Source organism: Sphingopyxis sp. CR5 (genome assembly GCF_059693785.1).
Genome location: NZ_JCATIE010000001.1, coordinates 527134 through 582399, shown reverse-complemented (window position 1 = coordinate 582399; position 55266 = coordinate 527134). Strand labels below are relative to the sequence as shown.

Annotated in this window: 56 protein-coding genes and 2 pseudogenes (2 of these 58 cut by a window edge); 36 read left to right on the top strand and 22 right to left on the bottom strand. The window is 64.6% G+C overall.

All coding sequences use genetic code 11. The features are described 5' to 3' along the window. From AC58D2_RS02775 to AC58D2_RS02750, 6 genes and pseudogenes are all read left to right on the top strand, one after another. Window positions 1-241, top strand: partial view of an STAS/SEC14 domain-containing protein gene (locus AC58D2_RS02775; RefSeq protein ID WP_494227164.1) — the 3' portion only. The gene continues 119 nt to the left of window position 1, outside the view; only the last 241 of its 360 coding nucleotides appear in the window; its start codon lies beyond the left edge, outside the window; its stop codon occupies window positions 239-241. A 13-nt stretch (window positions 242-254) separates the two neighbouring features. Further along, window positions 255-884, top strand: coding sequence for a cation diffusion facilitator family transporter (locus AC58D2_RS02770; protein ID WP_494227163.1), 630 nt, complete (start codon window positions 255-257; stop codon window positions 882-884). Next, window positions 881-1747, top strand: a complete 867-nt coding sequence (locus AC58D2_RS02765; RefSeq protein ID WP_497387120.1) for a hypothetical protein — start codon at window positions 881-883, stop codon at window positions 1745-1747. Before AC58D2_RS02770 ends, AC58D2_RS02765 begins: the two co-directional genes overlap by 4 nt. Beyond that, window positions 1747-2700, top strand: coding sequence for a cation diffusion facilitator family transporter (locus tag AC58D2_RS02760; protein WP_494227161.1), 954 nt, complete (start codon window positions 1747-1749; stop codon window positions 2698-2700). The genes AC58D2_RS02765 and AC58D2_RS02760 overlap by 1 nt, the downstream gene beginning before the upstream one ends. A gap of 157 nt (window positions 2701-2857) precedes the next feature. Further along, a complete protein-coding gene (locus AC58D2_RS02755; protein WP_494227160.1) occupies window positions 2858-4234 on the top strand; it encodes a TonB-dependent receptor plug domain-containing protein in 1377 nt (458 codons plus the stop codon). Beyond that, a pseudogene (locus AC58D2_RS02750) lies at window positions 4164-4418 on the top strand (chromosome segregation ATPase); the annotation flags it as partial. The gene AC58D2_RS02755 and the pseudogene AC58D2_RS02750, both read left to right, overlap by 71 nt. 210 nt (window positions 4419-4628) lie before the next feature. Here AC58D2_RS02750 and AC58D2_RS02745 read toward each other — a convergent pair. From AC58D2_RS02745 to AC58D2_RS02735, 3 genes and pseudogenes are all read right to left on the bottom strand, one after another. After that, a pseudogene (locus AC58D2_RS02745) lies at window positions 4629-7700 on the bottom strand (strawberry notch-like NTP hydrolase domain-containing protein); the annotation flags it as partial. Window positions 7701-7778: 78 nt separating this feature from the next. Continuing rightward, window positions 7779-8690 (bottom strand): DUF7146 domain-containing protein, encoded by a 912-nt coding sequence (locus AC58D2_RS02740; protein WP_497387117.1) that lies wholly within the window; start codon window positions 8688-8690, stop codon window positions 7779-7781. A gap of 282 nt (window positions 8691-8972) precedes the next feature. Further along, on the bottom strand, window positions 8973-9176 hold the full coding sequence (locus AC58D2_RS02735; RefSeq protein ID WP_494227756.1) for a hypothetical protein: 204 nt from the start codon (window positions 9174-9176) through the stop codon (window positions 8973-8975). 203 nt (window positions 9177-9379) lie between these two features. On the opposite strand from AC58D2_RS02735, the gene AC58D2_RS02730 reads away from it, so the two are divergent. Further along, window positions 9380-10006, top strand: a complete 627-nt coding sequence (locus AC58D2_RS02730) for a hypothetical protein (protein WP_494227757.1) — start codon at window positions 9380-9382, stop codon at window positions 10004-10006. A 125-nt stretch (window positions 10007-10131) separates the two neighbouring features. On the opposite strand, the gene AC58D2_RS02725 is transcribed toward AC58D2_RS02730, so the two are convergent. Beyond that, window positions 10132-10935: a hypothetical protein gene (locus tag AC58D2_RS02725; protein ID WP_494227758.1), complete on the bottom strand. Its 804-nt coding sequence runs from the start codon at window positions 10933-10935 to the stop codon at window positions 10132-10134. 472 nt (window positions 10936-11407) lie between these two features. Here AC58D2_RS02725 and AC58D2_RS02720 point away from each other — a divergent pair, with 472 nt between their 5' ends. The 5 genes from AC58D2_RS02720 (at window position 11408) to AC58D2_RS02700 (ending at window position 17194) form a co-directional block, all read left to right on the top strand. Continuing rightward, complete coding sequence (locus AC58D2_RS02720) at window positions 11408-11749, top strand: helix-turn-helix domain-containing protein (protein ID WP_156493942.1); 342 nt, start codon at window positions 11408-11410, stop codon at window positions 11747-11749. A gap of 6 nt (window positions 11750-11755) precedes the next feature. Continuing rightward, window positions 11756-13006 (top strand): HipA domain-containing protein, encoded by a 1251-nt coding sequence (locus AC58D2_RS02715; protein WP_494227759.1) that lies wholly within the window; start codon window positions 11756-11758, stop codon window positions 13004-13006. A gap of 900 nt (window positions 13007-13906) precedes the next feature. Next, window positions 13907-14374 carry a hypothetical protein gene (locus tag AC58D2_RS02710; RefSeq protein ID WP_494227760.1) on the top strand — a complete coding sequence of 156 codons (468 nt, stop codon included), beginning with the start codon at window positions 13907-13909 and terminating at the stop codon, window positions 14372-14374. 796 nt (window positions 14375-15170) lie between these two features. Further along, window positions 15171-16298, top strand: coding sequence for a GNAT family N-acetyltransferase (locus AC58D2_RS02705; RefSeq protein ID WP_497387112.1), 1128 nt, complete (start codon window positions 15171-15173; stop codon window positions 16296-16298). Beyond that, window positions 16295-17194 carry a proline dehydrogenase family protein gene (locus AC58D2_RS02700; protein WP_497387110.1) on the top strand — a complete coding sequence of 300 codons (900 nt, stop codon included), beginning with the start codon at window positions 16295-16297 and terminating at the stop codon, window positions 17192-17194. Before AC58D2_RS02705 ends, AC58D2_RS02700 begins: the two co-directional genes overlap by 4 nt. On the opposite strand, the gene dnaN is transcribed toward AC58D2_RS02700, so the two are convergent. Next, a complete protein-coding gene (gene dnaN, locus AC58D2_RS02695; protein ID WP_497387108.1) occupies window positions 17191-18306 on the bottom strand; it encodes a DNA polymerase III subunit beta in 1116 nt (371 codons plus the stop codon). The genes AC58D2_RS02700 and dnaN overlap by 4 nt on opposite strands. Window positions 18307-18490: 184 nt before the next feature. Here dnaN and AC58D2_RS02690 point away from each other — a divergent pair, with 184 nt between their 5' ends. Together AC58D2_RS02690 and AC58D2_RS02685 are read left to right on the top strand one after the other, a co-directional pair. Then, a complete protein-coding gene (locus tag AC58D2_RS02690; protein WP_497387106.1) occupies window positions 18491-18988 on the top strand; it encodes a hypothetical protein in 498 nt (165 codons plus the stop codon). Window positions 18989-19119: 131 nt separating this feature from the next. Continuing rightward, window positions 19120-19767: an MOSC domain-containing protein gene (locus tag AC58D2_RS02685; protein ID WP_497387103.1), complete on the top strand. Its 648-nt coding sequence runs from the start codon at window positions 19120-19122 to the stop codon at window positions 19765-19767. Window positions 19768-19967: 200 nt separating this feature from the next. Here the strand turns inward: AC58D2_RS02685 and AC58D2_RS02680 are convergent, their stop codons facing one another. Continuing rightward, the gene (locus tag AC58D2_RS02680; protein WP_497387101.1) at window positions 19968-21482 is read right to left on the bottom strand and encodes an acyl-CoA carboxylase subunit beta; all 1515 of its coding nucleotides are present in this window, start codon (window positions 21480-21482) and stop codon (window positions 19968-19970) included. A gap of 249 nt (window positions 21483-21731) precedes the next feature. Between AC58D2_RS02680 and AC58D2_RS02675 the strand changes: the two genes are divergently transcribed. The 3 genes from AC58D2_RS02675 to AC58D2_RS02665 all read left to right on the top strand — a co-directional run bounded on the left by AC58D2_RS02675 (window position 21732) and on the right by AC58D2_RS02665 (window position 24742). Continuing rightward, window positions 21732-22232 carry a thioredoxin family protein gene (locus tag AC58D2_RS02675; protein ID WP_497387099.1) on the top strand — a complete coding sequence of 167 codons (501 nt, stop codon included), beginning with the start codon at window positions 21732-21734 and terminating at the stop codon, window positions 22230-22232. 8 nt (window positions 22233-22240) lie between these two features. Beyond that, the gene (locus AC58D2_RS02670) at window positions 22241-23011 is read left to right on the top strand and encodes an SDR family NAD(P)-dependent oxidoreductase (protein WP_497387097.1); all 771 of its coding nucleotides are present in this window, start codon (window positions 22241-22243) and stop codon (window positions 23009-23011) included. Window positions 23012-23251: 240 nt separating this feature from the next. Further along, a complete protein-coding gene (locus AC58D2_RS02665; RefSeq protein WP_497387095.1) occupies window positions 23252-24742 on the top strand; it encodes a S10 family peptidase in 1491 nt (496 codons plus the stop codon). A gap of 207 nt (window positions 24743-24949) precedes the next feature. Here the strand turns inward: AC58D2_RS02665 and AC58D2_RS02660 are convergent, their stop codons facing one another. Beyond that, window positions 24950-25996 (bottom strand): DUF6624 domain-containing protein, encoded by a 1047-nt coding sequence (locus AC58D2_RS02660; protein ID WP_497387093.1) that lies wholly within the window; start codon window positions 25994-25996, stop codon window positions 24950-24952. A gap of 79 nt (window positions 25997-26075) precedes the next feature. Here AC58D2_RS02660 and AC58D2_RS02655 point away from each other — a divergent pair, with 79 nt between their 5' ends. Next, a complete protein-coding gene (locus tag AC58D2_RS02655) occupies window positions 26076-26978 on the top strand; it encodes a DMT family transporter (protein WP_497387091.1) in 903 nt (300 codons plus the stop codon). A 152-nt stretch (window positions 26979-27130) separates the two neighbouring features. Here AC58D2_RS02655 and AC58D2_RS02650 read toward each other — a convergent pair whose 3' ends face one another. After that, window positions 27131-28087, bottom strand: coding sequence for an L-threonylcarbamoyladenylate synthase (locus AC58D2_RS02650; RefSeq protein ID WP_497387089.1), 957 nt, complete (start codon window positions 28085-28087; stop codon window positions 27131-27133). Window positions 28088-28140: 53 nt separating this feature from the next. On the opposite strand from AC58D2_RS02650, the gene AC58D2_RS02645 reads away from it, so the two are divergent. The 6 genes from AC58D2_RS02645 to AC58D2_RS02620 all read left to right on the top strand — a co-directional run bounded on the left by AC58D2_RS02645 (window position 28141) and on the right by AC58D2_RS02620 (window position 36918). Next, window positions 28141-29877 (top strand): acyl-CoA dehydrogenase, encoded by a 1737-nt coding sequence (locus AC58D2_RS02645; RefSeq protein ID WP_497387087.1) that lies wholly within the window; start codon window positions 28141-28143, stop codon window positions 29875-29877. A 116-nt stretch (window positions 29878-29993) separates the two neighbouring features. After that, a complete protein-coding gene (locus AC58D2_RS02640) occupies window positions 29994-32267 on the top strand; it encodes an EAL domain-containing protein (protein ID WP_497387085.1) in 2274 nt (757 codons plus the stop codon). Window positions 32268-32985: 718 nt separating this feature from the next. Further along, on the top strand, window positions 32986-34935 hold the full coding sequence (locus AC58D2_RS02635) for a ribonucleoside-diphosphate reductase subunit alpha (protein ID WP_497387083.1): 1950 nt from the start codon (window positions 32986-32988) through the stop codon (window positions 34933-34935). A gap of 61 nt (window positions 34936-34996) precedes the next feature. Next, window positions 34997-35434 carry an endonuclease domain-containing protein gene (locus tag AC58D2_RS02630; RefSeq protein WP_497387080.1) on the top strand — a complete coding sequence of 146 codons (438 nt, stop codon included), beginning with the start codon at window positions 34997-34999 and terminating at the stop codon, window positions 35432-35434. A gap of 72 nt (window positions 35435-35506) precedes the next feature. Next, window positions 35507-36568, top strand: coding sequence for a ribonucleotide-diphosphate reductase subunit beta (locus tag AC58D2_RS02625; protein WP_497387078.1), 1062 nt, complete (start codon window positions 35507-35509; stop codon window positions 36566-36568). Window positions 36569-36687: 119 nt separating this feature from the next. Continuing rightward, window positions 36688-36918, top strand: coding sequence for a hypothetical protein (locus tag AC58D2_RS02620; RefSeq protein WP_497387076.1), 231 nt, complete (start codon window positions 36688-36690; stop codon window positions 36916-36918). Between the two features lie 35 nt (window positions 36919-36953). Here the strand turns inward: AC58D2_RS02620 and AC58D2_RS02615 are convergent, their stop codons facing one another. Then, window positions 36954-37733 (bottom strand): hypothetical protein, encoded by a 780-nt coding sequence (locus tag AC58D2_RS02615; RefSeq protein WP_497387074.1) that lies wholly within the window; start codon window positions 37731-37733, stop codon window positions 36954-36956. Between the two features lie 315 nt (window positions 37734-38048). On the opposite strand from AC58D2_RS02615, the gene AC58D2_RS02610 reads away from it, so the two are divergent. From AC58D2_RS02610 to AC58D2_RS02600, 3 genes are all read left to right on the top strand, one after another. Beyond that, complete coding sequence (locus AC58D2_RS02610) at window positions 38049-38228, top strand: hypothetical protein (protein WP_497387072.1); 180 nt, start codon at window positions 38049-38051, stop codon at window positions 38226-38228. A gap of 48 nt (window positions 38229-38276) precedes the next feature. Then, window positions 38277-38474, top strand: coding sequence for a KTSC domain-containing protein (locus tag AC58D2_RS02605; RefSeq protein ID WP_497387070.1), 198 nt, complete (start codon window positions 38277-38279; stop codon window positions 38472-38474). Window positions 38475-38599: 125 nt separating this feature from the next. Beyond that, on the top strand, window positions 38600-39310 hold the full coding sequence (locus AC58D2_RS02600; RefSeq protein ID WP_497387068.1) for a hypothetical protein: 711 nt from the start codon (window positions 38600-38602) through the stop codon (window positions 39308-39310). A gap of 95 nt (window positions 39311-39405) precedes the next feature. On the opposite strand, the gene AC58D2_RS02595 is transcribed toward AC58D2_RS02600, so the two are convergent. Continuing rightward, a complete protein-coding gene (locus AC58D2_RS02595) occupies window positions 39406-39969 on the bottom strand; it encodes a hypothetical protein (protein WP_497387066.1) in 564 nt (187 codons plus the stop codon). A 48-nt stretch (window positions 39970-40017) separates the two neighbouring features. Between AC58D2_RS02595 and AC58D2_RS02590 the strand changes: the two genes are divergently transcribed. The 4 genes from AC58D2_RS02590 to AC58D2_RS02575 all read left to right on the top strand — a co-directional run bounded on the left by AC58D2_RS02590 (window position 40018) and on the right by AC58D2_RS02575 (window position 42093). Further along, window positions 40018-40581: a DUF4440 domain-containing protein gene (locus tag AC58D2_RS02590; RefSeq protein WP_497387064.1), complete on the top strand. Its 564-nt coding sequence runs from the start codon at window positions 40018-40020 to the stop codon at window positions 40579-40581. A gap of 95 nt (window positions 40582-40676) precedes the next feature. Beyond that, window positions 40677-40826 carry a hypothetical protein gene (locus AC58D2_RS02585; protein WP_497387062.1) on the top strand — a complete coding sequence of 50 codons (150 nt, stop codon included), beginning with the start codon at window positions 40677-40679 and terminating at the stop codon, window positions 40824-40826. Window positions 40827-41082: 256 nt separating this feature from the next. Continuing rightward, window positions 41083-41568, top strand: a complete 486-nt coding sequence (locus AC58D2_RS02580) for a hypothetical protein (RefSeq protein ID WP_497387060.1) — start codon at window positions 41083-41085, stop codon at window positions 41566-41568. Between the two features lie 183 nt (window positions 41569-41751). Then, window positions 41752-42093, top strand: coding sequence for a TraR/DksA C4-type zinc finger protein (locus tag AC58D2_RS02575; RefSeq protein ID WP_497387058.1), 342 nt, complete (start codon window positions 41752-41754; stop codon window positions 42091-42093). On the opposite strand, the gene AC58D2_RS02570 is transcribed toward AC58D2_RS02575, so the two are convergent. Beyond that, window positions 42090-43628 (bottom strand): sulfatase-like hydrolase/transferase, encoded by a 1539-nt coding sequence (locus tag AC58D2_RS02570; protein ID WP_497387056.1) that lies wholly within the window; start codon window positions 43626-43628, stop codon window positions 42090-42092. The two genes, AC58D2_RS02575 and AC58D2_RS02570, sit on opposite strands and share 4 nt — an antisense overlap. Before the next feature lie 233 nt (window positions 43629-43861). Further along, window positions 43862-44119, bottom strand: coding sequence for a DUF2171 domain-containing protein (locus AC58D2_RS02565; RefSeq protein ID WP_497387054.1), 258 nt, complete (start codon window positions 44117-44119; stop codon window positions 43862-43864). A gap of 125 nt (window positions 44120-44244) precedes the next feature. Here AC58D2_RS02565 and AC58D2_RS02560 point away from each other — a divergent pair, with 125 nt between their 5' ends. Beyond that, on the top strand, window positions 44245-44916 hold the full coding sequence (locus tag AC58D2_RS02560; protein ID WP_497387052.1) for a hypothetical protein: 672 nt from the start codon (window positions 44245-44247) through the stop codon (window positions 44914-44916). Between the two features lie 7 nt (window positions 44917-44923). On the opposite strand, the gene AC58D2_RS02555 is transcribed toward AC58D2_RS02560, so the two are convergent. From AC58D2_RS02555 to mnmA, 6 genes are all read right to left on the bottom strand, one after another. Further along, complete coding sequence (locus tag AC58D2_RS02555) at window positions 44924-45430, bottom strand: thermonuclease family protein (RefSeq protein WP_497387050.1); 507 nt, start codon at window positions 45428-45430, stop codon at window positions 44924-44926. A 423-nt stretch (window positions 45431-45853) separates the two neighbouring features. Next, window positions 45854-46183, bottom strand: coding sequence for a hypothetical protein (locus AC58D2_RS02550; protein ID WP_497387048.1), 330 nt, complete (start codon window positions 46181-46183; stop codon window positions 45854-45856). A 53-nt stretch (window positions 46184-46236) separates the two neighbouring features. Next, window positions 46237-46929, bottom strand: a complete 693-nt coding sequence (locus AC58D2_RS02545; RefSeq protein WP_497387046.1) for a DsbA family oxidoreductase — start codon at window positions 46927-46929, stop codon at window positions 46237-46239. A gap of 38 nt (window positions 46930-46967) precedes the next feature. Continuing rightward, window positions 46968-47108 carry a hypothetical protein gene (locus tag AC58D2_RS02540; RefSeq protein ID WP_497387044.1) on the bottom strand — a complete coding sequence of 47 codons (141 nt, stop codon included), beginning with the start codon at window positions 47106-47108 and terminating at the stop codon, window positions 46968-46970. 108 nt (window positions 47109-47216) lie between these two features. After that, window positions 47217-47609 (bottom strand): hypothetical protein, encoded by a 393-nt coding sequence (locus tag AC58D2_RS02535; protein WP_497387042.1) that lies wholly within the window; start codon window positions 47607-47609, stop codon window positions 47217-47219. A 52-nt stretch (window positions 47610-47661) separates the two neighbouring features. Next, a complete protein-coding gene (mnmA, locus tag AC58D2_RS02530; RefSeq protein ID WP_497387040.1) occupies window positions 47662-48798 on the bottom strand; it encodes a tRNA 2-thiouridine(34) synthase MnmA in 1137 nt (378 codons plus the stop codon). Window positions 48799-48942: 144 nt separating this feature from the next. On the opposite strand from mnmA, the gene AC58D2_RS02525 reads away from it, so the two are divergent. The 3 genes from AC58D2_RS02525 to AC58D2_RS02515 all read left to right on the top strand — a co-directional run bounded on the left by AC58D2_RS02525 (window position 48943) and on the right by AC58D2_RS02515 (window position 50084). After that, on the top strand, window positions 48943-49326 hold the full coding sequence (locus AC58D2_RS02525) for a hypothetical protein (RefSeq protein WP_497387038.1): 384 nt from the start codon (window positions 48943-48945) through the stop codon (window positions 49324-49326). Window positions 49327-49328: 2 nt separating this feature from the next. After that, window positions 49329-49628 carry a CtrA inhibitor SciP gene (gene sciP / locus AC58D2_RS02520; RefSeq protein ID WP_497387036.1) on the top strand — a complete coding sequence of 100 codons (300 nt, stop codon included), beginning with the start codon at window positions 49329-49331 and terminating at the stop codon, window positions 49626-49628. Between the two features lie 177 nt (window positions 49629-49805). Continuing rightward, window positions 49806-50084, top strand: a complete 279-nt coding sequence (locus tag AC58D2_RS02515) for a hypothetical protein (RefSeq protein WP_497387034.1) — start codon at window positions 49806-49808, stop codon at window positions 50082-50084. A gap of 66 nt (window positions 50085-50150) precedes the next feature. Here AC58D2_RS02515 and AC58D2_RS02510 read toward each other — a convergent pair whose 3' ends face one another. After that, complete coding sequence (locus AC58D2_RS02510) at window positions 50151-50768, bottom strand: GNAT family N-acetyltransferase (RefSeq protein WP_497387032.1); 618 nt, start codon at window positions 50766-50768, stop codon at window positions 50151-50153. Window positions 50769-50847: 79 nt separating this feature from the next. Between AC58D2_RS02510 and AC58D2_RS02505 the strand changes: the two genes are divergently transcribed. Next, window positions 50848-51831, top strand: coding sequence for a sugar phosphate isomerase/epimerase family protein (locus AC58D2_RS02505; RefSeq protein ID WP_497387030.1), 984 nt, complete (start codon window positions 50848-50850; stop codon window positions 51829-51831). On the opposite strand, the gene AC58D2_RS02500 is transcribed toward AC58D2_RS02505, so the two are convergent. The 3 genes from AC58D2_RS02500 to AC58D2_RS02490 all read right to left on the bottom strand — a co-directional run. Then, window positions 51777-53576: a winged helix-turn-helix domain-containing protein gene (locus AC58D2_RS02500; RefSeq protein ID WP_497387028.1), complete on the bottom strand. Its 1800-nt coding sequence runs from the start codon at window positions 53574-53576 to the stop codon at window positions 51777-51779. The genes AC58D2_RS02505 and AC58D2_RS02500 overlap by 55 nt on opposite strands. A 32-nt stretch (window positions 53577-53608) precedes the next feature. Continuing rightward, window positions 53609-54484, bottom strand: coding sequence for a winged helix-turn-helix domain-containing protein (locus tag AC58D2_RS02495; protein ID WP_497387026.1), 876 nt, complete (start codon window positions 54482-54484; stop codon window positions 53609-53611). A 253-nt stretch (window positions 54485-54737) separates the two neighbouring features. Further along, a protein-coding gene (locus AC58D2_RS02490) for a TonB-dependent receptor (protein WP_497387024.1) crosses the window boundary here: on the bottom strand, window positions 54738-55266 show its final stretch. It continues 1595 nt past the right edge of the window; the window shows 529 of its 2124 coding nt (coding positions 1596-2124); its start codon lies beyond the right edge, outside the window — the gene reads right to left on this strand; the stop codon is at window positions 54738-54740.

Genomic DNA, 55266 nt, shown 5'->3' with positions numbered 1-55266 from the left:
GCGCCTTCCGATGCTGATCGAACTGGACGACGACTTTGCCGGTTGGGATCTGGGCGGGCTCTGGCGCGATCTGAAGTTCGACGCGAAACACAAGGACAGCTTTGGGCGGATCGCGGTCGTCGGCGACAAGAGATGGGAGGAGTGGGGAACCGAGTTGTCGAATCCCCTATTCCCTTCTGCAGAGATGCGCTTTTTCGAACGCGAGGAGCGAACAAGCGCCAAGGTTTGGCTACGGAGCTAACAGGGGCAACGCGATGACAGATGAGGCACAATTTAACCTGGCTTCGGCGGATAAGCGCCGGACATTGTGGATCGTGCTGTGGCTCAACGTCGCGATCGCGGTCGGCTTCTTCGTCGGCGGCTATTTTGCGGACTCGAACGCACTTCTCGCCAATGGTCTCGACAACTCATCGGATGCCATCGTCTACGGCCTCAGCCTCCTTGCGTTGTCGCGGTCGGGAAGTTGGAAACGCGGCGCCGCGCGTTTTTCAGGAATCATGTTGTTGATATTCGCGGGAGGCGTAATTGCCGACGCTGTCCGCCGCTACCTGGAGGGATCCGATCCCGGCGGCATCCTGATGATTACGATGGCCGCTGTAGCAGGGGTCGTGAACCTCTATTGCCTCCGCTTGCTGCAAAAGATGCAGGACAAGGACGTAAACATGCGGGCCGCCACCACATTCAGCTTCAATGACTTCATTTCGAACGGCGGAATTATCATCGCTGGCGTCATCGTTATGATCACAGGCGCGAACTGGCCGGACCTTGTGGTCGGCGTCGCTGTGGCTGGCATAGCTCTTTACGGCGGGATCGATATCCTGCGCGACGCGCACAGTGACAAGCACGACGAGGCGGGAACGGTTCATGGCGAAACACGGGAATGAGCCTCGTCCACGAGATATTTGCAACTGAGGATTTGTCGGCGATCCTGACCTTGGCGATGCTGGCAAGCCTCGGCCTGGGTGCTGGCGTTGTCTGGGAAGAAAAGCACGGGCCGACCCCGAACGAAAATGGGTTCGCGGCGGCCGTCCACTCTGGCGCCCTTGCCGCACTTGCGCTTGTTTTGACCGGTCCTGCAGTTGGACAAGCAAGGGGTGACTTCATAGACGCAGCCCTGCTCCCCGCTGGCGGGACTCTCTATCTTCTGGCGGTGCTGATCGGAGGCTGGGCTTCGCATCGCGACGCAGTTGGAACCCTGTCCGACGCCGTGGGAAAACGCGGGCCGAAGATGACCATTGCGCTTCAAGGCGGTATTGCGCTGGGGTTTGGTGGCATCGCTCTGGGTGCAGCAGCAGCCGTGTCTGTCTTCGCCGGTTTCGCAGCAACACTAGGGGTTGGAATCACCTTTTTCCTGGTGGGGCGAAAGACAACAGCCGGATTTCGCGACAGCGCGATGAAACGCATGGATCGTCTGGCGATCCATGTTTTTCTGTCACTCGCCTTTGTTGCCGCAGCGGTAGCCGGGTTTTGGCTTCTCCACGGCATGAGCGAAACAGCCGACGCGCGGTTGGCAATTCTACTCGCAGGATACTTTCTTATCTGGTCGGTTCATTTTTTGCTGCAAATCCCGGGCAGACTGGGAGGTTTGAATTTGGCAGCACTCGCGGCCTTCATCTCCGGGCTTGCGATGTTCGGAATGATTGCAGTCGGATTTAACGCCGCGATCGGAGCAATCGATAATTCCGATGCGATCCTTCAGCATCCGGATACCGCCGGCAACGAAATCGTAAATAGCGGAGAGAAGTGATGGCGCACTCGCACGATCATGCTGGCCACAGTCACGGCGAGGAAAACCTTAGCGATCGTCAGCTGATCCTCGCGGTCGCGATCAATGTCCTCCTGACCCTTGCCCAGATCGTCGGCGGCATCCTTTCGGGGTCACTGGCGCTTATCGCGGATGCATTGCACAACTTCAGCGATGCGGCCTCTCTTGGTCTTGCATGGTTTGCGCGGCGCATAGGCCGGCGGCCGGCGGACAAGCTGATGACCTTCGGCTACGCCCAGGGAGAAGTCGTCGCCGCGCTCATCAATCTGACGACCTTGCTGATCATCGGATTCTATCTGATCGTTGAGGCGATCAACCGTTTCGCCGCGCCGCAGCCGGTCGAAGGCTGGACCGTGATCTGGGTTGCCGGGATCGCACTTGTCATCGATCTCGTCACCGCATTCATTGTCTATCGCGGCGCGCATGACAGCATTAACATGAAGGCTGCCTTCCTGCATAATGTTTCGGACGCGCTGGCCTCGATCGGTGTGATCGTCGCCGGAGTGCTGATCATTCTATACGATCTCGTCGTCGCCGATCTCATCATCACTCTCATCATCGCGGCCTATGTCATCTGGCAGGGCGCGACACTCCTACCGCGTACCGTTCGTCTGCTGATGGGAGCAGTGCCGGACGAGGTGGAATTTGATCAGATGGTTGAAAACCTGCGCGCGCTTGGCGGGGTGCAGGATATTCACCACGTCCATGTCTGGAATCTGGGAGAACATCACCGGGCGCTCGAAGCTCATCTCACCCTTGTTGACTACTCCCAAACAGCATTCGAGGGAGTGAAGCGACGCGCGCGGGCGATGCTGGAAAAGGATTTCGGCATCGCACATGCCACTTTCGAGCCCTGCCTCGCTACGGACTGCGATGATGCGCTGATCCCTGCCCACCCGGCACCCAACAACGGGAAACACACGGTCGGTGATTAAGCTTTCGCTGGCCTGTTCCTGCCCGACCGTTCGCAGACCCTGAGCCCTCATCGCGCGCCGCCCTCACCCGATATGGGCATAAAAGCCTACTACTGATATTGCGAATACGTCTCAATAGCAGTAGTAGGCTGGTAAATGTCTCGAAAGGATTCTTCACATGTATCGCGCTACCGCCTCGCTCATAGCAATTGCACTGGCCGCCCCTGCTTACGCCAATGAAAAAGACCCGACCGATGAGCGGCAATCGCAGGACGGGATAGCAAACCCAAGCGAATCGATTATCGTGATTGGCGGTCGCATCGATGCGTATGAAGTGGCCGGTGCGGCGGACCTAATCGATGGCGAGGAACTGAGCGAATTCGAGCATGGTGACGTCAACCGTGTCCTGCGCCAGGTGCCGGGGGTCAACATTCAGGAAGAGGATGGTTTCGGGCTATTCCCGAATATTGGCTTGCGCGGCGCGCCGGTCGAACGGTCGAGCAACATCACCTTGATGGAAGATGGCGTTCTCATTGCCCCTGCCCCCTACGCCGCTCCGGCCGCGTATTACTTTCCCGCGATCGGTCGAATGGACGCAGTCGAAGTGATCAAGGGCGCGGGCTCGGTACGCTATGGTCCTCGCACGATCGGCGGGGCCATCAATTTCCGATCGACTCCGATACCGACCGAGAGCCTGGCTGGCGAAGCTTCCGGCCAGCTTGGTTCTCGCGGCTATTATCAGGGTCATGGCTGGATTGGCGCTAGTGCCGACAATTTCGGGGTGATGGTAGAAAGCTATCAGCAAGGCAGTGACGGGTTCAAGACGATAGACGGGCTTCCCGGCGCCGAGACCGGTTTTCAACGTCAGGACTATCGCGCCCGCTTCGCCGTCCACACCAACCCAGATTCGCCGGTCGATGCTCGCCTCGAGTTCGCCTATGGTCGATCCGAACTTGAGGCGAACGAAACCTATTTGGGCCTCGCCGACGCGGATTTCGCGAGCGATCCGTACCGGCGCTATTCGGCCAGCCAACGCGACGTTTTCACGGGCGAGCACGATCAATATCGGCTCACCGGCACCCTCCGGTTGCCCGACGACACGCAGGTTGCGGTTACCCTATATCGCAACGATTTCATACGAAGTTGGTCGAAGCTACAGGACATCGATTTTGATGGTGATGGCAGCTTTGATGCCATCCAGCCAGTCTTCGACAATCCGTCCTCAAACGAAGATAGCCTCGCGATCTTGCGAGGGGCAGACAGCGCTGAAGGTGCCCTTCGCATTCGCAACAACAACCGCGTCTATCGGAGCGAAGGCGTCCAGCTTTCGTTCGAAAGACCTTTCGAGACCGGCGAGGTCAGGCACAACCTGGCTGCGTCGCTCCGGTATCACGAGGATGAAGAAGACCGGTTGCAGAATGAGGAATTCTATACGCAAACGGATGGAGATCTCGTTTTCGTCCGGCAGACGGCTCCGGGCGCTCAAGGGAGCCGACAGACTGGCTGCATCGTGGGCCGAGCGCAACGAAGTGCAGCAGCTGACGTTCGGGCTTGAACGCCGTCTCGGAGCCCGCGCAGGGTTCAAGCGCAACGAGCAGATGCTCGCTTTGTCCCCGCGCTACGTGGTGGCATTTCCGGGCAACGGTGTGACCGAGCGTCTGGTGATCGAGGCCAAGAAGCAGCGCATCACGGTCGTCGATCGTCGAGGGCTTTTGGGCACATCACCAAACAGCGGTTAGTCCGCCGTTTCATTTGTTGCCATTGACATTGTCTTTCTTTGATTTGTCGAGGTTGTCTCGCGAATATTCTCTGCCGCTGATCTTTGCGACATAGGTACCCAATTATCCTCGGCGAGACGCTGAATTGCGGCAGGGTATGTAAAATTGTGCGGACATCAGCGCATGCCCCCCGCGTAAAGGTCAGTGCAAAGGAGCTAAACAAATTATCGGGGTGAGAGCGCCCAATGCGTCGAGCCTTCGCGCGATGGTCGATATGAAGCGGCGTTCGCCCTTCACATCGGTCGTGACCGGGCGGAACAGCGGCGCAGAAGCCTGATTGGTGCGGTTGGTCCGGCCAAGACCCTGGATTGCGTTGTCCGCGCGCCAGCCCGGTTCGAGCAGGAAATGGACGCGCCGCTGCTGGTTCTGGGCATCAAGGTCGGCGTGATAGGAGCGGCCCGTACCCCCTGCGTCCGAGAAAACCAGAATCCGTTTGGTTCCGTTCATGAAGCATTGTGCTTCAGCGACGTTGGCGCTTGCGCTTCGACGTTCAAGCCGCTGCTGATCGTCGCGTCCCAAGACCAACCTGCGCGTGCGGCCCGTGACTTCGGCCACAGAATCTGTCCCGAAGTGCTCGATGACGGCATCGAGTGCGGTGGCGATGGGGGGCAATGCGCAAAGCTGCTCGATCAGCGCGTCGCGCGCGGCGATGGCACGCGAGCAAAGAACGGGATCGCCGCGCTCGTCGCTCATCGCTTCGGAACGCAGATTGCCTTCCTCGTCAGTGAAGACCTGCATCAGGCGCACGGGGAAGCTCTTCGCGAGATAGTCGATGACATATTCGCGCGGAGAGAGATCGATATCGAGCGCTTCTCGCTCCTCGTCCGAGAGGTCGGCCAGGCGCCGTTCGAGCATCGCCTCGGCCGTCGAGACCAGCTGCACGACAACCGAATGGTCATCGTTGAGCGCCTCTTCCATCGCCGGGATCAGGCTCGGCAGTTTCATCGAGAGCAGAAGCTGCGCGAAGAAGCGCTGCTTGGTGCCTTCGAATATCGAGAGCGCTGCCGCCTTGGCGTTGCGATTGAGCGTATCACCGCTGTCCTCGTCGACCACCCTTGTGGCTTCGAGCGCTTCGTCGAGATTGCGGTGGATGATCGCCCAGGCATCGGTATAGGCATCATAGATCCGTACCTGTGCTTCGGTCAGGCTATGTTCGAGGATTTCGTACTCGACCCCGGCGAAGGACAGCGCGCGAGCGAGATAGAGGCCCTGGGCCTTCAGGTCACGGGCGACGAGCTCCATCGCCGCGACTCCGCCGGCGCGGATCTCGGTCATGAACGCCTCGTGGGTCGGAAAGGCGGTCTCGGGTCCCCAAAGGCCGAGGCGGGAAGTGTAACCGAGGTTGGCAATATCCGAGGCGCCAGTGGCCGACGCGTAGAGCACTCGGGCGCGCGGGAGATGGTTCTGCAGCCTGAGGCCCGCCATCCCCTGTTCGGAGCCCTTGACCTTGCCGCGGGTTGAAGAGCCCCCGAGCGCATTGGCCATGGCGTGGGCTTCGTCGAAAGCGATCACGCCATCGAAATCCTCACCCGCCCAGGCAAGGATCTGGTCGAGCCGCGTATCCTCGGCGCGTCCCGAGCGAAGCGTCGGATAGGTGACGAAGAGGATGCCTTCGGACATCGTTACCGGATGGCCGAGTTTCCATCGGGAGAGCGGCTGGATGTCGAGCGGGAGCCCGCCAAGCGCTTCCCAGTCGCGGCGCGCATCTTCGAGCAATGCCTCGTTCTTGGTGATCCAGACGTGACGGCGTTCGCCCGAGAGCCAGCGATCCATCATGACGCCCGCAATTTGGCGCCCCTTGCCTGCGCCCGTACCATCACCGAGGAAAAAGCCCTGCCGGTAGGAGTGACCATCCTCAGCAAGTTCGACCGTCGTTCCTTGTTGGCTCGGTCGAAACTGCCCCGGAAGGTCGCGGGCGAATGCCTCGCAAGCGTAGATCAGTGTTTCGCACTGTGCCGCCGATAGCAGTTTGTCGCTCTGCCAGTTCGCAGGAAGCAAGGGACGCGCCTCAGGCACGGGCGCTGCAACCGAGCCCATCGCAACCGATTCTACGAGCGGCGTCGGGTGGACCGGTGCATCCTGCATGATGACGCGGCTTGGCCGGTAAGGCAGGTAAATACCCGCCTGTTCGGGAACGGGTGCGGGCTCTGCCAGGGCGTGATAGTTGAGCGCGACTGCCGCGCTTTTTTGGGCGACTCCAGTCACGAAAGGAGCGACCGGCTTGCGCGAGGCAGTGCCGCTTACCGAGGTCGCAACCGAGCGTACCGGAAGGCGTTGGATGTTCGGTTGCCTCGGCGCGCGATCGGGCAGCTTCGCCAGGCAGGAATGGAGTGCGGAGAGATCGGCGAGCTCCTCCGTGATTGTGGAGGCGTCCTGAAGAGCCGCCTTCTCGATCACGACCATTCTTACCGCGATCCCGGTTCCGCTTCGTGAGAATGCGCCCGACAACCTGATATTGAGCAGCAGCGAAGCGTTTTCCTGATCTTCGACAAATGCGGTGGCATCAAAGCCGTCCGGGAGAATGGCCACGAGGCGACCTCTTGACGCGCAAATCCGAAGCGCACTGCGCAAGTGGCGCATTGCCGTGCGGCCATCGACGCCCCGCTCCCGGCTTCGGGCGAAGGGAGGGTTCATCAAGATGACGCTGGGGCTTGGACCATTGGCGAATTCGGCGATCAACTCGCCATCATGTGCGGATAGACGGGCATGAGGGAAGGTATGTGCCAGCGTATCGCGCCTTGCGATATCGATCTCGTTGAGACTGAGCGAGCACCCTCGAACGTCACTCCACAACGCAAGCGCGCCATTACCGGCTGACGGTTCGAGAATCTGATCACGCGAGATGAGCGACGCGGCCTTGGCCATCAGCCAGGCAAGGATCGGCGGCGTTGAGAACTGCTGAAATTCGACCTGTCCCTCGCTGCGCACGTGGCGAGGCGGCAAGGCTGCCTCGAGCCAATCGAACCGCGCTGCAGCCTCGTGGAAACCGGTATCGAGGTCGATCCGTGAGAATTCTCGAAGCCAGAGCAAGGCTCCGATTTCAACCGCGTTGTTAAAGTCATCGATGGTCCACGCACTGCCCCAGTCCTGCACGCCGGTTTGAGCGGCGAAGAACTCGGCAATGTCAGATCGGGTGAGGTGGCATCCATCCGCAAGTCGCCGGGCAATTTGTTCACCGATTGCGAAAGCGAGCGGAACCGTGTGGGATGTGTCACGGTCGGGGAAAAGGTCTGACTGGAACATTGCTTGTCGTCCTCCTGATTGAGGCATCGGGACATGTGCCCTCTGCCGGATCAGAAATTCGAGAAGCTCTCTCTCCTCTTAGCGACACGCCTTTCGGCTCAGCCATGACTGGAGCTCGTCGTTCCAGTCGGTCCCGCGCGACTTGGGCCGTCGGACTTGGATGTGTCGCCCCTCACGCAGATAGGCCTCGCGCCCTCGCTCGGCTGCGAGGTCGCCACCGGCGTCGTGATCGACGAAGAAATGGAGTTCGCTCACTCTCTCCGGGATGGCAACCAGACCGAAGCGTTCATTGCCCAGCGTTGCCCATGTCGGGATACCTGTGAGCGCATACGCCGACATCGCGCTTTCTATGCCTTCGGCGAGGCCGAGCCTTCCCTCGGCGGGTGCGAACAGACGTACCGCCGCCTCGTCGAGGGAACCCAGCGCACGTTTCGGCCTGGCAAACGATGCCTGCATATCGCCGGAATGCGAAAGAAATGTCCGGTGAACGGCGATCGGTCCCTCGTCGAGGCTGACCGCAGCGATCATCGCCGGCAGGAAGCGGGCGCGCCCCTTCGGTCCGAGCGGTGTGCGCGGATGAAACTTCAGCGCATGGGACGTGGCGAGGATGCCGCGCTCTTCGAGGTAAGCCTTGGCAGGACTTCGGTTAAACGGCCGAGCATCGCGCCAGATGCAGAGTGCTGCAGCCGATGGCTTGCTGGAATATTCCGGCTGGATCGGAAATTCGTCAGAAGAGCATGAGAATAGCGCCGAGATCTCGATCCCCTCTCGAGCGAGGGCAGCGAGCACGCTCTCCTGATCACAGCCTGCGAAACAATGCAGGAGGATAGCTTTCCGGCCAAGGGTGACACCAAGCGAAGGCGTGCGGTCATCATGCGCAGGACAACGGGCCATGCCCTTGGTGCCAGACCACTTGCCGCCGCGGCTCTCGCAGAGCCTGCGAGCGGTGATCTCCATTGAAGTGAATCTTGTCGTTTCATGAGTGGACATGGGCCCTGCGATCCTTCCTGGCTCACCATCCGATGCCCCCTCTGCTCTGGCTGACCTATGCACGAGATAGCAGCTGCCGGAGGCTCGGGCGCTGGATCACAAGACCGGCAAGACGGAGCCTTGAATAGCCCAACGCCAGATGCTCGTAACAGAGCGCCGCACATTCCACTTGGCGTCTTCTACCAAACCATTGCGGAGTATTCCCGCAGGAAGGCGAGCCGGAGACGGCAGACCGCCTCCGGCCAAGGGGGTAGGAGTTTACCTTATCCCTTGTCTGTCAGATCACTTGGTTTGTTCGCCTCTCAATTCGCGCCGTGCCTGCGGCAGACGGTCTCGCCAGGTCCACTCATGAGACACGCGAAAGACCTTTCCGGGCCTGCTCAACCCGACCAGCGCGGCAACGGGCATATGTCTGGTTGCGCCTTCGCGCATCGCGCGCGCAAAGATCACTTTTGCCCGTTCGATTTCTTCGGCTGTGAAATTCATATCGTGCTCCTTTGGTTAGCCTGCAGGAGCGGTCGCATGAAAAAAGCGAACCCCTCTTACAGGGTCCGCCGGTTAACCTCCGGATGGAGGACGGGACCTTGGATCATCGATCCAGGGCTGCCGGCCAATGCCGGCATGCGTGACGATTTTGATATAGGCAGCGATTGCGATCATACAACTTCCAGAAATGCTACTCCCTCTCCATGACCGAGCCTCTCCCCGCAATCGACATCAAGATCTCTGCAGAACCCTCGCTCTTTCTGGAGAGAATGATCGCGCTCGGCGAGCAATCAGGTTTTTTTACTATCGAGCATGTCGACGACCGTGCCGGTGGAACGCGCCAGGAAGTCGTCAACTTCCGTCTCCTGAACGAAAGCCCGCATGAAGAACACGGTTTCCAGCTGATAGCGCGCCGGGAGAAGCCCGACCGTATCCAGGTCGAGATACGCGCGCAGCGCTGGTCGCCCGATCCGCCCACGCGGGCTGTCTATGAACAGTCCGCCCGCGATCTCGTCCGGCCGCTTCTGAAAAGCTACAACCGGTCCTTCCAAACGAAGCATCGCTTGCGCATTGGTGCCCGTGAAGGATCATCGTTCAGAATTTCGGAGCGAACGCAGACCCTGCTCCGCCGTTTCACGACCCTCGCCAATACACGGTCGCTCCATCCCTTCGACTGGCGCCGGTTCTACCTACTCGTACGCGAGAGCCGACAGGAAATTCCCGATCATATCCTGCGCGCGAAACTCGAACAGGCAGGTTTCGCGCCCGCCAAGGCTCAGGAACTTGCGAGACTCTACGCGCATCTATGGGAATTCAAGCAATTGCGCTGAAGGGATGCGATTGGGACCATGAGGCGGCAGCGAAAGAGTGTCGGTCGAGAGGCCGCGCCGTTCGCGAAGGTGCAGACCGTATTCGAACCGACGCCCCGGACTCTCAATACCAAGAGATATGCCTTTCAAGCGACCTGGGAGCGAAGCTCTGATACGGACGGATAGCGGGTGATGACCACGTCGCTGTCGTTAACGGCGGGCTGCGATGCCTCGAGCTGGGCAACTATTCGCTTCAGGGTTTCCACATGAGCCTGAGGACAGCACAGAATCAGTTCGGTGCCGTTTCCATAGATCCCGCCCCAGTTGACGAAGAAGGTGGCCCAGCCATGTCGGCTTTCCCACTTGGCTTGTGCCTTGGCGTTTTGTTCGGATCTACCGGGATAGGGTTCGGTCGAGAGCAGATGCATGCGCGTGTCGGGATCATACCAGCTATGGTCGTGATCTGCGACCGGCGGGCGGCAATCCCAATCGCCCCCCGGATAGCGTCGACGCGCATCCGAAGGTTTTAAGCCTGTCGCATCCATGAACTGAAGCGCTCGCGCGATCCGTCCGATGTACCATTGGGTTTCATCGGCATGGCGTTGTTGACCCGATCTTTCGATGATTTCGGGCGAGCGCAGTCTGCAGGCACCGAAATAGCCGGTCAGATGATGGGGTCTGATGAGTTTCAGGAGTGGGGTGTGAAGATCAAGGCCAATTTCGGCAGTGCCCCCGTCTTTCGATTCATAACCCCACCAGTCCTGGCGGATCGTGATCCTGGAAGGAGGTCGCCGTTTGTCGGGCAGCTTGCGCTTCGCTTCGATATAGCCGCCAAACCCACCATGCCGGGCAGCAAGGTCCAGTGCGCGGTGGCGGGGCAAATCTTGCTCGGCCTCAATCTTCTTGGCGAGCGATTTCAGTCCGGCGAGGGTTTCGTATGCAAATGACATCGTTGGTCTCCGTCAGCCTCGGACCGGCGTCGCCTGCTACCGCCCCCGAAGCCGCGAAAACGCGATGGGTGCATGTTGGATTTGCAGTGCCGTTATGGCTTCGCGGTTGCAGGCGGCAGGCCTCTGCTGAAGGCCATGGAGAATGTGCATTGCGGGCTGTGCCGTGTCAACGTTCGGTGAGTATGTCCGAAATTGTGATACAGTTTTCGGACAAAGACGCTGCGCCTTCGTCGCGCGATACGCAGATTTTCGATGGAAAGGTCTGAAAACGAAGAGCGCGCGCTAGGCCTGGGAGAGTAGTGATTTGGAAGGAAACCCCAACCAGAGCCACACGCCCTGCCGAGACAATCGCATACTGCGACCAGACTGGCATACTTTGCACCGCCACAGCAGAGCCGTCGTTTTTTCCTAGCGGAAACATGACATATCATGCTCTATTGCGTTATTTCACATGATATGTCATGTACTGCCTATGCCACGCGCCTCCAGAGCCGCCAGCGGACTGCCGCCACAAAGCCAGCGAGCTATAACGCAGCTCGGCAAGGACATCGCGCTTGCTCGTCGCCGCCGCAAGATGCCGCAGCGGTTGATGGCGGAACGCATGCTGGTGTCGGTTCAGACCCTCCAGCGGCTCGAAGCTGGTGATCCGACAGTCGGTCTCGCAGTACTTGTCAGCGCACTGCATGTGCTGGGGATGACACAGCGCCTTGCCAGCCTGGTTGCGCCAGAGAGCGATCGAGCTGGCATAAGCGAGGACCTCTCGCGGTTGCCCGAGAGAACGCATGCGGCCAGCGATGACGAACTGGATTTCTGATCGGCCATGACGACCATCCGCACTTATGTATTCGTCCATCTTCCCGAGGGCCCGGTCCCTGCGGGTCTGCTGACCATGACCGACGAACCGCGCAACCAGTTCGCGACCTTCGCTTATGGCCGCCGGTATCTCGAGCGCCCTGACCGGATCCCCGTCGACCCGGTCGCTCTCCCACTGCACGACGCCGGAACCAGCCGCACCTTCCGCACCGAGGAAGGGTTTGCCGTCTTTGGCGGCATCCGCGACGCGGCTCCCGACGGTTGGGGCCAGTATCTTATGTACAAGGCTATGGGCGATCGACTTCCGAGCGAAATCGATCTTATCCTGGCTTCCGGAGAGCATCGCGTAGGCGCGCTCGCATTCGGGCCCACTCCGGAGCGACCGGAGCGCATTACTCCATGGGGCGACGGTCCCGCTCCGGGTGAAGAGTTCACCCTCGCCGAGCTCGCCGAGGCAGCCGAACGAGCGCAACATGTCGATGAGCTGGATGAGAACCTGCGCGCGCTTCTGGCCGCGGGTTCGTCGCTTGGCGGTGCGCGTCCGAAAGCGGCGACGCAGATCGGCGAGCAGCCCTGGATCGCCAAATTTCAGAAGCGCGGCGACAGCTTCCCCGAGTGCCGTGTAGAACTCGCAACGATGCGGCTCGCCGCCGAATGCGGCCTCGACGTACCCGCACTCGATTTCCGGTACGTGCTCGAACGAGACATCTACCTCATCGAAAGGTTTGACCGGGTGCCGCACGGCAATTGGCTTGAGCGACGTCCGTTCGCGTCTGGGCTGACCATGTTAGGTGCCCATGAAAGCGAGGTAAGCCGCTACAGCTATGCCGATCTCGCGGGCGCTATACGCCAATACGGAACGCAGGTGCGTAAGGACCTCCACGAGCTGTTCCGTCGCATGGTATTCAACATACTCGTCACCAATGATGACGATCATTTGCGCAATCACGGCTTTCTGTTCGATGGAACTGGCTGGCGCCTGTCTCCGCTCTACGACGTCGTGCCCAAGCCGCAGGTAGGGCTGGAGCGACGCCTCGTACTGGGAGTTGGCCCGGAAGGCCGCAATGCCACGCTCGACAATGCGCTGGCTGGAGCAGCAGTGTTCGATCTCGGCCCCGATGAGGCTTCGGCCATGACCCAGGAGTTGCGCATGATTGTTTCTGCGCGCTGGCGGCCGCTGTTCAAGGACGCAGGGTTGAGCGCTGCGGATCAGGGCCGCTTCGCGACATGCTTCAGATTGGCAAGCGGAAACGGCTGAGAAAGCCGCCTTCGGGCGCTCAAGCCGAGCGAGTGGTGTGAACACGAGTGCCAGGAGGAACCGTCCGACTTGCGCCCGATCTTGGCGATTGTCTTGCACACTGATCTGACAATCAAAACAGCGGCCGACTGTCACCGAACGTCGGCGAAACAATCAGCAGTCAAGCGGCAACGTCATCACATTTGCGAACCAAGATAGCAGTACGTATTACCGCTATGGTTACGTAAGCGCCACCGGTCGGTCATATGATTTCAGGCTGATCCCAGCGCCCGTGGTCCAAACCGGCGCATGGGTTTGGTTCTCAAATCCTCGGACTAATACCTACCAAAAGGCGCGGCGCGATTCGACCGCCGCCAACGGTTGGACCAACGATACTATCTCTTACACCAACCAATACAATGGATTGCCCTCAAGCGGTTATATCGCAGTCATCGGGACCACTGGTGCTGGGACAACATATGGGGTGTACAATCCGGGCCATCCAATAGGCTCTGTGAGGTGTAAATCCGGCGCCACAACAGGGACTACATGTGGCACAATTACCAACTCTTCACAGTACTTTATCAATGATGACGACGTTATTATGGACGGGGTCGTCCAGGTTGGCAATTCAGACTTCGACGTAATCGCTGACGGAGGAGACAGCGGAGGTCCGATATTTACAGAGCCTCAATGGAACAGCACTTACCAGCGATATGAAATTAAAGCCGCTGGTATCATGCATGGAGCTACCCTCTACAACGTAAATCCCGTCTTCCAGAATAGCGGGAAACGTCCCTGCGATAATCGCTATGACAGTGCTGACTGCCGGTTCAGCTATATGCCGATTGATCGGGTGAACGATTTTGCGCCTGTGACCATAGGGGTCTACGACGGCAACACTTTGTCCTACCGTGCGCCATGAATATGCGTCTGCAGATAAATTTTCGCCCGTTTTTCCTGGCAGCGGCTGCTTCTTCCCTGTTCGCCTGCGCTGGCGGCGATAAGGAACCGACAATCTACTATACCCCCGAGCCCGAACTTGACTACGGCCAAGGATATGTCGGGAAGTTATGGATAAGCGACGATTGTGTGCTCTTGCTGGTGGGTGAAGGGCTTATGACGCAATCACCATCCGATGCGAAAGCTGAGGACCGCGTTGTTCCATTGTTCAGGCCTGGCTTTACGATTGAAGATTATGAAGGTGAAACCGTACTGACATCGCCTGATGGCAATAGGTTTCGTACAAATGAAATTGTGACGGGCGAAGGGGGAACTTACCCAGAATCTCCTGACCCGAGATCTGCGCCAGTCGCAAGTGCACCAGATATTTCCAAGTGCGGCACTGTCGCATTCCAAGTCAATTCGATGGCCGCTGGAAGCCTGTAGACGAAGCAATCTCGATGTCCCGAAAGAGCCAACTAAATTCGGCCAAACGCAACTGGCGCAGAGGCAGCGAGCTATCCTGCCAACGGTGCCTCCACTCGAACAGACGCTAAAGAAAGCACGGCAAGGCGATAAAGCGGGTGGAGAAAAGAGTAGCGGTAATCGCACCCAAGCAGACCATGCACTGTGTGCCGTGCAGTAGCTCTATGCTCGAACTCTGGAACGCATCGCCGTATGGCTCAGCTCTACCTCCCCGGCACCGGGCAAAAAATGTTCAGTCAGCGCATAATTTGCGAACTCATCTGCCGGCCTAGGAAAGTCCATCGTCCTCGATGGCAATGGCGGTGATAATCTCTTCTCTTTTCTCCATTCTGCGGCGCCGATTGTCGACCGGCTGCGGAACGAGGGGCCAAGGGCCGCGCTTTTAGAAACTCTGCCAGACATAAGGCCGTTTCTAACACCTTTCCTGCGAACTTTGCGATCGCTGCCGCTAATCAAATGCTGCCAAGCGTGCTTGAATAGAAATCCCCTGTTTCAGCGAAAATGAGGTAGCAGTAATTCTGGCGGACCAATGCTGGTATGGAACAGCTCCACCCGATCCGGTGATTGCCCGGTGATTGCTAGCTTGACGATCTACACCGCAGAATCGCAATAAAAATATTGTAGCTCAATATGTTAATGTGTTTCGGCATTAAAATCTGGTATTTCCGTTATCGTCGCCGCTGAGGCCCGGCGGCGGCGAAGGACGGCAGAGTTTTATTAGGGTTTCGGCGCTACTCCCGCCCGCGGGAGGCAGGCCTTGTATCACGCCCGGTTCGACAAGAATGCGCTGCGCGATGCGCAGCCAGCGTCGCCGCCTTCGGCGCGCGCGCTCGACCTTGCGCGCGATCCGCGGTGCGACTGGATCGACGGCGAATGGGCCGCGCTCGCCGCGAAGGGGCGCTGGCCAACCGGGTGTCGGGACTTTTCGGGCGCGCTGGAACCGCTTTTCGCGGATCGCGAACGACGATTGCTGGCGGTCGCGCGCGGCGCGCGGCTGACCGCGCTGCTGCCGCTCCACCGCGACCGCCGGCGCGGCGCACGCTGGCAGGTTCCGGCGTCGAGCGCCCTGTTCGAACCCGCCGATGCACTGATCGGGCACGACGTCGACGCCGCGCCGCTTGCCGAAGCGATCGCGACGCTGCGTCACCCGCTGTCGCTCGATCGCACATCGGCCGATTCGCCGCTGATCCCGGCGCTGCGGCGGGCTATGCGCGGGCGTGGCTGGCTGTCGGTGCGCCCCGCCAAGCCGTGCCCCATGATCTCGCTCGACGCGAGTTGGCGCGACCCCGAAAGCCGCTTCAGCGCGCGACGCCGCTCCGACTTCCGCCGCGCCGCGCGCCGCGCCGAGGCGATGGGCACGGTGACTTTTGAAACCCTGACGCCGACCAGGACCGACTTCGACGCGCTGTTCGACGAAGCGGTCGCGGTCGAGGCGCGGAGCTGGAAACGCGACGCGGGCAGCGCGCTAGCCGTCGACCGGCGACAGGCGCGCTTCTTCCGGGCCTATTGCCGCACCGCCGCGGCGCGCGGCGACCTGCGCCTGTCCTTCATGCGGATCGCCGGCGAAGCGGTCGCGATGCAATTGGCGGTGCTGTGGGCGGGCCGATACTGGCTGTTCAAGATCGGCCACGACGAACGCGTCGGCAAATGTTCGCCGGGCGGGTTGCTGATGCTTCATACGCTGCGCTGGGCCGCCGGGCAGGACCTCGACAGCTATGAATTGCTTGGCGAGGCGGAGGCATGGATCACGCAGCTGTGGACGCGGGAAAAGCGCGACTGCGTTCATGTCCGCACCTATCCGTTCACCGCGCCGGGGTTCGGGGCACTCGCCGCCGATGGCTGGGCGTGGCTGCGCCATCGGCTGGCGCCTCTCGGCCGGCGATGACCGATTTGCCGTTCCGGGGCTGGCTGCGTACGCAACGATATGCGCTGCCCGCAAAGCTCGGGCGCTGGCTGCGCGCGCCGACCGCCCGAGATGCGGCGCGCCAGGTACGCCGTTTGGGTCACCGCCGTATGTACGCGACACTGGGATATTTCCAGGCCGACGACGACGCGCCCGATCGCATCGTCGTCGCCTGCCGCGCCGCCGCGAGCGCCGCCGCCGGGAGCGACGCCTGGCTGTCGGTCAAGGCGCCGCCGCTGCACTTCGATGCCGGACGGCTGCGCACGATCGCCGAGGCGGCGGCGGCACACGGGCTGCCGCTGATGTTCGACGCCCACGCCCCGGCGGACGCCGACGCGACCCTCGCTGGCGCCGAGGCGCTGGCGGGCGCGTTTCCCGGCACCGGCGCCGTCCTGCCCGCCCGCTGGCATCGCAGCCTGGCCGACGCCGCGCGGCTGCGCGACGCGCCGATCCGGCTGCGCATCGTCAAGGGTGAATGGAGCGACGGCGATCGCGATCCGCCCGACCTCGACACCGCCTATCTGGCGCTGGTCGAGCGGCTTGCCGGACGGCGGCATCCGGTGTCGGTCGCGACGCACAAGCCAGCGCTCGCCGCCGCGGCCCTCGACCGCCTGATCGCCGCGGGAACGCCGTGCGAACTCGAACAGCTTCGCGGCCTGCCAGGGCGACGCTCCAGCGCGGCGGCGCGGGCACGCGGCGTACCCGTTCGCATCTATCTGCCGTTCGGTCCGGGCTGGTGGCCCTATGCGATCGACAAGGCGCTGGCGCGTCCCTGGCTGCCGATCTGGTGGCTGCGCGACCGGCTCGGCCTGCCCGACCCCGGCACCCCCGCACCCGCCGCGCGCGGCCGGACGCGATCGGGCGCGCGGGCGCCCTAGACGCGCATCGGCATCAGGACATAGAGCGCGGGGCTCTTTTCGGTTTCGCGGATCAGCGTCGGCGCGTTGGCGTCGGCCAGGTGCAACTCGACCGTGTCGCCGTCGACCTGCGCCAATATGTCGGAAAGATAGCGCGCGTTGAACCCGATCTCGAGCGGCTCGCTGTCATAGCCCGCGGGCAGTTCCTCGGCGGCGGTCCCGTTCTCGGGGCTCGTCACGCTCAGCGTGATGCGATCCTTGTCGAGCCCGACCTTCACCGCGCGGGTCTTTTCGCTCGCGATCGTCGAGACGCGGTCGACGCCCTGGAACAGGCTCTTCGGATCGACCTTTAACAGCTTGTCGTTCGCGGTCGGGATGACGCGGCTATAGTCGGGGAAGGTGCCGTCAATCAGTTTCGAGGTCAGCACGGCATTGCCGAGCTGGAACCGGATCTTGGTCGCCGACAGGCTGATCTCGACATTGCCTTCGGCCTCGTCGAGCAGCTTGCGGATCTCCCCGACGCATTTGCGCGGCACGATCACGTCGGGCATGCCCGTCGCTCCCTCGGGACGCGTCACCGTATAGCGCGCAAGGCGGTGGCCGTCGGTGGCCGCGGCCTTGAGCACCGGGCCCGACGCATCCTCCGCGACATGGAAGAAGATGCCGTTCAGATAATAGCGCGTTTCCTCGGTGGAAATGGCGAAGCGCGTCTTGTCGATGATCTGGATCATCTCGGCCACCGGCAGTTCGAAACTGGTCGGCAGGTCGCCTTCGGCAATGACGGGGAAATCGTCCCGCGGCAGCGTCGGCAGGTTGAAGTTCGAGCGGCCGGCCTTGACCTGCATCTTGCCCTCGGCGGCGGTCAGGCTGACCTCCGACCCTTCGGGCAGCTTGCGGGCGATTTCGAACAGCGTGTGCGCCGACACGGTGGTGGTGCCCGGGGTTTCGACCTTGGCGGCAACGGTTTCGACGACCTGCAGGTCCAGGTCGGTCGCCATCAGCTTCAATTGTCCCGACGCATCGGCCTCGATCAGGACATTCGACAGGATCGGGATAGTGTTGCGCCGTTCGACCACCGACTGGACGTGGCCGAGACTTTTCAGGAGCACTGCGCGTTCGATCGTCGCTTTCATTCTAGTCTATCATCCCTGTCTTGCGGGCTCGTCCGGTGGAGAGAGGTCCCTGAAAGGCAGGGTGCCGCCGACGATTCGGCGTCCGACTCCCTACCCCCGAAAATGTCCACCTTCCTTAACGAACGCACCGCGCCGTGCAAGCCATGCTTGCAAAGCGGCGCCAATCGCGCGAACGCAGACAGCGATGCGGCGCATGCTCTTTCCGATAATGGTCCTGCTCGCGGTGCCCGCCGCCCGGGCGGCCGCGCCCGTCGCGCTGGGCGTATTCGACGGCTGGGGCGCGTTTCGCGACGACGCCGTCCCCCGTTGCTATGCGATCGCCGCGCCCGCGGCGACGATCGGCCGCCCCCAGGCAAAGGGCTATGCCAGCGTCGGCTATTGGCCGAAATCGGGCATTCGCGGTCAATTCTACGTCCGCCTGTCGCGGCCGCGCCGCGACGGCGCCGAACTGCGGCTGACCATCGGGTCGCGTCGGTTCGTCCTGACCGGCAACGGCGTCCACGGCTGGGCGAGCGATGCACGTATGGACGCGGGCATCATCGCCGCGATGCGCGCCGCGCCGAGCATGAGCGTCGAGAGCACGTCGTCCACCGGCCGCGCGATCGCCGACACCTACAAGCTGCGCGGCGCCGCGACCGCCATCGACGCCGCCGCGCTGGGCTGCGCGCGCGTTGCGGCCTAGAGCCGATCGACATTCGGCAGAATGACCGAAATCGACCGGTTGCGGTCCCTTACCCCAACGTCATCCGGGCGCAGGCCGACCGCCAGCATATTCCCCTTTCCTTTCCCGCACGATGACGCCACGAAGACCCCATGACCTATGCAATCGAAGCGGTCCTTGTCGGCAAGGCGCGCGTCTTTGGCGCCAGGGGAGAGGCGAGCGCGATCGCGAAAGCCGCGGTTGCCGACCGGTTGCGCGTCGCCTTTCTGGGGATCGCCGGCGACGAGCAGGCCGATTTGTCGGTCCACGGCGGGCCCGACAAGGCGATCCACCATTATCCCCGCGACCATTATTCCTTCTGGGACGGGGCGCTAGGCGGCCACGCGCTGCTGGGCGCGCCGGGGGCGTTCGGTGAGAATATCTCGACCGCGGGGTTGGTCGAAGGCGACGCGTGCATCGGGGATCGCTTCCGGCTCGGCAGCGCGCTCGTCGAGATCAGCCAGGGGCGCCAGCCGTGCTGGAAGCTCGGCCATCGTTTTGGCGTCGCGACCGTCCCCGCGACGGTCGTCAAGACGCGGCGCAGCGGCTGGTATTACCGCGTGCTCGAAGAGGGCGAGGTCGCGGCGGGCGACACGCTGACGCTCGTCGAGCGCCCGCGTCCCGACTGGCCGGTCGAGCGCGCCTTTGGCCTGCTGGTCGCGGGCGGCGGCAAGCGCGAACCCGCGGCGCTCGCAGAACTGGCCGCGATGGAGGTGCTGGCGACGAGCTGGCGCGCGCGCGCGGCGAAGTTGCTCGGTTGATACGCCTCTCTTGTTAGGGCGATTGCAGATACCGGAACCCGCCATCTCTTTCATCGTCATCCCGGACTTGATCCGGGATCCATAGCTGCGGCGTTGTCGTGGATCCCGGATCAAGTCCGGGATGACGAAGCGGGGTGAACCGTCTGCTCCCTACCCCAAAGCGGCCGCATATCGGCATAATCGCCGTCAGCGAGACGAGGCTACAGGACCCGCCACGCCAGTTCGGCGAATTCGCACAGCAAGGGCCGCGTGTCGCGCGGGTCGATGATGTCCTCGACCCCGAATTTCTCCGCGGTGCGGAAGGGTGAGCGGACGCGGTTCAGCCGCTCGCGGATCGCCTCGAGATGCGCCGCCGGGTCCTCGGCGGCCTCGAGCTCGCTCTTGTAGGCGACCTCGACCCCGCCCTCGATCGGCAGGCTGCCCCAGTCGCCCGAGGGCCAGGCGAAGCGGTACTGGAAACGCTCGGCGTTCGACATCGCGCTGCCCGCGATGCCATAGGCGCGGCGCACGACGACCGAGGCGAGCGGCACGCTGGCGCGGTAGATCGCGTTCATCGCCTGCACGCCATAGCGGATCGTGCCGGTGCGCTCGGCCTCGCCGCCGATCATGAAGCCCGGATTGTCGACGAGGTGGACGATCGGCAGGCGGAACTGGTCGGCGAGCTTGACGAAGCGTTCGGCCTTTTCGCTCGTCTTCGCGTCCCACGACCCGCCGAGATAGGACGGGTCACTCGCGAGCACCGCGACCGGCCAGCCGTCGAGCCGCGCGAAGGCGGTGATGACGGCGCGGCCCCAGCGCGCGCCCATTTCGAAGAAACTGCCGCGGTCGAACACCGCGTCGGCGATACGCCGCATCGAATAGACGCGCTTTGCCTCGCGCGGGACGATGGACAGCAAAGCCTCCTCGCGCCGCCCGACCGGGTCGCTGGACGCGGTGCGCGCGGCGCGCTCGTGGGTCGAGGACGGCAGGTAGGACAGGAAACGCCGCGCCGCCGCAAAGGCTTCGGCCTCGCTCGCCACCTCGTCGTCGACGACGCCGTTGCGCGTATGGACGTCGGTGCCGCCCAATTCCTCGCGGTCCAATGTATCGCCTATCGCCGCCGCGACCGCCGGCCCCGCCGCGAAGAGCTGCGACAGTCCGCGCACCATCACGCTGTAGTGGCTCGCGACGACGCGCGCCGCGCCGAGCCCCGCGGTCGGCCCGAGCGCGAGCGCGACCACCGGCACCGTGTCGAGATTGGCGATGATCCGGTCCCAGCCGGGCACCGCGGGAATATAGGTATATCCCATATCCTCGAGCGTCTTGACCGACCCGCCGCCGCCGGTGCCGTCGATCATGCGGATCAGCGGCAGGCGATATTCGTGCGCCATCGCCTCGCACTGGACGAATTTGCGGTGCAGCGCCGCATCGGCGGCACCCCCGCGCACGGTGAAATCGTCGGCGCTGGCGACCACCGGCCGCCCGTCGATATTGGCGCGCCCGAAGATGAAATTCGACGCCGCGAGGTCGTCCAGCTCGCCGTCGGGGCCATAGGTCCCGCGCCCGGCGATCTTGCCGATTTCGCGAAAGCTGCCCGGATCGACGATCGCCGCGAGCCGCGCCCGCGCATCCATCTTGCCGCGGCTATGCTGGCGCGCGACCTTTTCCTCGCCGCCCATTTTTTCGGCCATCGCCCGCCGTGCGGCAAGCTCGTCGACTTCCTTTTTCCAGCTCATGGCGCCGAGGCTAACTGACGTTGACGGAAACGTCATTCGCAAAGTGCGAAAACCCCTCCCGCTTGCGGGAGGGGCAGCGAGACTTGCGGGCTTGCCCGCTAGTCGCAGCGGGGTGGGCCGCGCAAAAAAGGCCGTGCCGCCCGCCCACCCCATTGCGGCTAGCCAGCAAGCTGGCAAGCCTCTTTGCCCCTCCCGCAAGCGGGAGGGGTTGGTGCTTGCCCTCCTTCTTTCCCCTGCTACCGTCGCGCGATGATCCGCCGCCTCCCGCTCGCCGTCGCCGCCCTGTTCCTCACCGCCCCGCCCGCGCTCGCAGCACCCGCGCGAACGATGGCCGGCGTCGCCGAGCCCTTCAAAACCGACGCCTTCGATCCCGATGCCGACCCGATGGCAGAGATCGACGCGGCGCTCGCGGCGGCACGCGCTGCGGACAAGCGCGTCCTGCTCGTCATGGGAACGAACAGCTGCCACGACAGCGCGTGGCTCGCCAACCTGCTCGCGACCGACCGCTTCGCCCCGGTGCGCGCGCGCTATGCGATCGTGTTTGCCGACATCGGCATGCCGCAAGCCGATTTCGTCCGCCACCCCGAGGTGCCGAAACGCTTTCACTTCAGGATCAAGGGGACGCCGACCGTCGCGATCCTCGACGCGGACGGCCATGTGCTCAACCGCAAGGCCGCGCCCAAATGGCGCAATGCCGCGAGCCGCGGCGACGACGACATCTATGACGACCTGATGGAAGAGGAAAAATGATGGCGGACATGAACCTTACGGGCCGCACCGCGCTCGTCACCGGCGCCTCGCGCGGGATCGGCCGCGGGATCGCGCTCGCGCTCGCGGGGGCGGGCGCCGATATTGCGGTCAACTATACGCGCGACGAGGAAGCGGCGGGCGAAACCGTCGCCGCGATCCGGGCGCTCGGCCGCAAGGCGAAGGCCTATCGCGCGTCGGTCGCCGACGAGGAAGCGAGCGCCGCGATGGTCGCCGCGATCGGGGCCGATTTCGGTCCGCTGTCGATCCTGATCAACAACGCCGGCATCGCGAGCCGCGGCAAGGCGGTTGCCGACACGGACGCCGCCGAGGTCGAGAAGCTGCTCGGCGTCCATGCGGTCGGCGCGCATCGGCTGTCGCGCCTCTGCCTGCCCCAGCTTCGCCGGCACGACCGCAGCGACATCGTCGTCATCTCGAGCGTCGCGACGCTGCACCACGCCGCGAACGGCGCACCCTATAATATGGCGAAGGCGGCGGGCGAGGCGCTCGCGCTCACGCTTGCGAAAGAGGAACTGACGCACGGCGTGCGCGTCAACATCGTGGCGCCGTCGCTGACCGTCAGCGACATGGGCGAGCGGCTCGCGCGGGCGGTCACGGGGCAGGAGGACATCCACCACCTCGACGCCAAATTCCCCTTCGGGCGCGTGCCGGGCCCCGAAGATGTCGCCGCGGCGGTGCTGTGGTTCGTGTCGGACGCCAACCCCTATTGTTCGGGGCAGAAACTCAATATCGACGGTGCGGGAATGGCGTCGTTCCGCTAGGAACGCGAAAAAGGGGAACGTGATGACCAAGCCGCTGCTTACCGCCGCCCTCGCGCCGCCCTCGCCGGCNAACTCAATATCGACGGTGCGGGAATGGCGTCGTTCCGCTAGGAACGCGAAAAAGGGGAACGTGATGACCAAGCCGCTGCTTACCGCCGCCCTCGCGCCGCCCTCGCCGGCTGCGCGACGGCGCAGTCGCACGAGCCGCAAGGCGCCGCCGACACCGCCGCGAGCGGTCCGATGTTCACCCCCACCGAGGTCGAAAGCCGGGGGTCGGTGACCCTCGGCGGCGTCGCCATCCCCTATCGCGCCGTCGCCGGAACGCTGGTCGTCCATCCGCGGGGCTGGGACGACAGCGTGCCGGTCGACCGCAAGCGCGACGCGGATGCCGCGAGCGATATCCCCGACAGCGAAGCGTCGATGTTCTACACCGCCTATTTCAAGGAGGGGGCACCCGCCGCCAGCCGGCCGATCACCTTTCTGTTCAACGGCGGCCCCGGATCGCCGACCTTGTGGCTGCACATGGGCGCCTTTGGCCCGGTCCGCGTCGAAACCCCCGACCTTGCCCACGGCAGCGCCCCCTATCGCACCGTCCCCAACGACCAGAGCCTGCTCGACGTCTCCGACCTCGTCTTCGTCGACGCCCCCGGCACCGGCTTCAGCCGCGTTGCCGGCGAGGACAAGGCAAAGGCGTGGTACGGCGTCGATCAGGATATCCACGCCTTCACCGTCTTCGTGCGCGATTTCCTGTCGAAATACGGCCGCTGGAAATCGCCCAAATATTTGTATGGCGAAAGCTATGGGACGATGCGCGCCGCGGGGATGACGCTGGCGTTGCAACGGCAGGACATCGACCTCAACGGCGTGATCCTGCTCTCCGACATCTTGAACTGGGACCTGATCCCCGACGATCCGCAGGTCAATCCGGGGGTCGACCTGCCCTATATGGTCTCGCTGCCGAGCTATGCCGCGACCGCCTGGTATCACAAGCGCGCGGGCGCCGGACGCGAGCTCGAACCCTTCCTGAAAGAGGTCGAAGCCTTCGCGACCGGAGACTATGCGCTCGCGCTGCTCAAGGGCAATAATCTGCCCGATGCCGAGCGACGGGCGATCGCGGCGAAGCTCCACGGCTACACCGGCCTGCCGGTCGACTATCTGCTCAAGACGAACCTGCGCATCGAATATGGCGCGCTGCAAAAGGAATTGCTCGCGGACGAAGGGCTGACCACCGGCACGCTCGACACGCGCTTCACCGGTGCAACGCTCGACCCGCTCTCGAAAGTCGCATCGAACGACCCGCAGGGCAGCGCGATCGGCGCCGCCTATACCGCGGCGTTCAACGACTATGTGCGCACCACGCTCGGCTATGGCGCGGGCACCCATTATGAGGGCGGGCTCGATGTCTATGGCAGCTGGGACTACAAGCACCAGCCGCCCGGCGCCGGCCAGCCGCTGATCGCGCTCCCCAACGTCCTTCCCGACCTTGCGGTGGCGATGAAGCAGAATCCGAAGCTGAAACTGCTGGTGACCGGCGGCTATTTCGACATCTCGACCCCCTATTTCGCTGGCTGGTACGAGCTGCAACACCTGCCGGTGCCCAAGGACCTGCAAGCGAACATCGCGTACAAATATTATCCCGCGGGCCACATGGTCTATGTGAACGTGCCGCTGCTGGCCGAGATGCACGACGATGTCGCGGGCTTCATCCGGCGCACCGACGGGGTGGATTGATTGCGTTTAGACTAACCGTCTCATCGGTAGCGTTGGGGTGGTAAGCAGACGTTATGGCGGCGTTCCGATGTGATCCCCGGCGAAAGCCGGGGTCCATGTTCGCCAGCGCGGCTCTAGAACACTGGGCCCCGGCTTTCGCCGGGGATCACCCAGATATACAGATATCCCTTTCGTCATCCCGGACTTGATCCGGGATCCCGCTTTTCCTCAATCACCGGCGCACGCCCCGAATGCCTCGTCCATATTCTTACGATAATCGGCCAGCGGACCCAGCTCCATTTCGGCGCGTGCCGCGTCAATCAATACCGGGTCGTCCTGCTCCATCGGAAGGAGCGGCCGCACAGCATGTCCCGCTTCGCACGCGCCGAACTGCGTCGCATAACGCTGTTTCCCCGTCAGCTTCAGCATGACGCGGTCGTAGAGATAGGCATAGTCGGACTTGCTTGCCTCGCCGGTCTTGGCAAGCGGCTCCATCAATTGTAGCGCCTCGACCTGCAAGGCCGGGTCCTCGTCGGCATGCTGCGTGAGCAGCCACGCGGCATGCGACGCCTCTTTCCCGACCGCCGAGATCGTAGGCCAGCCCTTTTCGGCGATATAGCCACGCAACATTTCTCTATTCTTGTGGTCCTCGGTCGCGACCATCGTCCAAGTCAAATAATCGAAGAGCGGCCTCAGTTCCGCCGATAGGCGCGGATCGCCTTCTTCGACGCCCCACGACAGCATATGCCGGGCCAACTGCTCGCGGAAGGTTGCGCCGATCAGCGCCCGTGCATCCTCGGATTTTGGCGGCTCCACCGCGGAAACGGCGATACTCAATCCCATGCGCCCTCCCCGCACGGTAAAATCCCACAGTTGGCGCGCTTCCGCTAGCCTCGCCGGAAGCGCCGCTCGCTCGGTTTCGGACGCGACATCAAGGTTGGCAGCCGCAGACACGGCGCGGCACAATGCGTCGCCATAGGGGCCGGGCGGCAGCATCCCCGCCTCGGCGTCGATTGCCGCCAGTGCCGCTTTCGCCTTCGCCGTCGCCGCCGCAAAACAGGCTTTGTCATAAGCCTTGATCGAATCCCACGCCGCGCGTGCGATACTTCCCTCGTCCGCGAAGCGGCCCGCCATCCAGCCGAAATCGCCCGGATCGAACGCCCCATCCGTCACATAGGGTTTCAGCGCATCGGGCGGCGGCGGCGCCTGCGCTGATGCTGCAGCCGGAATCGAAACGCTGATGAATAATGCCAGCCAAAGTCCCCGCATCGCCATGACGGCCAAGCTAGCAGCTTCGTCCCGCGCGGCAAGCAGGGCGCTGTCAGGCCCCGAAATCTCGGCTAAAGCCCTCTCCATGCGCCCCGATTCGGCCTCGCCCGTCACACCCTTCCTCGTCGCGTGCGGCGGGATTGCGACCTTTTCGATGATGGACGTGCTGATGAAGGGGCTGTCGATCGAGATCGGCGCCTATAACGCCGTCCTGTGGCGCACCGGCACGGGTACCTTGCTCAGCGGCGCGGTCTATGCCTGCTCGCGGCCGCGCTGGCCGGGTGCGGCGACAATGCGGATCCATGCGGTGCGGTCGCTGTTCGTCGCGGGGATGGCGATCGCCTTTTTCTGGGCGCTCGCGCGGTTGCCGATGGCCGAGGCGATCGCGCTCGCCTTCGTCGCGCCGCTGATGACGCTGTATATGGCCGCGCTGTTCCTGGGTGAGAAGATCGGGCCGCGCTCGGTCGCCGCCTCGCTGCTCGGGCTGCTCGGCGTTGTCGTGATCGTCGCGGGCAAGCTCGGCCGCGGCAGCTATGCACCCGAAGCATTGTGGGCGGTCGGCGCGGTGTTCCTTTCGGCGGTCTTCTATGCGGTCAACCTGATCCTCGCGCGGCGGCAGGCGAAGATGGCCGAGCCGCTCGAGATCGCCTTTTACCAGAACGCTTTCGTCGCCGCGATCCTCGCGCTCGGCGCGCCGTGGTTCCTCGTGGTTCCCGACACCGTCCACGCGCCGCACATCGCGGGCGCCGCCGCGCTCGCGACCCTTTCGCTGCTGCTCCTGAGCTGGGCCTATGCGCGCGCCGAGGCGCAGATCCTCGCGACCACCGAATATACCGGCTTTCTGTGGGCGATGATGTTCGGCTGGTATTTCTATGCCGAGCCGGTGACGCTGCCGACGATCGCCGGCGCGCTGCTGATCGTCGCAGCCTGCCTGATCGTCGCCAGAAAAACGCCGCAGCTCGACCCGATCGAACCGGCGGCGGCCTGATATCGGTTCACGCGGAGACGCGGAGGCGCGGAGAAGTCGGGTCTGCCGCTAAGCGGCTTTTTCCATCAAACCTCGCGTGAATCGCAACAATTCTGGAAAATGGGGCCTGTCGGCCCAAGCCAATATCTCCGCGTCTCCGCGTGAAAAAAAAATCACACCGCCGCGCGCGCCAGCCGGTCGTTGATTGCCGCCCCCAGCCCCTCGGCGGGGATCGCCGCCACCGCGATCCGGGGCTTCGCGCTCGCCGCGCCGGCATGCAGCGCGTCGAACAGATGCGCCGCCGCCTCGGTCAGATCGCCCGCCGCGCTGAGATTATAATCGCCCGAGAGCGCCCCGAAGCCGATCCCGAACTCGTCGCCGGCAAAATCCGCCGCGCCGAGGCGCACCGGCTTGCCCGGCGCATAGTGGCTCGCGAGCATGCCTGGCGCGACGATCTCGGCCCCCGCAACACCGGCGACCGGCAGCCCCGATACCTCTCCCAGCATTGCCGCCGTAATCGGCCCCGGCCGCAGCACTTCGACCGCGCCGCCCGCCACCCGCGCGATCGTCGATTCGACCCCCGCGCTCGTCGCGCCGTCGTCGATCACCAGCGCGATCCGTCCGCCCAGGGTCGACAGCACATGCGCCGCCCTGGTCGGGCTCACCCGCCCGCTCGCATTGGCGCTCGGCGCGGCGAGCGGCGCGCCGGTCGCGGCGAGCAGCGCCTGCATCGCGCGGTGCCCCGGTACTCTGAGGGCAATCGTGTCGAGCCCCGCGGTCGCGACGCTCGCGACCGGGCAGCCGGGGATGCGCGGCACCACCAAGGTCAGCGGCCCCGGCCAGAAGCGCGCCGCGAACGCGCGTTCGGCATCACCGAAAACGCCCAGCGTCTCGGCCGCCGCAAGGTCCGGCACATGGACGATCAGCGGATTGAAATCGGGCCGTCCCTTCGCGGCATAGATGCGCGCGACCGCTTCGGCGCTCCGCGCGTCGGCCGCGAGGCCATAGACCGTTTCGGTCGGCACCGCGACCGGCTGCCCCGCCGCGACCAGCCTTGCCGCGCGCGCGATCGCCTCGTCCCCGAAGGGAAGGACTTCGGTTGCCACACTCTCGTTTTGACGCTCGGCCATGCCGCGCTATAGCGCCGGGCGCAACGGAATCACCCCCAAAAGCGGGAAACCCCATGACCTATACGGCGCCGACCACCGAACAGCTTTTCGTCCTTCAGCATATCGCCCGCATCGACGCGATGGCGCAGCATGAGCGCTTTGCCGCCGCGACCCCCGACATGGTCGAGGCGATCGTCGGCGGCATCGGCGACTTCGCGGCCGAGGTCTATGCGCCGCTGAACCGCGTCGGCGACACGATCAATCCGAAGTGGGACGACGGCAAGGTCACGATGCCCCCGGGTTTCAAAGAGGCGTATCGGCAGTTCGTCGAGGCCGGCTGGGGCAGCATCGACGGCCCCGGCGACTATGGCGGGCAGGACCTGCCCTTCACGCTCGCGACCGTGGTGATCGAGGCGCTCGGCAGCGCCAACATGGGCTTTTCGCTCTGCAACATCCTGACCCCCGGCGCGATCCACGCGCTGATGGCCTATGGCACCGAGGAACAGCGCCAGGTCTGGCTGCCCAAGCTCGTCACCGGCGAGTGGAACGGCACGATGAACCTGACCGAGCCCGCCGCGGGCAGCGACGTCGGGGCGCTGCGTACGGTCGCCGAAAAGGTGACCGAGGGCGAGCACGCCGGGCTCTACCGGATCAAGGGACAGAAAATCTTCATCACCTTCGGCGAGCACGACCTCACCGACAATATCGTCCACCTCGTCCTCGCGCGCACCCCCGGCGCGCCCGAGGGGACGCGCGGCATCTCGCTGTTCCTCGTCCCCAAATATCGCCTCGATGCCGAGGGGAAGCCGACGCTTTCGAACGGCGTGCGCTGCGCGTCGATCGAGCACAAGCTCGGCATCCACGGATCGCCGACCGCGGTGATGATCTATGGCGAGGACGAGGATTGCCTAGGCGAAATCGTCGGCGAGGAAATGGGCGGCATGCGCGCGATGTTCGTGATGATGAACAATGCGCGGTTGATGATCGGCTGCCAGGGCATCCAGATCGGCGAGCGCGCGACGCAGCAGGCGGCCGCCTTCGCCGCCGAGCGCGTCCAATCGGCGCTGGCGGGTTCGCCCGACCGCGCTCCGGTGACGATCGACCAGCATCCCGACGTGCGCCGGATGCTGTGGCGGATGCGCGCGCAGACTGAGGCGGCACGCGCGCTCGTCTATTATGCCGCGGCGCAGGTCGACTTTGGCAAATTGGGCGACGAGGCCGCCGCAATGCGCGCCGAAATCCTGACCCCGCTCGCCAAGGCGCACGCGACCGACATCGGCTGCGAGGTCGCGAGCCTGGGGATCCAGGTCCACGGCGGCATGGGCTTCATCGAGGAAACCGGGGCGGCGCAGCATTATCGCGACGCGCGCATCGCCCCGATCTATGAAGGCACCAACGGCATCCAGGCCGCCGACCTGGTCGGACGCAAGCTGGGCATGGCGGGCGGCGACCTGATCCGCGGCCTGATCGACGACATCGCCGCCGCGGCGGGCGAGGATTTCCCCGAACTCGGCCAGCTTGCCGAGGCGTGCCGCGCGGTGACCGACTGGATGGCGAACGCCCCCGTTCCCGACAGGCTCGCGGGCAGCTATCCCTATCTCACGATGCTCGCCACCGCGACGTGCGGGTGGCTGATGGCGCTCCAGCATCGCGGTGCGAAGGCGGCGATCGAGGAGGGCACGGGCGATCCCGCCTTCCTCGAAGCGAAAATCGCGTCGACGCGCTTCTACCTTCAGCAGATCGTTCCCGCCGCGGCGGGCCTCGCTCCGTCGGCGCTGGCGGGCGATGCGGCGCTACCCGCGGTGCGCTGAACGCGGCGCGCGGCGGGTGCAAGCCTTCGTTCATAATTAACGCGATGCTAACCATCGAGGGCTAGTCCCGTCCGGCAATTGCCGGAGAAGCGCGCGTGCCGCTTGCTATTAACAAGATGATCATCAGCTGGCGCTCGTTCGCGCTGTCGGTCCTCTTGTGCGTGGTGGTCGGCCTGTCGAGCCTCGCCGAACCGCTCGACATGATGGTCGATTTCGCGGTCGGACGCCTGGGGACGCGCCCCGTCACGGGCGAAATCGTCATGGTCGGCCTCGACGACCGGACGCTGGAAAATGTTCCCGGAGGCCGCTTTTCCCGCGCCAATTATGCACAGGTTATCGACAAGATCCGCGAGGCCGGGGCTCGCCGTCTGGTCGTCGACTTCTATTATCCGAAAGAAGAACAAGACGCCGAGACGCCACAGTTGGCGAAAGCGATCCGAAAAATGGACGATCGGATCATTCTCGCGGTCTCAACCAAATCCATACCGGGAACCGACAAGGTCAACTCCATCTTTCCCGGACCGGAGATTGCCGGTCCCCGCACGCGACTGGCAAGCATCGCCTGGCGATACGAATTCTGGCAGGTGTGGAACATTCCGCTCATGTTCGAGGCAGACGGCAGGCTTTTGCCCAGCGTTGCGGCAACCCTGGCACACAAGCGCGCATCCGAGCCATCGACCTTTCGGCTCGACTTTTCCTACGACCTGTCCACCATCAAGGATTATAGTGCTCTCGACGTACTCAACGGCAAGATCGGGGCGCGCGAACTGGCTGGCAAGGACGTCATATTCGGCCGGACCGCATCGAACCTGCCCGACCAGCACTATCTGCCGGGGCACAATCTGGTTCCGGGCGCCTACATTCACTTGATCGCCGCCGAAACGCTAAAGCGTGGCAACCCGGTCAACGTCGGCTGGCTGCCTCCCCTGCTTCTCGCGCTGGCCGTCATGCTGCTGGCGCTTCGGACGTCCTTGCGGCGCTGGTTCAACTGGATCTCCCTGGGGCTGGCGGCGACACTCGTCCTGGGCAAGGTTTTGCTTTCGGGCGCGCTGATCACCGTGACCGTTGGCGCCTCGTTCGTCTTCATCGCCGCAGTCGGCGCCAATGTATCGCGCAAGCGGCGGCGCTTTTCCGCCCAGCGCGAGAACCCGGTGTCGGGCCTGCCCAATTTCGAGGCGATGCGCGGACAGCCGCCCTTTGGCAGCGCGACCGTGATCGCCGCCAAGCTCGTCAACTTCGGCGATCTGGCCGCGTTCCTGCCGGGCGAAGGCAGCGAACAGCTCGTCGAGCAGGTCGCGCGCCGCCTGACGCTCGCCTGCCACGGGACGCAGCTGCATCACGATCTCGACGGCAGCTTCGCCTGGCTCGTTCCCTATTATCAGCACAGCCAGATCGAGGGGCATCTTGCGGGGCTCGCCGCGCTGTTCAATTCGCCGCTGACGATCGGCGAACTTAAGATCGACGTCGCGATCGCCTTTGGCGTCAACGACGAATTCGAAGGATCGAACGCCCAGCGCCTCGCCGCGGCGCTCGTCGCCGCCGAAAAATCGATCCGCACGCGCGCGCTGTGGACCAAATATACGCCGCGCGAAAAGGACGATGCCGGCTGGCAGCTCAGCTTCCACTCACAGCTTGAGGACGCGCTTTCGGGCGGCGACATCTGGGTCGCCTTTCAGCCGCAATATGAAATCGGGTCGGGACGTCTTGTCGGCGTCGAGGCCCTTGCGCGCTGGACACACCCCACGCGCGGGCCGATCCCGCCCGACGAATTCATCGTCCAGGCCGAAAAGAGCCAGGATATCTATCGCCTGACCTTGTTCGTGATGGACCAGGCGATCCGCTCGGCTGCGCAGCTTCGCGACCGCGGGCTTGCGATCAACATGTCGGTCAACCTGTCGGCGGCGCTGCTCGATCACAACGATCTCGTCGGAACGATCCGCGTCATGCTGACCGCGCATCACCTGCCCCCCGAACTGCTGACGATCGAAATCACCGAAACCGCGCAGATCGAGAACAGCCGCCAGGCCCGCCAGACCCTCGCCCAGCTTCGCCGCGCGGGTATCCGCCTGTCGATCGACGATTATGGCACCGGCCAGTCGAACCTCGAATATCTGACCGAGATCGAAGCCGACGAGATCAAGATCGACAAGCGCTTCGTGATGACCATGCGCGATTCGCAGCGCAACTTCGAAGTCGTCAAGTCGACGATCGATCTCGCGCATCGCCTCGGCGCCGTCGCGGTCGCCGAAGGGATCGAAGACGCGCCGACAATGGCGCTGCTCGCCCAGCTCGGATGCGATGTCGGACAAGGTTACCACCTTGGTAAACCACAGCTTTTCACCGATCTGGCGACCACCCTCCTCGCCTCCCCGCACAGCCGCACCGCATAACTGCCAGTTCGGCAGCATTATATTAAGGTTAAGACTCGATTTACCATGTCAATTAAGGTATATGGTCCGTTAACTGTCCTGCGATGACAGTGCGCATCAGGAGTTTTTGATATGGCATGGATTTGGAGATGGGTTGGCGGCGGCGGCACCGGTAGCGGTGGCGCTCCGGCCTAAGGCCCCAAGCATTTAGAGAAAGGGCTCCGGCATTGCCGGGGCCCTTTTTCTTTGCGCCCTAGCTCGCTCGCCGCCCTCGCGATCGGCGGCTCCCGTCTCCACCCCCAACATCTTGTGATCGCCGTCTCGTGCCGGATCGAGCCGGACCAAATTTTTTCGGGTTCGCTGCGCCGGCCCATTCGACGCCCGCAACCCCGCACAAAGCCGCGCCCGGGGACCGGTGAAACGTCCCCTGCATACGACGAGGCGAATCGGAATAGCGACGAGTTGAGTCGTCAATCTGTCATTTACCGTCTTGCATCGCGCGCCCGACGTGGCACTATAGGTGGTGGGTCAGCCGAAGGGGGCACCCCAAGCATTAGTATTTGGCCGGAAATGGCGGAATTCCGTCGCCCATCGCACATGGGCTTCGGAAAGACCCTTTCGCGTCCAAAAAAAGTCCCACGAGGGGGGCGGAAAATGTTAGGCTGGGGCTTCGCCCTGCGAGTCGAACAAGACGGGAACAGATCGCGTGGAGACGCGCGGCAGAAAACGGGGTGAACCAATGGATTTTCGGGAAACGGACCGGGTGGAGACGAACGACGTGGCGACGATGGAACTGGCGAAAAACGACGCGCCCGAGGCGACCGAATCGAAAAGCGATTCGGGCGCGGGCGCGGCCAAGCTGAACGACGGCGGCGAGCCGAAGGTTCACGCGCGCCGGTTCGAGGTCGAAACCGACGCCAGCCGCGACGCGCTGCTCACCGATTTCGGCAAGGAAACGCTGAAGGATCGCTACCTCCTCCCCGGCGAATCCTATCAGGATCTCTTCGCGCGCGTCGCGTCGGCCTATGCCGACGATGCCGAGCATGCGCAGCGGCTTTATGACTATATCAGCCGCCTGTGGTTCATGCCCGCGACCCCGGTGCTCTCAAACGGCGGCACCGGGCGCGGCCTGCCGATCAGCTGCTACCTCAACAGCGTCGACGACAGCCTGGAGGGTATCGTCGGCACCTGGAACGAGAATGTCTGGCTCGCGAGCCGCGGCGGCGGCATCGGCACCTATTGGGGCGCGGTCCGCGGGATCGGCGAGCCCGTCGGCCTGAACGGCAAGACCAGCGGCATCATCCCCTTCGTCCGCGTGATGGACAGCCTGACCCTCGCGATCTCGCAGGGCAGCCTCCGCCGCGGTTCGGCGGCCTGCTACCTCGACATCTCGCACCCCGAGATCGAGGAGTTCCTCGAGGTCCGCAAGCCGTCGGGCGATTTCAACCGCAAGGCGCTCAACCTCCACCACGGCGTGCTGCTCACCGACGAGTTCATGGAAGCGGTGCGCGACGGCGCCGAATTCAACCTGCGCAGCCCCAAGGACCAGAGCGTGCGCGGCACCGTCGACGCGCGCAGCCTGTTCCAGAAGCTCGTCGAGACGCGGCTGGCTACCGGCGAGCCCTACATCATCTTCATCGACCAGGTTAACCGCATGATGCCCAAGCATCACCGCGACCTGGGGCTGAAGGTTACGACCTCAAACCTCTGCTCGGAAATCACCCTGCCGACGGGGCGCGACCACCTGGGCAACGATCGCACCGCGGTCTGCTGCCTCTCGTCGCTCAACCTCGAAACCTGGGACGAGTGGAACGGCGACAAGCGCTTCATCGAAGACGTCATGCGCATGCTCGACAATGTGCTTCAGGACTATATCGACCGCGCCCCGCCCGAAATGGCGCGCGCCAAATACAGCGCGTCGCGCGAACGCTCGGTCGGGCTCGGCGTCATGGGCTTCCACAGCTTTCTCCAGGCGCGCGGCCTGCCCTTCGAGGGCGCGATGGCGAAATCGTCGAACCTGCGCGTCTTCAAGCATATCCGCGCGCAGGTCGACCAGGCGTCGATGCTGCTCGCCAACGAGCGTGGCCCCTGCCCCGACGCCGCCGATCAGGGGGTGATGGAACGTTTCAGCTGCAAGATGGCGATCGCGCCGACCGCGTCGATCAGCATCATCTGCGGCGGCACCAGCGCGTGCATCGAGCCGATCCCGGCGAACATCTATACCCACAAGACGCTGTCGGGCAGCTTCGTGGTCAAGAACCCGCACCTCGAAAGCCTGCTCGTCGACAAGGCGAAGAACAGCGACAGCATATGGAACTCGATCCTCGAAAAAGGCGGCAGCGTTCAGCACCTCGACTTCCTGACCCAGGACGAAAAGGACTGCTTCAAGACCAGCTTCGAGATCGACCAGCGCTGGCTGCTCGAACTCGCCGCCGACCGCACCCCCTATATCGACCAGGCCGCGTCGCTGAACCTGTTCATCCCGGCCGATGTCGAGAAATGGGACCTGCTCATGCTCCACTACCGCGCGTGGGAACTCGGGATCAAATCGCTCTATTATCTCCGCTCGAAATCGGTCCAGCGCGCCGGCTTCGCGGGCGGGGTAGAGGCCGACAACACGCCCGAGGCGGCAAAATTCGAACTCGCCGCGGGGACGACCGACTATGACGAGTGCCTGGCTTGTCAATAACCCCTCTCCCGCCGGGAGAGGGAGGGAGGCGCGAAGCGCCGGAAGGGTGAGGGCGACGAGGATGCGGACCTATCGCCACCAACCCTCCGGTACTGTCGCCCGCGCGCGTGAACTCAGGCGCAACGCCACCGACGCCGAAAAGCGGATGTGGCAGGCGCTGCGCCAGAGCTTCCCCGCGTTCAAATGGCGGCGGCAGGTTCCGATCGGACCCTATTTCGCCGATTTCTACAGCTTCGCCGCGAAGCTGGTGATCGAGGTGGACGGGGGCCAACATGCCGAAGCGGCGGCCTACGACGCGCGCCGCACCGAATTTCTCCGGCAGCAGGGCCTGACGGTCCTCCGCTTCTGGAACAATGACGTCCTCGCGAAAACGAACGGCGTCATCGAAACAATCTCCCTCTCCCTCCGGGAGAGGGAAGGAGCAACGAAGTTGCGGAAGGGTGAGGGCGAAGAACCGTCGGCTCCCAACCGCCGAACACCCTCACCCTCCCAAGGCTGACGCCTTGGGCCCCTCCCTCTCCCACAAGGGGAGAGGGGATTTGGACCGAAATTTGCGACTGGAGTTTAACCCATGCCCCTTCTCGAAGCCCGCAAGACCTACAAGCCCTTCGAATATCCCTGGGCCTATGATTTCTGGAAGCGCCAGCAACAGATCCACTGGATGCCCGAGGAGGTGCCGCTCGGCGAGGATTGCCGCGACTGGGCGCAGAAGATCAGCGACCACGAGCGCAATTTGCTGACGCAGATTTTCCGCTTCTTCACCCAGGCCGATGTCGAGGTGCAGGATTGCTACCACGACAAATACGGCCGCGTGTTCAAGCCGACCGAGGTCAAGATGATGCTGACCGCGTTCAGCAACATGGAAACCGTCCACATCGCCGCTTACTCGCACCTGCTCGACACGATCGGCATGCCCGAAAGCGAATATGGCATGTTCCTCGAATATGACGAGATGCGCGCCAAGCACGACTATCTCGGCACCTTCGGCGTCGACAGCGACGAGGATATCGCGCGCACCCTCGCGATGTTCGGCGGCTTTACCGAGGGGCTTCAGCTGTTCGCCAGCTTCGCGATGCTGATGAACTTCCCGCGCTTCAACAAGATGAAGGGCATGGGCCAGATCGTCAGCTGGTCGGTGCGCGACGAAAGCCTGCACTGCGAAGGCATCACGCGCCTGTTCCACGCCTTCGTCAAGGAACGCGACTGCCTGACCAAGGCGGTGAAGGAAGACATCATCGACTGCTGCCAGAAAACCGTGCGGCTCGAGGATGCGTTCATCGACCTCGCCTTCGAGCAAGGCCCGGTCCCCGGCATGACGCCCAAGGAGATCAAGCGCTACATCCGCTACATCGCCGACTGGCGCCTGGGGCAGCTCGGGTTCCAGCCGATCTACATGATCGACGAACACCCCCTGCCGTGGCTCGCCCCGCTCCTCAACGGCGTCGAGCACGCCAACTTCTTCGAAACGCGCGCGACCGAGTATAGCAAGGCCGCGACGCGCGGCGACTGGAACACCGTGTGGACCAGCTTCGACAACCGCAAGAAGGCGAAAGCCAACGACGACCCGGCCGCCGCGACCGAGGGCGAGGACGGCGAGGACATGTTCGCCAAGGCAGGGATTGCCGCGGAGTAGCTAACCGAACCCCTCCCGCTTGCGGGAGGGGCAGCGAGACTTGCCGGCCGCGCCGGCTAGTCGCAGCGGGGTGGGCATCGAGGCCCAAACCAACCAAAAAGAAGAAAACAGGCCCACCCATGACCGAAAAGAAAAAACTCAAACTCCTGATCCTCAGCCAGCCGCAACGCGCCTGCCTGGAAGGGCTGTCGAACCGCCGCCCCCAACTCCCCACCGACCCCATCCGCGACGAACTCGTCGAACTCGGCCTGGTCGCGCAACAGGGCGCGAAATGGACGCTGACCCCGACGGGCAAGAAAGTGCTCGCGGCGGGGTCGAACCGGCGAAACAAGGGCGGGTTTTCGGTTTAATTAGATTGGCGTCACTGCACGATCCCCAATCAGCTTTATTCGTCTAGCCACGCATCTTTCATCACGTCCAAATACGCTATTAAACGATCGATACCTGTTACGGTGATTTTCCCAGTAATACGGATTTCTGCCTCGCTTTCCTTGGAAAGCGGCAATTTGGCAACGCGAACCGGAATATCAGGATCGTGTGAAGTCGACTCTTCGGCATCCAGTGTCGGTGCGGACTGCGATTGAACGCTCGGCTCGAGCGTACGCACCAAGTTTTCTGTTACCGCTTCATCGCGGTCGACTACCCTTACTGCGGTGAAACGCTCAACCTCTAAGAGAGTCTCGCGCAGCGCGGTAATACAGTCATTTGCTCCAGCACTTGAAAAATCGTGATTGCGTATAAGGAATGCGCGGATTGGCTCGTCTGCCGGCGGGATTCGGCCGCCGAATTGTGTACTTATTTCCTGGAAAATGTCAGGATTGAATGCCGCTTTCTTTACGGCTTCTGAGTACTCAAAAATCGATTCGGGCTCAAAAATACTAAGAGCCAGCGCGCTAATTTTAAGATCCCCGCGCAATCCGTCTACCAAGCCGAATTGTCGGATAGCACCCAGAGCCGCCGCGCTGCTACCGGTTTTCCCGCTAAAGCCCATAAGCTTATAGGCTGTGTCCGAACTGATCGCGCTCCTGTGCGCGCCTTGGTATATGGACTTAGCATAATCTAGCGCAGAACCCAATGAAATCCGAGGATATCTTGGACTTCTGGAACCAGAGGAAATCGAGTTAGCGGCCATAGGACTTTTCCAATCTCTCTTATGGACGGTCATTTGTTGATTGAACGAATAACACGAAATCGAATGTTTTCCAGCGAAAATTGAGAGATTGTGTCCAGCCCATGCGAGCACCCGATCCGCCCCCTCCGCTCGTAGCGTGTCCGTATCAGACGATTTCTCTTGCGGCTGGGCAAGCGTGTGTTATGTGGGAATCGCAAAAGGCGGAGGTTGCACGCAACCTCCGCCCCTTGGTTGGAAATTGGCGTTGGCGCGCCACTTCCAGTCGGGGTGAGGAGTACTCCACGCCCGCTTACAAGCGCGTTGTTACTCCTCAGTTTGCATTTTTGCAAACTCCAAGGAGTGAATAACATGCAGTATACGACCAAATCCCACATAGGGACCCGCGCAGCCACTGGTACGGCCTGCCCCGAAAGTGGCATCTGGAAGGTCGAGGGTACGCCTTCCACGACCGCTCCGATTGCCAAGGGCAACCGCATGCCGCCCTACAGCGGCAAGGCCGTTGTCTGGGTGCTGATTCAGTACGCCTAATCGAAGGGCGGGCAGAAATGCCCGCCCTTCTTTTTTGAGGAGCGCGCAATGCCCTATTTTTCTTCATCAGCAATCCGCGCGGCGGAATACAATCCGGCCAGCCACACCTTGGCGATCACGTTCACCAGCGGTCGTACCTACGACTACTATGGGGTGCCGCAGTATATCTATAACGGTCTGCTGGCGGCTCCGTCGAAGGGCGAATACTTCAACGACAATATCCGTGACCAGTACGGGTATCGCTAATCGATAGGCCGCATGGATGCCGGATCAAGTCCGGGATGACGAGGGAGGGTGGGCCGTCCACCCCCAAGACCCACCCCCCAAAAAAGCCCTTTCCTACACGTTCCTTTTATGTTCCAAACTGGCGGATGAGCCATATTGCCCCCATCCCCTCGCCCGGCGCGGTGCCCTCGCCCGCCGCCGACCCCGCCGCCACCCCCGCGCTCGACGCGCACGGGCATGATCCCGCCGCCTATGAGTGGGTGCCGGTGCTGCGCAAGCGGCGCAAGGATGGCTGGTCGCCCGACAAGCAGCGCGCCTTTATCGAGGCGCTTGCCGATACCGGATCGGTCGCCACCGCGGCGCAGCGCGTCGATATGTCCGAATCCTCCGCCTATCGCCTGCGCCGGTCCCCCGGCGCCGAGGCGTTCGATCGGGCCTGGTCGGCGGCGATCGACGCCGCGGCCAAGAAATTGCTCGACGCCGCCTTCGAACGCGCGCTCGTCGGCACCGACGAACCGGTGTTCGACCGCGACGGCAACCGCGTCGGCCGCCGCTTTCGCCAGAGCGACCGGCTGCTGATGTTCCTGCTGCGCGCCTATGGCCCCGATTGTTTTCGCGGCAACGCGGCGGCCGGACGGACCGATCCCGCGCCCGTCGCGGTGGCCGAGGCGCTGGTCCATCTGCACCCCGCCCCGCCCGCCGCCCCCGAAGCATTGCTGGCGCCCGCCGATCTGGCGGTGGCGCTGGAGGTGGCCGATCTGTGCGACGGCGCGCTCCCGCCCTGGCATAGCGACGACCGCGACGACGCCGGTCCGCGCACCCCCGGCGGCGGCGATGCGCAGGGCGCACGAGGCTGAACTTTACTGAACTTTGGCCTCGCCGGGTCGAGCGCCCGGGCCGGGCAATCCGGCGCCGATCCCCGCCGAACCGATCGCGCGCGGGCGGGCGTCCCTCAATGCAGCGTTTGCGACAGCGGGACCGGGCGCCCGATCGCGAACAGGACCGCGCCGCGCACCGCCTCGGCCGGACCCTCGAGCATGTAGAGCTTCGCCAGCTCGCGCGTCGTTTCGCTGTCGTCGTCGACCACCAGCCGCAGCGAGCCGAGCCCCATCCAGTTGCGCGTCACCACGACGTCGCGGATATTGGCGAGCGGCCACGACCGGTCGGCGCCGCGATAGAGGCGCACCCCGTCGTGGCGCAGATAGCGGCGACGCAGCGCGAACACGCGCGCGAAGTCGAAGGTCGCATAGGCAAGGATCGCGACGATCAGAGGGCCCGTCAGCGGTCCGAGCAACCGGTAGAAGCCGCTCGCCGCAAAGCCGCCGCCCCAGACCAGCTCCCACAGCGCCCAGACGAGCCCCGCCGCCGCCGCGCCCGCCCAGGCGAGCACCGGCGCCGTGCGCAGCCGTCCCACCACCATCGCTTTCGATCGCCCCGCGTCCATCGCGCCTACATAGTCGCCCGCGCGCGCCGCGCCACCCCGCGCGCGTTCCGGCCGGGCCGGGTTGCGTAACACTCCGCCTTACTGTATTATATCAGCATTACAGTAAATGGAGGCCGCGCCATGCCCTTTCTCGCCCTCGCCGCCGCCGCGCTTGCCGCGGCCCCCGCGCCCGCCGCACCGCCCGCGGACGCGATGCCTCGGGGCGACGATCTCGAGCAGCGGATCGCCGACTTGGACGCGCGCCTGTTCTGGGCGGGATTCGAAGGGTGCGATCCCGACGCGATGGCGCCGCTGCTCGCGCCCGATTTCCGGATGTATCACGATCTGACCGGCGTCTCGGCGACCGATGCCGACGACATGGTCGCGGGCTTTCGCCGCCAGTGCGACGCGCGCAAGCCGGGGGGCAAGGAGGAAGGCTATAAGAACCGGCGCGAGATCGTGCCGGGCAGCCGCGTGATCCGCCGCATGGGCGACTGGGGCGCGCTCGAAGAGGCCGCGCACATCTTCTTCGAATGGCGCGGCCCCGCCAAGGGCTGGGTGCTCGTCGGCGGCGCGCGCTATATGAACCTGTGGCAATGGCTGCCCGCCGAGCGCCGCTTCGTGCTCAAGCAAAGCTATAGCTACGACCACGCGCCCGCGGCGCCCTATCCCCCCGCCGTCGCGGCGGCGCCTGCGGCGGATTAGGCGCCGGTCCGCACGCTCCCTGCGACCGGCCGCGCCTCGCGCTTTGCCCGACTCCGCGCCGCCATGCTATGCTGGCGGAAGAAAGGAGAAAGCCCATGCAGGCCGTTACCGAAGGCGACCGCCGCAACGAGGTCCGTTCGCTCCTCGAACAGATCCGGACGCACCCCGAACGCGACTGGACGCAGGCGCGGCGGCGGATCGCCACGCTCAACAAGCTGATCGGCGCCGACCGCCGGCCGCACTGACCCGCCGCATCGGCAAATCCGACCGGACAGCGCGCCCGTGCGGCGGGATTCGTCGCAAAATTTCGGCGGCCCGCCGCGTTGCCGCCGTCGCCTCCGAGCACCAGAACCTTCAACAATCCGTTGATTATCATGGATTTTCAAGGAGCGTCCCACATCAACCGCAAAGGCGCCGGCCCGCGCGGAGATGAAACAACTGCGGGTCGCCAGCCGTTTCTCCTGCAACCCGTCCCACGGGACGACCGACAGGAGATTCAGGATGCGCAAGACCATGATCATTCTCGCCGCGGGCACTGCGGCGATCGCTACCCCCGCCCTTGCCCAGCTCGCGGGCGTGACCGGCAATGTCGCCGGCGACGTCGCCGGCCAGGTCAATCCGGGCCAGGCTGTCGGCGACACGGTCGGTGCCGTGACGCAGCCGGTTGGCGACGCCGTCGACCAGGCCGACGATACGGTCAACGGCGCGGTCGACTCCGCGAACTTGAAGCTCGCGACGCACGAGCAGGTGCGCGCCGGCGCCAACGTCAGCGATATGAACGGCAACAGCATCGGCACCGTGCAGAGCATCGACGGCAGTAACGCCGTCGTCGTCAGCGGCGGCGAACTCTACAACGTCCCGCTGTCGGAACTGTACAGCAAGGCCGACGGCACGGCGAGCGACCTCGTCAGCAAGTTGCCGAAGGATTCGCTCGAGCTCCACGCCGCCGCCGATGCGGGCGCGGACGCCGGTGCCGACATGCGTTGATCGCCGACCACCGCATCCCTACCCCGCGATCGCCCCCGATCGCGCACGAAGGCGCCGGGCTCCCCCTCCCCGGCGCCTTTTCGCTTGTCCGCGCGCTACGGCGCGGCATGATCGCTTGTTGATCCAGCGCAACGACTCGCGCGCTGCGTTGCCCCACACCGGGGCATCAGCACAGGAGGCGTCATGTCCGATTCATCCCCCGACCTTGCCGCGGTCCGCGCCGCTCTCGCCGTCCGGCTGGCCGAGTTGCGGACGCGCGGCGCCCGTGTCGAAAGCGACCTCGCCGCGCCCGTCAGCGCCGACACCGACGAGGCGTCGGTCGAACGCGAAGACGACGACGCGCTCGCAGGCGAGGACGCGTTGCTGACCCGCGAAGCCGCTGCGGTCGCCGCGGCGATCGCTCGCGTCGATGCCGGCGACTATGGGCTGTGCACCCGCTGCGGACAGGCGATCGCCCCGGCGCGCCTTGCGGCCCAGCCCGAAGCAGCGCTCTGCATCGCCTGCGCGCGCGAGCTCGGCGCCTAACGCTCCCCCCGGCCGGGGAAACCAGCGCTCGCGTGGACCTCGACCGGCGCCCCGCGCGAGACGGGCACGGCCGCGCGCCCGAACCAGACGTAGCGCGCGGTCGGGCGGGTCAGATCGGCGTCGTAACGCGCGGCGACCCTTGCCGGGTCATAGCCCATCCAGATCAGCGTCGCGGGCAGGATCTGGCTCGTCGAATGCCCCGTGCGCGGCGCATCGGAATAGCGGCGCGCGAGCCGTTCGGGCAGGAATGCGATCAGCGGCACGCGAAATTCGTCGCGCACCGGATCGCGGCTACAGTGCGGCAGCGCCCCGGGCGTCAGATTCTGTCCATGATCGGACGTATAGACGATCGCCACCGCGCCGCGGTCGACCCCGCGCAGCAGGCGGTCGAAAAAGCCCCGTTTCGACCAGGCGAGCGCGGTGCGATACTGAAGCGCCAGCGGCGCGTCGGGCGGCAACGTCCCGGGCGGATAATGGTCGCTATACTGGAAATGCACCCCGCGCAGCACGACGTGGGTAAAGCTGCGGCCGGGCTGTTTCAGTTCGGCATTGAGCCGGTCGGCAATGCGCCGGTCGGTGTCGATCCCGTCCGGCATTTCGACCAGCTCGTCGATCAGCGCGCGCTCGGGCGGAAACAGCAGATTCTGGGGCGCGCCCGACGTCTGCCCGTCGATCAGCCGCGTCCGGTAACCGGCGGCCTTTGCATAGGACCAGATCGACGGCGTGCGGCGCAGGTCGGTCCGCGCGTCGGCGTGGCGGACATCGACGCCTGAGCGCAAGGCGACCTGCGACGGCGCGCTGCAATTGCCCATCGATGCGGCGGTCCCGAAGTCTATGTGCGGAACATGCTCGATCAACGGCGCAATCACGGCGTCAAAGGGGGCCGCGGCGACGCTTTCGTCGACCAGCCAGAGGATGTGGCGCGGCGCGAGAGTGCGGCCCCTGGTCGAGGGCACCCATTCCGGCGCGGCGCGCGGCGGCGGCGGATCGGCGGTCGCGATGTCCCAGCCCAGCGCATAAAGGTTGCGCTCGGCGCTTTCGGGCCAGACATCGACGATGCGGTACACGATGCTCGGCGCGAGCAGCAGGATCGCGATCGCGGCGAACCGCCACCCCGATGCGCGCGGCAACAATCCGCTCCGCCGCGCGGCAAAGCGCGACCCGGCCAACAGCGCGATGGCCGCGAACGCCTGTACGGCGGCCGACAGCAAAGGCGCGGCGAACTCTCCGGCCGCGTGCCCGGCCTGCCGTGCTTCGCCCAGCATCCAGGCCAGCGTCGCGGCGTCGAGCGGCCCGGCAACGGTCTCGCCATACCCCAGGTTCACGAGGATCGACGCCCCGGCCAGGGCCGCCAAGGCGATGAACCAGCGGCGCGGAAGCCACCACAAGGCGATCAGGAACACCGCCGCCTGCGCGGCGAGGAAGGCGAACGCAATGCTCGCGCTCGCCGCATCGTCCGCAGCGAGGCGATAGATCACATCATAGGTCAATTGGAAACGGTTCGCCGCGGCGAACCCCATCGCAAACAGGATCACGCCGGCCAGAAGCCATGGCGGGCCTCGGCGTGCCGAGGGCCCTGTCTTGTTCCCCACCGCTGTCATCGAAATGCAACATAGCGGCAAGCCGTTGATAAATCACGACCCGAGTTGCGAATGGGCGTGCGGGCCCAGCCCGAAGAAAATGGCCCGCCGCGGGTGGGGAACCGGGGCGGGCCAGTTTCAGTGCCGCGGCGCCCTATTGCGCCTTCGGCCCTCTGGTTATTTCAGGCCTATTCGGCTTCCTCGAACATCTCGACCGCATTGGCTGCGGTTGCCGACAGGCGCACCGTGTCGCCGTCGACCGTGGCCACGAGGCCGGCGGGAAGGTAGTGATGCTTTGCGCCCCGGCCGTCCTCGGCCTGCGGGCTGTCGCTCTTCGTCAATTTGATGCGTTCGCCGTCGAGATGATCGACGGTCCCGACATGGACGCCGTCGGCGCCGACGACATTCATATGTTCCTTGATTGCGCTATGGTCGTGCTCGGCCATGATCTTTCTCCTCGCTGCCAAAATCCTTTTACGCGCTTCGGCGCAATTCGATGCATAGCATGCGGCGGGCCGAGTTCGAATCCGGTTGGCCTTGCGCGGCCCGCGCGGCGCGCTAGCGTGAAGCCATGTCGATCCGCCTTGCTCTCGCCGCTCTCGCAACCGCCATCGTCGTACCGCTGCCCGCGCTCGCCTGTTCGCCCGCGCCCGGGTACCGCGTACCGACGAACATCGAACTGACGGCGGAGGCCGACTTGATCCTGCTCGCCCGGGTCGAAGATGGCACACCACCCGGCGGCGACGTCCAGGCCATGCACGTCCGCATTCACCCGATCGCCGCACTGAAGGGCGATATCGCCGATGCGCCGACAATGCTGCCGATCGGTCTCGCCAGCGGCGAATGGGCGGTGCCGAGCAATCCCTACGAACTTCAGCATGCACACCCGATCGCCTATATGGGCGGCTGTTTCCGGTATATGGTCCCGCGCGGCTCGCGGCTGCTCTTCTTCCTCGACCGGCGCGATGGGCAATGGGGTCCCGCCGGCGGCCCGTTCAGTCGCTGGGCAGAGGACGTTTTGACCGACGACGCACCTTGGCTGCGAGCGGTGCGCTTCTATCTCGAAGTGCAAGCCCTGCCCGAGAACCGGCGCGCAGACGCGCTCTCGGAGCGGCGCGACGCACTGAGATCGCATACCGGCGATCCGGTCGCGCAGCTTCTGGCCGACGACATCGACCGTCAGCTTGCCGGCCCGAACGAGCCGCTGCGCGCCGAGTTGCCGCCCGCTCCGACAGACGAGTGAGCCGCCCTCAGCACCAGGGGCGGCGATAGCCTTCCCACCGCCGCGCCAGTCCGGCCGAGACCAGCGTCGTCGCGACGCTGTCTCCCCCGCGGGTGACGATGCGCAGCTTGCGGCCGTACCGGTCGCTGTCGCGCTCGATCCGCTGCAGGCTGAAGGGGCCGGCGTTGAGCCACGTCTGCAACCGGTCGGTTGCCGCACGTCCCAGCCTCGCTTCTTCGGCGCAGCGCGGCGGATGCGTTTCGGGCGTGTCGATGTCGGCGATGCGATATTTCTCCCCCGCGAACCAGAAGGTGTCGCCGTCGACGACGCAGTCGCGACCCCCGCCGCTGTGGCAAAAGCCGAAGTGCGCCGACAACGCATCCGCCCCCGACGCCTCCGCAAACCGGGCTGGATCGTGTCCAGCCGGGACCGCCGCGGGATACCATTGGAGCCAGCCGAACGTCGCCAGAAAGCCGCCAAGAAACGTCAGTCGCAGCCAGCCAGCGAGCCCCGTATCGGTGCGGGCGCGGCGCATCGGACGCCGCGCTCGATATCGCGGCCGAAGGCCGTGCCGCGGTGAAAGGAAAGAGGGATCGGCCATCGGGCCGGCCATGCCACCCTTCCCTTACCGAAACCCCAACGACCGTGACCGAAATGCCGGCTTCCGGCGATAAGCCGATCCGCTGCGACGCCATTTTGATCGAGGTCAATGTCGCCCCGCCGTCCGTGCTTCAAAGGGGGCGAACCGAACCGCAGGAGGTCCGCCATGCCGATCGAATTGATGCAAGCACCCGTCGTGATTTTCGGGCTGATGATGGTCAGCTTCATGCTGATCCTCGGCCCGCTGGCGATTTTCGACGCGGTCCGCGACCGGCGCGGATCCTGAACCCGCCCGCACCGGGACCGGCATCGACCAGCCGTACGCTTAAGGCCCGGCCTCTATGACCGCGCGTCCGGTTCAGGGCGCGCCGCGTGGTTCGTCGTCTTCGATCCCGCCGGGGCCAAGCTCGCCATCCTCGTCATCGTCGCTGCGCTCGCCGCGATAGGCATCCATGTCGATGCGGCCCGAATGGTCCATCTGGCGCATGTGGTCGACCAGATCCTGCGCATCGTCGGTTTCGCCGCGCGCGGGGGTTTTGTCGGAGTCTTCGAGCGCGCGTTCGGTCCGGGCGTCCTCGGCGACACTTTGCGCCTGTGCCGGGTCGTCGCGCTGTTCGCGGTTGATCGCCTCGGGCGCGTCGGGATTCCGGGGATCGGCTGCGCGGGGCGTGCGATTGTCGTCGGTCATCGGGGGGCTCCTTTCGTCTGCCTCCCCAACGCACGGGCGACCCGCGCGGTTGCTCAGGCGGCGTCCGCCAGCACCTTGCGCTCGATCACCCGGATGAAGACTTCGGGGTCCTGCGCCCCGGGAACGAGCATGCGTCCATCGAGGATGAACGCGGGCACGCCGGTGATATTCTGGTCGGTCCAATAGGCTTCTTCGACCCGCACCATTTCGGCATAATCGTCGCTCGCCAAAATTGCCGCGGCGCGCGCGCTGTCGAGCCCGACGGAGGCCGCGACATCGGCGAGTATGCCGTGGTCGCTCACATCGCGATTGTCTGTGAAGTGTGCGCGAAACAACGCCAGCTTCAACGCGGTCTGCACCCCCGTCGCCGCCGCCTGATCGGTGCTCTCGAGTGCCCCCGCCCACGTGAGCAGGCGATGCGCGTCGAAGCTGTTGCGCATACGAAAGGCCGGCCCGCGATTGAAGGTAAAGCCCAGATCCGCCGCGACCGCCGCCATCTTGCCGCTGTTGGCGCGCGACTGGTCGACGGTGATGCCATATTTGCGCCGGACATGGTCGGCGGCGTCCTCGCCCTCGGGCGGCATGTCGGGGTTCAGCTCGAACGGGTGCCATTGCACCCGGAAATCGAGCCGACCGGCGAAGTGCGCCATCACCTTTTGAAAGCGCAGCCAGCCGATGATGCACCAAGGACACATCACGTCGGATACGATATCGACCGAGAGCCGTGGCATCGCAGGATCGCTCATGTCAAAACTCCTCGTGCGCCACGGCTTCACGGGCGCGTTCAATCGGGCGGCGAGCGCCGGTCCTTGCCCTTGCGCCGGTCGCCCTTGCGGTGTTCCGGCCCGGTATAATCGGGATCGTCGGCCACGCGCCGGTCCTTTTTCCGCCGGTCGGCGTCGCGCTTGTCCTGGTCCATCGGCATCGTCGTTCCTCCCCACTCAAAGGACATCAGATGCGACCCGATATACAGTAGCTCACACTATAGGGTAAAACACAAGCTATCCACGATCCGCCACGCTGCCCCCCGCACTCACGCAGCGGCGGGCCGCGACAGGATGCGCCAGCTTGCGAGCATCAACAGCGTCGAGAGCGCCTCGACGATCATGGCCTGCACAATGCCCCCGTTGACGAGATCGCCGCTGGCGATACCGATCAATCGCCCCACCAGCGCCGTCCCGTAAAGTGCCGCGGGCACCAGCAGCGCCCCGCGCCACGCCGGCAGCAACGCGCCGATCGCGGCGCCGGCCGCGGCGACGAGGAAAAAGGCCGACAGGTCGGCCCGCACCGTATTCGCCGCCGCACCCTCGACCCCGATGCCGAAGGTGGCGGTATAGCTCGACGGATCGATCAGTCCGCGAATACCGACGATAAAGAAAAGCGCCGCCCACAACAGTATGGCGCCGCGCAAAACCCAATTGACCATGATGTCCCTCCCTGTTGCGGGAAGGCTGCGTCATCGGCGCGCAAGATTCAATCTATTCCGTCGACGGGCCTGCAAATGTTTCTTCGATCCAGCCGCCGCCGAGCACGCGACTCGGTTCCGCCGCATCATAGAGTACGGCCGCCTGTCCCGGCGCAACGCCATATTCGGGGGCCGCGAACACCAGCCGATCGCCCTCCATGTGCGCGGGCACCGGCTTTGCCATGCTGCGCACCTTCGCCAGCACCGACCGCCGCTCGACGCCGGCAAGCCAGTTCGCCTCGCCGAGCCGGGCCGCCGACACCGCGAGCGCGCGCCGCGGCCCGACGACCACGCGCTTCGTATCCGCTTCGAGGCGTACGACATAAAGCGGTTCGGCCTGGCCACCGATGTCGATTCCGCGCCGCTGGCCGACGGTATAGTGGATCAACCCCTTGTGCACGCCGAGCACCGTGCCATCGACATGGACGATGTCGCCCCGGTCCTCGGCGTCGGGCCGCAGCTTGCGCACCAGACCGGCATAATCGCCGTCGGGGACGAAACAGATATCCTGGCTGTCGGGCTTGGCCGCGACGCCCAGACCCAGATCGCGTGCGATTTCGCGCACCGCGCTCTTTTCCATCCCGCCGAGCGGGAAGCGCAGGAAATCGAGTTGCTCTCGCGTCGTCGCGAACAGGAAATAACTCTGGTCCCGCGCCGGATCCACCGCGCGGTGCAGTTCGGCCCCCGCCGGGCCCGTCGCGCGCCGGACATAGTGGCCGGTCGCGAGGCAGTCGGCGCCAAGGTCGCGCGCGAGCTGGAACAAGTCGGTGAACTTCACCCCCATGTTGCAGCGCACGCACGGAATCGGCGTCCGCCCCGCGAGATATTCGTCGGCGAACTGGTCGATCACCGTATCGCGAAAGCGGCTTTCGTGGTCATAGACATGATGCGCGAAGCCCAACCGGTCGGCGACCGCGCGCGCGTCGCGAATATCCTGCCCGGCGCAACAGGCACCGACGCGCTTCGCCTTGGCGCCGTGGTCATAGAGCTGGAGCGTGACCCCGATCACCTCTGCGCCCGAGCGCGCGGCGAGCGCGGCGACGACGCTCGAATCGACGCCGCCGGACATGGCGACGACGATTCGCCGATCCTTCATCGGTTCGGCGAGCTGGAAATCGCCGAGTCGCGCGGGGGCAAGGAGAGTTGTCATCGTGGCGGCCATCTAGGGACGATGGTCGCCAAATGCCAGCTTTTCGGGGCTTTCGTCAAAATATTGACGCGTCTTAAGCTTCGCTAACGAGTGCTGAAACAGGCATTTACGGGACTTTAGGCGCTTGGCGCTAGACCAGCCTGCATGAACCTTGCCGCGTCCAACCTTCCGCGCCTCGACCGCGCTGCCAGCCTGTCGGAGCCCGGCTTCGACATCATCCTGGCGGTGTCGAGCGCGCGACAGGCCGCCTTGCCGACCGTGCGCCTGTTGCGCGCACGGGCGCATCGCGATTCGCACGCGGCAAGCGTTAACGCACTATGCGAAATGCTGAGCGGAAATGCGGGTGGGGCCCGTTCCGTCGACCCGGGGCCGGCCCGCTTCTTCGATCTGTCCGATCGGGAAACCGGTCTGTCCGAAACCATGAACAGCCCGTTTACCAGAGGGTTTCAGCCGATGTTGAACCCCTCTCATATAGACCAGCGGCTGTCGGTCGAACCGATCCCCCCCGTCGAAGACTATATGGAATGACTATGATCGAGAACCAGAAAATCCGCCCCGCCCAGGTCATCGGGCCACTCGGCGAGCCGCTGACGCTCGATTCGCTGCCGCCGCCCACCACCACGCGCTGGGTCGTGCGCCGCAAGGCCGAGGTGGTTGCCGCGGTCAACGGCGGCCTGCTCACGGTGGACGAAGCCTGCGAACGCTATGGCCTCAGCCTCGAGGAGTTCGCGAGTTGGCAGCGATCGATCGATCGCAGCGGTATGCCGGGCCTGCGCGTCACGCGTATCCAGCACTATCGCGATCTCTATGAGCGCCAGCAGCGTTTCTGAGCATCGCTCAACATATCTTCGAAAGAGGGCGCTTCGGCGCCTTCTTTTTTCCCCGGCGCGCGAAGCCGGACACCAGGCCACAGAAATAATCTAGCCTATCCAGCAATTTGACGATTTTGTTGCAACCCCCGGGTTCACCCCGCGTTAAGGCCGGGAGTAATCAAGGGAGACACTCAAATGCGCAAGATTATCATTACCCTTTCCGCCGCTTCGGCGCTCGCGCTGGGCGCCTGCCAGAGCCCGCAAGCCGACCAGGTCGAGGATCAGGCCGAAGCCCAAGCCGACGCTATCGACGCTCAGGCTGACGCCATGCCCGAAGGCCCGGCGCAGGACGCGATGGAAGAGAAGGCTGACAAGGTCGAAGAAATGGGCGAGGAAAAAGCCAACCAGATGGACGATAATGGCGAAATCGCCCCGTCCGAGAGCGGTATGGGCGACACCCAGACCAAGCAATAAGCCTTTCCTCTCCGATACGAACAAATGGGCGTCGGTGGCCAGTCCCCGGCGCCCTTTTTCGTGCTTCTACGCGCCGGCGTCGAGGGTCCGGAAGACGTCCTGCACCCCGCGCGCCGCCCGGTCGCAGCGCAGCGCCTCGACACCTGCCGCAACGTCGAGCCGATATTCGGCGACCCCCGCCGATTCCCGAGCCCAGCGCGCCGCAAGCGCGCGTACCAATCGTACCGCGGCCCTGTTCTCTGACAGGATATGCACATCGAGTTCGGCGATCCCCTCGGCTCGGCACTGGATCAGCAGCGCGGCGGACATCATCCGCGCCAGGCCCTGCCCGTGAAAGGCATCGACCACCGCGACCGAATATTCGCCGATGGGACCGTCGGCGCGGTGCCGCACCGCATGGACCGCCCCGATCGCCGGCCGGCCTTCGCATTCGGTGCAGATCGCACCCCAAGCGATATGATCGTGCCCGTCGACGTCGACGAGCCGCTCCACGACATGGTCGGGCGGCATCGGGGCGGGAGAGAAAAAGCGCAGATAGCGCGATTCCGCCGACAGGGTCGCGATGCCGGCGCGGAGCAGCGGCTCGTCGTCGCGCGAGATCGCGCGCAGGCACACGGCGGTACCGTCGTTCAGGACGCTGTGCACTTCGATACCGCCGAGCGGTGGAGCCGCCTTGGTCGCCATCGCCCTTTCTCCGGCCGTCCGCTATAATCGATGGGATAGAGCCGCGACGCTGCGGGAACAAGGGCAGGAGGGAGGAACGATGGCCAATACGTCATGGGAGCGGCGCCGGCTGTTGCTGGCAGCCCTGGCGGCAACGATGCTTCCGTCGGCGGCAGCTATCCCCTCGAGGCGAGAGCGCACCGGTTTCGGCATCCAGCTCTGGATGGTGAAGGATATTCTGGCCAGCGATCCCGCCGCCACCTTGAACGCAATCGCCCGGGCGGGCTTCACGTCGGTCGAATTGGCCGGTTGGCCGCACACCGACCGCGCGGCCTTCGCCAAACTGCTTGCCGACACCGGCCTGACCTGCCGCTGCGCCCATCTACCGATCCTGCTAGCCAATGATGACGAATTGCCGAGACTTCTGGACGAGGCCTCCGCCTTCGGCCTCACCCACCTGTTCGCCCCCGTACCGGGCTTTCCCCAAGCCAAAGATCTACCAGCGGAGCAGCGCGCGGCGGCCCTCTTCGCACGCTCGCTCTCCACCGACGATTGGCGCTGGAATGCGGAGCGGCTCAACATCGTCGCCGATCGCGCCGCAACGCACGGCCTCGCGGTCGGCTATCACAACCACAACATCGAATTTGCCACCCTGGACGACGGGACGACACCGTTCGCCCTGCTGCTGGCGCATAGCGACCCGGCGAAAGTGCATTTCGAACTCGACGTGGGCCATGTGATGCTCGCCGGCGCCGATCCATTCGCCCTCCTGGCCGATCATCCCGGCCGCTTCCGCGCCGCGCATCTTAAACAATGGCAGCGTCCGTTCGTGCCGCGAACCCGACTCGACCTCCCTGCGTCGAGCGATTTCGATACCGGTTTCGACTGGTCGCGCTGGCTGGACGCCGCGCAAGACGCGGGCATCGTTCATGTCTTTGCGGAGCGCGACAATCTCCCTGCGGGGGACCAGCTTCGGGCGATGCAGGCCGGACTATTTTTCGGATCGATCCGGCCGCGCGCCGGCTACGGTCAAGGCGCCGGCGCATCCCGCGCCATGGCGCGCGCGTCTGCAAGCGCGGGATAGGTGCGCGGCAGGTCTTCGACAGCGCGGAGCGCCGCCAGGCACGCTACCCCGCTGCGGCGGCTCTCCGCCCTATCGCCGCGCGCCAGGGCGATCCGCGCCGCCAGGCAATGCAGCCGCGCCCGCCACGGATGTCCGCCGGCAAGGCCGCTGCGGTTCATGGCGACTTCGGCCCGCTTCCTTTCGCGGTCGGCTTCGCCGGGGTTGCCGAGCGCAGCAAGGGTGCGTGCCCAGCGCATGTGGAACCGCACCGCGCGCCCGTCGCGCCCATACAGAACGCGGGCGCCCGTCGCGCGCGCATCGCGCAGCAATGTCGTCGCCCGCTGCGTATCGCCCGCCTGCGCCTCCGCAAGCGCCAGATCGCTGGCGACCTCGAGCGTGTGCAGATGGTCGGCTCCGAACGCGGCGCGATAGCGTGGCAGCAGGCGGCGCAACCGGTCACGCGCCGGCGCCGGCTCGCCGCGCGACAGGTCGGCAAGCGCCATTCCGTATGCCTGCACGTCGGCCGGTGCGGCGCCAGATCCCCCGGCAAAAACAGCCTGCGCCGCGTTGAACTGACGCTCGCCGGCGGCATATTCGCCGATCGATACCAGATAGAGGCCATAATCATCATGCGCCCGGGCCGTCAGCGGGTGGCGCACGCCGTTCAGGGCTTCGCGCATTGCGAGCGTCCGTCGAAACGACGCATCGGCTGCCCCGAAATGAGCAAGTTTCGCGTCGACGAGCGCGGAGAACCATTGGACGTCGACGCGTTCACCCGCCGTCAGCACGGCGTCGTCCGCCGCGACCGCGTCGAGCAAGGTCGCGCTGCGGCCATAGTCTCCGATATCATAGAGCAGCTTCGCCCGCGCCAGCCTTGCGGTCGCGCGCTGCCGCATATTTCCATGTTGCGCGGTACGCTCGGCATGGGCGCACGTCGGTTCGGCAAGCCGCGTGTCGCCCGCGCGGCGCAGGGCATTGCAAAGCGCGATGTCGATCGGCAACGTCTTGGCGTCGTCGTCGCCATGGAGCTGCGCCGCCAGCGTCCGCGCGCGGTCGAGATGGAGCACCGCCTTTTCATGGTCACCCCAGCCGGCATAGGCGTTGGCAATCATGCGATGGACGGTCACGCGCGTCGCCGGGTCGTCGCGCAGGCGCGTGTTCATCGTCGCCGCGGCGCGTTCGACCGCACGATGCAGCGAGATGTCCCGCTCGGCCAGCGTGGCACCGTCGGCAGGGGCCAGCAGGTCAGACGACAGGAAGGCGACCAGCGCCTCGCTCTCGCGAACCTCCTCATCGGCACGCGTCCGTGCCGCGTGCGCCGCCAGCACCGCCGCGACCGTCATCACGACGCTCGCGGCGAGCGCCGCCATGCCAGCGGTAGTCGCAATCCGCCGGCGGTCGCCGAACAGCCGGCGCCGCCACCGCACCGGGCCACGGCGCCGCAGCGGTTCGACCGCGCCGGTCAGCCGATAACCGCTGCCATAGACGGATTCGATCCGCTGCCCTTCAGGGCCGAGCGCCAGCCGCAAACGACCGATCGCCTTGGTCAGCGAATTTTCGTGAACGATCCGTCCGGCCCAGCCCGCGGCGAGCAGGTCGTCGCGACCGATCGGCTGGCCCGCCCGCGCGAGCAGGGTGGCGAGCAGCGCGGCACATGGCCGGTCGAGCTCGACGCGCTGTCCCTCGACGGTCAGATCACCCGTAGCCGCGTCGAAATCGACGCCGCCGAACCGCCACCGGCCGCTTTCGGTTCCCGCCTCCCCCATGCCCCGGCGCTACCGCAAGGCGCGCCGCGCGTCTATGGCACGGCTCCGCCAGCGTCCTGCGCCAGGTCGGGCAGGATGAAGGCATAAAGCCCCTCGGGCGTGACCGCGACCCCCTGTCCGCCATTCTGCGCGAGCAGGTCGCGCTGCGCCGTCGACGTCAGGATCGTATAGAGATAGAAGGGCGTCACGTCGCCGCGTGCGCGCATCGCCTTGACGAGCTCGATTCCCGCCAGCGGCTCGCCGCCTCGCCCCATGTCGGATATCACGGCATCATATTTATACATGGCGAGGAGCTTCAGCGCGTCGGCGCTCGAGGTCACGTCATAGACCGCGACCTTGTGCGCGACGAAAAAGCGCCGCTCCTCGACATTGTTTTCGGGATGGTCGTCGACCCACAGGATCCGCCCGGTGACGTCCGCCGGTTCGCCGATCTTGAGCGCGTCCTCCCGCGCCGCGGCGCTGCCGCCCTGGCGGTCCCACAGCAACGCGCCCGTCGCCGCCAGCGCGAACAGCAAAAGCAGGATGACGCCGGGCATAAGCCAGCGCCGCCGTCCCGCATCGCGTTCGGCGGCATCCGCCGCGACCGGGACCGCCGCGCCGATGCCCGCGTCGGCATTCAGGCGATAGCCGACGCCATAGATCGCCTCGATCCGCTTGCCGTCCTCGCCCAGCGCCTGACGCAACCGCGCGATCGCCTTGGCGAGCGAATTTTCGTGAACGATGCGGCCGGGCCACCCGGCTTCGAGCAGCCGGTCCTTGTCGACGGCCTCGCCGGTCTTCGCGATAAGCAGCAACAGGATCGAAAGCGCGCTGCGGTCGAGGTCGACCGGCGTCCCAGCGACGCGGGCGACCCCCGCCGCTTCGTCATATTCGAACGCTCCAAAACGCCATATGCCGCGATCCGGCATCCGTCCCCCCTGCGACCCGCCAGCGAGACGTAGCGACGGCGGAGCAGCGACTCCCCCATCCCACGACCCTGCTCATATTTTCGCGAGGCTTTGCGCCAGCGTCAATGTCGAAGATGGACCGAAACAGGACAATTGTTGTCAGAAGTTGTTGGGACGGCGCAATTTTACCTTTGCCGCGAAGGCGGTTGCGGCCTGGCCGGCGGGAGCGGTGCCGCCGAACGACTCCGCTCCCGCGCGCCCTTTTCGCGCGCTGCTAGAAGTTCACCCGCGCGGTCAGGCGGATGTCGCGCCCGGCGAGCGGCGCATAATCCTTCAGGAAGCTCGCATGGCGCCGCGCATCGACGTCGAAGATATTGTTCGCCGACAGCGCGAAGCTCAGCGGGCGGTCGGTGCCCCACGGCCGGAAATTGATCTCGGCATTGACCATCGTATAGCCCTTCGTCGGGGTTTCGAAGGTCGAGATGCGATCCTGGTCGTCGACCCACTCCACCTCGCCGCGCACGTCGATCTTGGTCGAATTGACCGCGAGCCCGCCGAGCAGGCGCAGCGGCGGGATGCGCGGCGCGGCGCCGATGCCGACGATCCGCGCATGGGTATAATCGGCGAGCCCGTCGGCGACGATCTCCGCGTCGCCGAGCTTCGCGAGGGTCAGCGATCCCTGCACCTCGAACCCGTAATAGCGCGCATCGGCCTGGCTGAACTGATAGACGGGAAGCCCGTCCTCGATTTCGCCGGTCAGATCGTCGTAGATGAAGTTCGAGAACCAGGTGTGATAGGCGGAG

Coding starts and splice junctions, on each gene's coding strand:
- AC58D2_RS02670 (WP_497387097.1), top strand. CDS start 22,241: ATGAACCTTACGGGCCGCACCGCGCTCGTCACCGGCGCCTCGCGCGGG.
- dnaN (WP_497387108.1), bottom strand. CDS start 18,306: ATGAAAGCGACGATCGAACGCGCAGTGCTCCTGAAAAGTCTCGGCCAC.
- AC58D2_RS02535 (WP_497387042.1), bottom strand. CDS start 47,609: ATGGTCAATTGGGTTTTGCGCGGCGCCATACTGTTGTGGGCGGCGCTT.
- AC58D2_RS02645 (WP_497387087.1), top strand. CDS start 28,141: ATGACCTATACGGCGCCGACCACCGAACAGCTTTTCGTCCTTCAGCAT.
- AC58D2_RS02590 (WP_497387064.1), top strand. CDS start 40,018: ATGCCCTTTCTCGCCCTCGCCGCCGCCGCGCTTGCCGCGGCCCCCGCG.
- AC58D2_RS02655 (WP_497387091.1), top strand. CDS start 26,076: ATGCGCCCCGATTCGGCCTCGCCCGTCACACCCTTCCTCGTCGCGTGC.
- AC58D2_RS02640 (WP_497387085.1), top strand. CDS start 29,994: ATGATCATCAGCTGGCGCTCGTTCGCGCTGTCGGTCCTCTTGTGCGTG.
- AC58D2_RS02550 (WP_497387048.1), bottom strand. CDS start 46,183: ATGACCGACGACAATCGCACGCCCCGCGCAGCCGATCCCCGGAATCCC.
- AC58D2_RS02525 (WP_497387038.1), top strand. CDS start 48,943: ATGAACCTTGCCGCGTCCAACCTTCCGCGCCTCGACCGCGCTGCCAGC.
- AC58D2_RS02770 (WP_494227163.1), top strand. CDS start 255: ATGACAGATGAGGCACAATTTAACCTGGCTTCGGCGGATAAGCGCCGG.
- AC58D2_RS02565 (WP_497387054.1), bottom strand. CDS start 44,119: ATGGCCGAGCACGACCATAGCGCAATCAAGGAACATATGAATGTCGTC.
- AC58D2_RS02715 (WP_494227759.1), top strand. CDS start 11,756: ATGACGACCATCCGCACTTATGTATTCGTCCATCTTCCCGAGGGCCCG.
- AC58D2_RS02660 (WP_497387093.1), bottom strand. CDS start 25,996: ATGGCGATGCGGGGACTTTGGCTGGCATTATTCATCAGCGTTTCGATT.
- AC58D2_RS02510 (WP_497387032.1), bottom strand. CDS start 50,768: ATGGCGACCAAGGCGGCTCCACCGCTCGGCGGTATCGAAGTGCACAGC.
- AC58D2_RS02505 (WP_497387030.1), top strand. CDS start 50,848: ATGGCCAATACGTCATGGGAGCGGCGCCGGCTGTTGCTGGCAGCCCTG.
- AC58D2_RS02665 (WP_497387095.1), top strand. CDS start 23,252: ATGTTCACCCCCACCGAGGTCGAAAGCCGGGGGTCGGTGACCCTCGGC.
- AC58D2_RS02555 (WP_497387050.1), bottom strand. CDS start 45,430: ATGCGCCGCGCCCGCACCGATACGGGGCTCGCTGGCTGGCTGCGACTG.
- AC58D2_RS02540 (WP_497387044.1), bottom strand. CDS start 47,108: ATGCCGATGGACCAGGACAAGCGCGACGCCGACCGGCGGAAAAAGGAC.
- AC58D2_RS02690 (WP_497387106.1), top strand. CDS start 18,491: ATGCGGCGCATGCTCTTTCCGATAATGGTCCTGCTCGCGGTGCCCGCC.
- AC58D2_RS02735 (WP_494227756.1), bottom strand. CDS start 9,176: ATGAATTTCACAGCCGAAGAAATCGAACGGGCAAAAGTGATCTTTGCG.
- AC58D2_RS02625 (WP_497387078.1), top strand. CDS start 35,507: ATGCCCCTTCTCGAAGCCCGCAAGACCTACAAGCCCTTCGAATATCCC.
- AC58D2_RS02575 (WP_497387058.1), top strand. CDS start 41,752: ATGTCCGATTCATCCCCCGACCTTGCCGCGGTCCGCGCCGCTCTCGCC.
- AC58D2_RS02675 (WP_497387099.1), top strand. CDS start 21,732: ATGATCCGCCGCCTCCCGCTCGCCGTCGCCGCCCTGTTCCTCACCGCC.
- AC58D2_RS02710 (WP_494227760.1), top strand. CDS start 13,907: ATGAATATGCGTCTGCAGATAAATTTTCGCCCGTTTTTCCTGGCAGCG.
- AC58D2_RS02580 (WP_497387060.1), top strand. CDS start 41,083: ATGCGCAAGACCATGATCATTCTCGCCGCGGGCACTGCGGCGATCGCT.
- AC58D2_RS02620 (WP_497387076.1), top strand. CDS start 36,688: ATGACCGAAAAGAAAAAACTCAAACTCCTGATCCTCAGCCAGCCGCAA.
- AC58D2_RS02495 (WP_497387026.1), bottom strand. CDS start 54,484: ATGCCGGATCGCGGCATATGGCGTTTTGGAGCGTTCGAATATGACGAA.
- AC58D2_RS02635 (WP_497387083.1), top strand. CDS start 32,986: ATGGATTTTCGGGAAACGGACCGGGTGGAGACGAACGACGTGGCGACG.
- AC58D2_RS02650 (WP_497387089.1), bottom strand. CDS start 28,087: ATGGCCGAGCGTCAAAACGAGAGTGTGGCAACCGAAGTCCTTCCCTTC.
- mnmA (WP_497387040.1), bottom strand. CDS start 48,798: ATGACAACTCTCCTTGCCCCCGCGCGACTCGGCGATTTCCAGCTCGCC.
- AC58D2_RS02600 (WP_497387068.1), top strand. CDS start 38,600: ATGAGCCATATTGCCCCCATCCCCTCGCCCGGCGCGGTGCCCTCGCCC.
- AC58D2_RS02760 (WP_494227161.1), top strand. CDS start 1,747: ATGGCGCACTCGCACGATCATGCTGGCCACAGTCACGGCGAGGAAAAC.
- AC58D2_RS02720 (WP_156493942.1), top strand. CDS start 11,408: ATGCCACGCGCCTCCAGAGCCGCCAGCGGACTGCCGCCACAAAGCCAG.
- AC58D2_RS02515 (WP_497387034.1), top strand. CDS start 49,806: ATGCGCAAGATTATCATTACCCTTTCCGCCGCTTCGGCGCTCGCGCTG.
- sciP (WP_497387036.1), top strand. CDS start 49,329: ATGATCGAGAACCAGAAAATCCGCCCCGCCCAGGTCATCGGGCCACTC.
- AC58D2_RS02630 (WP_497387080.1), top strand. CDS start 34,997: ATGCGGACCTATCGCCACCAACCCTCCGGTACTGTCGCCCGCGCGCGT.
- AC58D2_RS02685 (WP_497387103.1), top strand. CDS start 19,120: ATGACCTATGCAATCGAAGCGGTCCTTGTCGGCAAGGCGCGCGTCTTT.
- AC58D2_RS02605 (WP_497387070.1), top strand. CDS start 38,277: ATGCCCTATTTTTCTTCATCAGCAATCCGCGCGGCGGAATACAATCCG.
- AC58D2_RS02545 (WP_497387046.1), bottom strand. CDS start 46,929: ATGAGCGATCCTGCGATGCCACGGCTCTCGGTCGATATCGTATCCGAC.
- AC58D2_RS02615 (WP_497387074.1), bottom strand. CDS start 37,733: ATGACCGTCCATAAGAGAGATTGGAAAAGTCCTATGGCCGCTAACTCG.
- AC58D2_RS02765 (WP_497387120.1), top strand. CDS start 881: ATGAGCCTCGTCCACGAGATATTTGCAACTGAGGATTTGTCGGCGATC.
- AC58D2_RS02585 (WP_497387062.1), top strand. CDS start 40,677: ATGCAGGCCGTTACCGAAGGCGACCGCCGCAACGAGGTCCGTTCGCTC.
- AC58D2_RS02560 (WP_497387052.1), top strand. CDS start 44,245: ATGTCGATCCGCCTTGCTCTCGCCGCTCTCGCAACCGCCATCGTCGTA.
- AC58D2_RS02610 (WP_497387072.1), top strand. CDS start 38,049: ATGCAGTATACGACCAAATCCCACATAGGGACCCGCGCAGCCACTGGT.
- AC58D2_RS02500 (WP_497387028.1), bottom strand. CDS start 53,576: ATGGGGGAGGCGGGAACCGAAAGCGGCCGGTGGCGGTTCGGCGGCGTC.
- AC58D2_RS02740 (WP_497387117.1), bottom strand. CDS start 8,690: ATGTCCACTCATGAAACGACAAGATTCACTTCAATGGAGATCACCGCT.
- AC58D2_RS02680 (WP_497387101.1), bottom strand. CDS start 21,482: ATGAGCTGGAAAAAGGAAGTCGACGAGCTTGCCGCACGGCGGGCGATG.
- AC58D2_RS02730 (WP_494227757.1), top strand. CDS start 9,380: ATGACCGAGCCTCTCCCCGCAATCGACATCAAGATCTCTGCAGAACCC.
- AC58D2_RS02700 (WP_497387110.1), top strand. CDS start 16,295: ATGACCGATTTGCCGTTCCGGGGCTGGCTGCGTACGCAACGATATGCG.
- AC58D2_RS02755 (WP_494227160.1), top strand. CDS start 2,858: ATGTATCGCGCTACCGCCTCGCTCATAGCAATTGCACTGGCCGCCCCT.
- AC58D2_RS02725 (WP_494227758.1), bottom strand. CDS start 10,935: ATGTCATTTGCATACGAAACCCTCGCCGGACTGAAATCGCTCGCCAAG.